General features: G+C 66.8%; 49 protein-coding genes (2 of these 49 only partly in view). 29 read left to right on the top strand and 20 right to left on the bottom strand.

The window, feature by feature from the left end; all coding sequences use genetic code 11:
* The 5 genes from CFB46_RS36200 to CFB46_RS34460 all read right to left on the bottom strand — a co-directional run.
* Positions 1–438, bottom strand: partial view of an aspartate/glutamate racemase family protein gene (locus CFB46_RS36200; RefSeq protein WP_027785843.1) — the 5' portion only. 393 nt of this gene lie to the left of the window's left edge; the window shows 438 of its 831 coding nt (coding positions 1–438); it begins with the start codon at positions 436–438; its stop codon lies off the left edge, out of view.
* Between the two features lie 45 nt (positions 439–483).
* Positions 484–1,728, bottom strand: coding sequence for an aromatic ring-hydroxylating oxygenase subunit alpha (locus tag CFB46_RS34475; protein ID WP_027785842.1), 1,245 nt, complete (start codon positions 1,726–1,728; stop codon positions 484–486).
* Positions 1,729–1,784: 56 nt separating this feature from the next.
* Entirely contained in the window at positions 1,785–2,147 is a 363-nt protein-coding gene (locus CFB46_RS34470) for a hypothetical protein (protein WP_027785841.1), read from the bottom strand.
* Between the two features lie 112 nt (positions 2,148–2,259).
* Entirely contained in the window at positions 2,260–2,715 is a 456-nt protein-coding gene (locus CFB46_RS34465; RefSeq protein WP_027785840.1) for a nuclear transport factor 2 family protein, read from the bottom strand.
* A gap of 92 nt (positions 2,716–2,807) precedes the next feature.
* Positions 2,808–3,800 carry an AraC family transcriptional regulator gene (locus tag CFB46_RS34460; RefSeq protein WP_080681397.1) on the bottom strand — a complete coding sequence of 331 codons (993 nt, stop codon included), beginning with the start codon at positions 3,798–3,800 and terminating at the stop codon, positions 2,808–2,810.
* A gap of 447 nt (positions 3,801–4,247) precedes the next feature.
* Between CFB46_RS34460 and CFB46_RS34455 the strand changes: the two genes are divergently transcribed.
* From CFB46_RS34455 to CFB46_RS34415, 9 genes are all read left to right on the top strand, one after another.
* Positions 4,248–5,162: an alpha/beta hydrolase gene (locus CFB46_RS34455; protein WP_027785839.1), complete on the top strand. Its 915-nt coding sequence runs from the start codon at positions 4,248–4,250 to the stop codon at positions 5,160–5,162.
* 167 nt (positions 5,163–5,329) lie between these two features.
* The gene (locus CFB46_RS34450; RefSeq protein WP_027785838.1) at positions 5,330–5,950 is read left to right on the top strand and encodes a TetR/AcrR family transcriptional regulator; all 621 of its coding nucleotides are present in this window, start codon (positions 5,330–5,332) and stop codon (positions 5,948–5,950) included.
* 191 nt (positions 5,951–6,141) lie between these two features.
* Complete coding sequence (locus tag CFB46_RS34445) at positions 6,142–7,029, top strand: HpcH/HpaI aldolase/citrate lyase family protein (protein WP_027785837.1); 888 nt, start codon at positions 6,142–6,144, stop codon at positions 7,027–7,029.
* 31 nt (positions 7,030–7,060) lie between these two features.
* A complete protein-coding gene (locus CFB46_RS34440) occupies positions 7,061–7,525 on the top strand; it encodes a MaoC family dehydratase (protein WP_027785836.1) in 465 nt (154 codons plus the stop codon).
* Positions 7,526–7,550: 25 nt separating this feature from the next.
* A complete protein-coding gene (locus CFB46_RS34435) occupies positions 7,551–8,717 on the top strand; it encodes an acyl-CoA dehydrogenase family protein (protein WP_027785835.1) in 1,167 nt (388 codons plus the stop codon).
* 111 nt (positions 8,718–8,828) lie between these two features.
* Positions 8,829–10,067, top strand: coding sequence for a CaiB/BaiF CoA transferase family protein (locus CFB46_RS34430; RefSeq protein WP_027785834.1), 1,239 nt, complete (start codon positions 8,829–8,831; stop codon positions 10,065–10,067).
* A 2-nt stretch (positions 10,068–10,069) separates the two neighbouring features.
* The gene (locus CFB46_RS34425; protein WP_027785833.1) at positions 10,070–11,236 is read left to right on the top strand and encodes a CaiB/BaiF CoA transferase family protein; all 1,167 of its coding nucleotides are present in this window, start codon (positions 10,070–10,072) and stop codon (positions 11,234–11,236) included.
* A gap of 112 nt (positions 11,237–11,348) precedes the next feature.
* Entirely contained in the window at positions 11,349–12,035 is a 687-nt protein-coding gene (locus CFB46_RS34420) for a nitroreductase family protein (RefSeq protein ID WP_027785832.1), read from the top strand.
* 69 nt (positions 12,036–12,104) lie between these two features.
* Complete coding sequence (locus CFB46_RS34415) at positions 12,105–13,601, top strand: class I adenylate-forming enzyme family protein (RefSeq protein WP_027785831.1); 1,497 nt, start codon at positions 12,105–12,107, stop codon at positions 13,599–13,601.
* A 12-nt stretch (positions 13,602–13,613) separates the two neighbouring features.
* On the opposite strand, the gene CFB46_RS34410 is transcribed toward CFB46_RS34415, so the two are convergent.
* Complete coding sequence (locus CFB46_RS34410; protein WP_027785830.1) at positions 13,614–14,543, bottom strand: LysR family transcriptional regulator; 930 nt, start codon at positions 14,541–14,543, stop codon at positions 13,614–13,616.
* 113 nt (positions 14,544–14,656) lie between these two features.
* Between CFB46_RS34410 and CFB46_RS34405 the strand changes: the two genes are divergently transcribed.
* From CFB46_RS34405 to CFB46_RS34380, 6 genes are all read left to right on the top strand, one after another.
* Positions 14,657–15,829 carry an acyl-CoA dehydrogenase family protein gene (locus CFB46_RS34405; RefSeq protein WP_027785829.1) on the top strand — a complete coding sequence of 391 codons (1,173 nt, stop codon included), beginning with the start codon at positions 14,657–14,659 and terminating at the stop codon, positions 15,827–15,829.
* Between the two features lie 20 nt (positions 15,830–15,849).
* Positions 15,850–16,599 carry an electron transfer flavoprotein subunit beta/FixA family protein gene (locus tag CFB46_RS34400; protein WP_027785828.1) on the top strand — a complete coding sequence of 250 codons (750 nt, stop codon included), beginning with the start codon at positions 15,850–15,852 and terminating at the stop codon, positions 16,597–16,599.
* Between the two features lie 16 nt (positions 16,600–16,615).
* Positions 16,616–17,548 carry an electron transfer flavoprotein subunit alpha/FixB family protein gene (locus CFB46_RS34395; protein WP_089502474.1) on the top strand — a complete coding sequence of 311 codons (933 nt, stop codon included), beginning with the start codon at positions 16,616–16,618 and terminating at the stop codon, positions 17,546–17,548.
* A 71-nt stretch (positions 17,549–17,619) separates the two neighbouring features.
* A complete protein-coding gene (locus CFB46_RS34390; RefSeq protein WP_027785826.1) occupies positions 17,620–18,477 on the top strand; it encodes an FAS1-like dehydratase domain-containing protein in 858 nt (285 codons plus the stop codon).
* A gap of 10 nt (positions 18,478–18,487) precedes the next feature.
* Complete coding sequence (locus CFB46_RS34385; RefSeq protein WP_027785825.1) at positions 18,488–19,687, top strand: CaiB/BaiF CoA transferase family protein; 1,200 nt, start codon at positions 18,488–18,490, stop codon at positions 19,685–19,687.
* 3 nt (positions 19,688–19,690) lie between these two features.
* The gene (locus CFB46_RS34380) at positions 19,691–20,557 is read left to right on the top strand and encodes an HpcH/HpaI aldolase/citrate lyase family protein (RefSeq protein ID WP_027785824.1); all 867 of its coding nucleotides are present in this window, start codon (positions 19,691–19,693) and stop codon (positions 20,555–20,557) included.
* Positions 20,558–20,716: 159 nt separating this feature from the next.
* Here the strand turns inward: CFB46_RS34380 and CFB46_RS34375 are convergent, their stop codons facing one another.
* The 5 genes from CFB46_RS34375 to CFB46_RS34355 all read right to left on the bottom strand — a co-directional run bounded on the left by CFB46_RS34375 (position 20,717) and on the right by CFB46_RS34355 (position 27,456).
* Positions 20,717–22,141 (bottom strand): MmgE/PrpD family protein, encoded by a 1,425-nt coding sequence (locus tag CFB46_RS34375; RefSeq protein WP_027785823.1) that lies wholly within the window; start codon positions 22,139–22,141, stop codon positions 20,717–20,719.
* A gap of 171 nt (positions 22,142–22,312) precedes the next feature.
* Entirely contained in the window at positions 22,313–23,383 is a 1,071-nt protein-coding gene (locus CFB46_RS34370) for a zinc-dependent alcohol dehydrogenase family protein (RefSeq protein ID WP_027785822.1), read from the bottom strand.
* A gap of 54 nt (positions 23,384–23,437) precedes the next feature.
* Entirely contained in the window at positions 23,438–24,901 is a 1,464-nt protein-coding gene (locus CFB46_RS34365) for an aldehyde dehydrogenase family protein (protein WP_027785821.1), read from the bottom strand.
* Positions 24,902–24,942: 41 nt separating this feature from the next.
* Positions 24,943–26,433: an aldehyde dehydrogenase family protein gene (locus CFB46_RS34360; protein WP_027785820.1), complete on the bottom strand. Its 1,491-nt coding sequence runs from the start codon at positions 26,431–26,433 to the stop codon at positions 24,943–24,945.
* A gap of 210 nt (positions 26,434–26,643) precedes the next feature.
* Positions 26,644–27,456 carry an enoyl-CoA hydratase/isomerase family protein gene (locus CFB46_RS34355; RefSeq protein ID WP_027785819.1) on the bottom strand — a complete coding sequence of 271 codons (813 nt, stop codon included), beginning with the start codon at positions 27,454–27,456 and terminating at the stop codon, positions 26,644–26,646.
* A gap of 325 nt (positions 27,457–27,781) precedes the next feature.
* On the opposite strand from CFB46_RS34355, the gene CFB46_RS34350 reads away from it, so the two are divergent.
* From CFB46_RS34350 to CFB46_RS34330, 5 genes are all read left to right on the top strand, one after another.
* Positions 27,782–29,221 carry an MmgE/PrpD family protein gene (locus CFB46_RS34350; RefSeq protein WP_027785818.1) on the top strand — a complete coding sequence of 480 codons (1,440 nt, stop codon included), beginning with the start codon at positions 27,782–27,784 and terminating at the stop codon, positions 29,219–29,221.
* Positions 29,222–29,250: 29 nt separating this feature from the next.
* On the top strand, positions 29,251–30,723 hold the full coding sequence (locus tag CFB46_RS34345) for an aldehyde dehydrogenase (protein WP_034185493.1): 1,473 nt from the start codon (positions 29,251–29,253) through the stop codon (positions 30,721–30,723).
* Between the two features lie 48 nt (positions 30,724–30,771).
* Positions 30,772–31,590, top strand: coding sequence for an SDR family NAD(P)-dependent oxidoreductase (locus tag CFB46_RS34340; RefSeq protein WP_080681396.1), 819 nt, complete (start codon positions 30,772–30,774; stop codon positions 31,588–31,590).
* Positions 31,591–32,186: 596 nt separating this feature from the next.
* Complete coding sequence (locus tag CFB46_RS34335; protein ID WP_089502473.1) at positions 32,187–33,296, top strand: porin; 1,110 nt, start codon at positions 32,187–32,189, stop codon at positions 33,294–33,296.
* A 267-nt stretch (positions 33,297–33,563) separates the two neighbouring features.
* Positions 33,564–34,463 carry an alpha/beta fold hydrolase gene (locus CFB46_RS34330; RefSeq protein ID WP_063831217.1) on the top strand — a complete coding sequence of 300 codons (900 nt, stop codon included), beginning with the start codon at positions 33,564–33,566 and terminating at the stop codon, positions 34,461–34,463.
* A 39-nt stretch (positions 34,464–34,502) separates the two neighbouring features.
* Here the strand turns inward: CFB46_RS34330 and CFB46_RS34325 are convergent, their stop codons facing one another.
* Positions 34,503–35,138, bottom strand: coding sequence for a TetR/AcrR family transcriptional regulator (locus CFB46_RS34325; protein WP_051421418.1), 636 nt, complete (start codon positions 35,136–35,138; stop codon positions 34,503–34,505).
* 630 nt (positions 35,139–35,768) lie between these two features.
* On the opposite strand from CFB46_RS34325, the gene CFB46_RS34320 reads away from it, so the two are divergent.
* Entirely contained in the window at positions 35,769–36,608 is an 840-nt protein-coding gene (locus CFB46_RS34320; protein ID WP_051421417.1) for an alpha/beta fold hydrolase, read from the top strand.
* 78 nt (positions 36,609–36,686) lie between these two features.
* On the opposite strand, the gene CFB46_RS34315 is transcribed toward CFB46_RS34320, so the two are convergent.
* From CFB46_RS34315 to CFB46_RS34290, 6 genes are all read right to left on the bottom strand, one after another.
* Positions 36,687–37,100: a YybH family protein gene (locus CFB46_RS34315; protein WP_027785812.1), complete on the bottom strand. Its 414-nt coding sequence runs from the start codon at positions 37,098–37,100 to the stop codon at positions 36,687–36,689.
* Between the two features lie 117 nt (positions 37,101–37,217).
* A complete protein-coding gene (locus CFB46_RS34310; protein WP_051421416.1) occupies positions 37,218–37,931 on the bottom strand; it encodes a nitroreductase in 714 nt (237 codons plus the stop codon).
* A gap of 90 nt (positions 37,932–38,021) precedes the next feature.
* Positions 38,022–38,810, bottom strand: coding sequence for an IclR family transcriptional regulator (locus CFB46_RS34305; RefSeq protein ID WP_027785810.1), 789 nt, complete (start codon positions 38,808–38,810; stop codon positions 38,022–38,024).
* A gap of 7 nt (positions 38,811–38,817) precedes the next feature.
* On the bottom strand, positions 38,818–39,570 hold the full coding sequence (locus tag CFB46_RS34300) for an IclR family transcriptional regulator (RefSeq protein WP_063831215.1): 753 nt from the start codon (positions 39,568–39,570) through the stop codon (positions 38,818–38,820).
* A gap of 483 nt (positions 39,571–40,053) precedes the next feature.
* A complete protein-coding gene (locus tag CFB46_RS34295; RefSeq protein ID WP_027785808.1) occupies positions 40,054–43,572 on the bottom strand; it encodes a pyruvate carboxylase in 3,519 nt (1,172 codons plus the stop codon).
* A 712-nt stretch (positions 43,573–44,284) separates the two neighbouring features.
* On the bottom strand, positions 44,285–45,436 hold the full coding sequence (locus tag CFB46_RS34290) for an acyl-CoA dehydrogenase family protein (RefSeq protein WP_027785807.1): 1,152 nt from the start codon (positions 45,434–45,436) through the stop codon (positions 44,285–44,287).
* A gap of 242 nt (positions 45,437–45,678) precedes the next feature.
* Between CFB46_RS34290 and CFB46_RS34285 the strand changes: the two genes are divergently transcribed.
* From CFB46_RS34285 to CFB46_RS34260, 6 genes are all read left to right on the top strand, one after another.
* Entirely contained in the window at positions 45,679–46,554 is an 876-nt protein-coding gene (locus CFB46_RS34285; protein ID WP_027785806.1) for a MaoC/PaaZ C-terminal domain-containing protein, read from the top strand.
* Between the two features lie 24 nt (positions 46,555–46,578).
* Positions 46,579–47,328, top strand: coding sequence for an SDR family NAD(P)-dependent oxidoreductase (locus tag CFB46_RS34280; protein ID WP_027785805.1), 750 nt, complete (start codon positions 46,579–46,581; stop codon positions 47,326–47,328).
* A 91-nt stretch (positions 47,329–47,419) separates the two neighbouring features.
* The gene (locus tag CFB46_RS34275; RefSeq protein WP_027786654.1) at positions 47,420–48,625 is read left to right on the top strand and encodes an acetyl-CoA C-acetyltransferase; all 1,206 of its coding nucleotides are present in this window, start codon (positions 47,420–47,422) and stop codon (positions 48,623–48,625) included.
* A gap of 15 nt (positions 48,626–48,640) precedes the next feature.
* Positions 48,641–50,593 (top strand): AMP-binding protein, encoded by a 1,953-nt coding sequence (locus CFB46_RS34270; RefSeq protein ID WP_034185533.1) that lies wholly within the window; start codon positions 48,641–48,643, stop codon positions 50,591–50,593.
* Positions 50,594–50,611: 18 nt separating this feature from the next.
* Positions 50,612–51,793, top strand: a complete 1,182-nt coding sequence (locus CFB46_RS34265; RefSeq protein ID WP_027786652.1) for a CaiB/BaiF CoA transferase family protein — start codon at positions 50,612–50,614, stop codon at positions 51,791–51,793.
* 234 nt (positions 51,794–52,027) lie between these two features.
* On the top strand, positions 52,028–53,023 hold the full coding sequence (locus tag CFB46_RS34260; protein ID WP_034185532.1) for a LysR family transcriptional regulator: 996 nt from the start codon (positions 52,028–52,030) through the stop codon (positions 53,021–53,023).
* A 30-nt stretch (positions 53,024–53,053) separates the two neighbouring features.
* Here the strand turns inward: CFB46_RS34260 and CFB46_RS34255 are convergent, their stop codons facing one another.
* On the bottom strand, positions 53,054–53,833 hold the full coding sequence (locus tag CFB46_RS34255) for an enoyl-CoA hydratase/isomerase family protein (RefSeq protein ID WP_027786651.1): 780 nt from the start codon (positions 53,831–53,833) through the stop codon (positions 53,054–53,056).
* Positions 53,834–53,917: 84 nt separating this feature from the next.
* On the bottom strand, positions 53,918–55,573 hold the full coding sequence (locus CFB46_RS34250) for a methyl-accepting chemotaxis protein (RefSeq protein WP_080681427.1): 1,656 nt from the start codon (positions 55,571–55,573) through the stop codon (positions 53,918–53,920).
* A 333-nt stretch (positions 55,574–55,906) separates the two neighbouring features.
* Between CFB46_RS34250 and CFB46_RS34245 the strand changes: the two genes are divergently transcribed.
* Positions 55,907–56,800 (top strand): MBL fold metallo-hydrolase, encoded by an 894-nt coding sequence (locus CFB46_RS34245; RefSeq protein ID WP_027786650.1) that lies wholly within the window; start codon positions 55,907–55,909, stop codon positions 56,798–56,800.
* A 21-nt stretch (positions 56,801–56,821) separates the two neighbouring features.
* A protein-coding gene (locus tag CFB46_RS34240) for an aldehyde dehydrogenase family protein (RefSeq protein WP_027786649.1) crosses the window boundary here: on the top strand, positions 56,822–57,334 show its 5' portion. Its footprint extends 984 nt past the window's final position; the window shows 513 of its 1,497 coding nt (coding positions 1–513); its start codon is at positions 56,822–56,824; its stop codon lies beyond the right edge, outside the window.

Genomic DNA, 57,334 nt, shown 5'->3' with positions numbered 1-57,334 from the left:
CCAGCCGTGCTGACGGATATGGGCTTCGAACGGCTCGATGAACGACGGCGCGATCGTGACCCATGCGAAGCGCTTGCCGACCAGTTGCGCCATCAGCATCGTCGATTCCGCGCCGCCGAGTACCGGCATCCGGACCGTCTGCCGACATTCCTGCGAATACGCGTCGATGATACAGACGCCGGCCAGCGCCGCATCGAATCCTTCCCGCTCGGCCTCGACGACGCGGTTGACGACCTGCACCTTCGTGACCGCGCGCGGGTAGATCAGGTTGTTCGCAAACGAACGCGGCGCTTCCTCCATGTAGCGCAGCGTGATCTCGGTATCGGGCCTCGCCACCTGATGCGCGAACTTCAGCATCGCTGCATAGGTTTCGGTGACGCCCTCGAAGTCCGCATCGTTCGAGCGGTTTTCGGCCTGCCACAGTATTCTCGTTCCCATCGTCCCCTCCTTTTCACCGCACTGGATAGCTGAAATCCGGCCGACCTACGCGAGCGCATCCTTCACCGTCGCGGCATTCGACCATTTGACGACCTGCTCGAGCGAATGCCGGCACAGGACTTCGCTCTCGTTGAAATGAACGAAGGGCTTCGCGCCCGACGCCATCCCGACCTGCATGCTCTCGATGTTGCCGAGATCCTCGAGCATCGAATCGGTGATCTGCGACGTGAAGTGCTCGAGTTGAAGCCGATCGCGCACGGTCGCGGCCTTCTTGTAATAGAAGCGTGCTTCCCAGACGGTCGTCGATGCCGACGTCGGCCAGAACTCGTGCGTCCAGAACTGGTTCGCGGAAATCTGCAGATGCCAGTTCGGAAAGAACCAGTTGACGTCGCTTGCCCAGTTCGCGTCCTTCGTCGGATTCACGTGCTTGTGCTCCACGACCGCGTTGGTCTGCCCGGCCTTGCGCGTGCCCGTCACCGAGTGGTCCGCGGAGAACAGCCATTTCGCGACCTTCGAATCGGCGAACGGCTGCGCGAGCGGGTTCAGCCACCACGACATCGAGCGGTGCGGGCCATGGAGCCGCACGCTGATCGGACACCCGAACGGATTGGCTGGCCCGGTGTAGAAAGGCGCCAGTGTCCTCGGGTGAATCGACGCGACGTGATAGGCCTCGCTGAAGTTCTCGGCGACGGTCTTCCAGTTCGCGTTGAACTCCCCGCGCAGCACGATCGGATGATCGGGATGCTGGTATGCAATGCCGGTCAGCGCGTCGGCGACCGGCCCGAGGAATTCCCGCAGCGTGACCTCCGGCTCCGGCGCCACGTTGATGAAGATCCAGCCCTCCCAGCTCTCCAGTGCCACCGGCGTCAGCCCGCATTTTTTCCTGTCGAGGCCGAAGAAGCCGGCTTCGTCGGGAACGTTCGCGAGCGCGCCGGCATTGTCGTAGCTCCAGCTGTGATAGCGGCACACGAAGCGCTTCGCGTTGCCGGACGCGCGATGTTCGACGATGTTCGCGCGATGCGCGCAGACATTGTGGAACGCACGGACTTTGCCGTCCGACGCGCGCGCGACGATGATCGACGCATCGACGACCGCGAGGTCCTTCACGAAGAAATCGCCGGGATTCGGAATGCGTTCGACGCGGCCGACCATGAGCCATGCGCGTCGGAAAATCTGCTTGCGTTCGAGCTCGAACTGCGCCGCGTCGGTATAGAGCGAGGTAGGCATCGCGTCGGTGCCGAGGCCGACGGCACGCGTCAGGCCCGGATTGAAACCGGTCGGATGATTCATGCTGACTCCTGCTGATGAATGAAGGCCGTCCACTGCGACGGACGATCGGCTGTTTCTCAACCGTGCGGCTGAAAGCCCGTTACGATCCGCAGCGCATGCTCGGCCGGCGCGTGGCGAATACTCGGCGCCTCATGCATTTCGACGGCGACGGACGCGTGGCACAGCGACAGCAGCAAGCGAAACAGGTTGTTCGCCGGTGCCGGCATGTCGTCGAGCGGGAACTGCTCGAGATAGCGTGTCGCCTCTTCCGCACGCGCGAACATCGCATCGTAGAAGCGGACAATCTCGGCGTAAGGCATCGCCGCGCGCCGGATCCATCGCTGGTGCGAGGTGGGCGCGTTCCAGTCGGCGAGAAACGGGGCGAGTTCCTCGAAGCCTTCCGGCAAGCATTGCGATTCATCGGTTGCGCAATCAGTCATTCGATGACTCCTTCTTCATTTTGATGATTAAATCGTTATCCGAATCATTTGGCATGTTGCTTGTCGCGAGACGGTCCGTCACGGCCGTCCGCTTCGCCAGCGGATTACACCCTCACCCGCCGATGTTTTCCTTGAAGACCGGGCTGACCGTGCCGAAGCTGGAGAATTTCAGATACGTCGTCTTCCATACTCCGGCGATCCTCGCGAACCGGAATGCATAGGTTCCCGAAAGCAGCTGCAGCACGCCGTCGTCGGTCTGCCGGTAATAGATCACGTCGGTGGCCGCCGTGGCGCGATCGCCATCGATCTCGATCAGCGGATTGGTGATGTGATGGTGGCACTTCGGCACCTCGCGCCAGACTTTGTGGACCAACTGCCGGATCCCCCCGATGCCGGCCGTCTGTCCGCGCGGCAGCTCGTAGATGCCGTCGTCCGCCCAGATACTCATGAAGAGAGTCTCGTCGTGCTTGTCGATACCGTGACAGTACTTCGACATCAAGGTACGGATCACGTCGGTATCGACGAGTCGCCGCAATGCTGCGTCGAGGCTGGAATCGCTGGAGGTCATGCCGGTTGTCTCCCGTTATAGGCTGATGCGTGTCCGGACAGCGGCCGGGCACGGTTTCCGATGCACATGCGTGCGTGGCGAAGCGCGACGATCTAGATCGGACACAGCGTCATGTTATTTTTCCCCCGCCGCTCGGACCTATCGCCGCCGTGCGCTTCTGTTTCGAGATCGTACGGATCTGCCGCGCGCGCCCGGCGGCGATACTGCGTCGGCGAGCAACACATGGTTCGCTTGAAGGCCGTGCAAAACGCGCTTTCGGATTCGTAGCCGAGCGAGAACGCGATCGATGCGATGGTCTCGTGCCCGGCGTGCAGGCGGTCGGCCGCGATCAGCATTCGCCAGCGTGTCAGATAGTGGATCGTGGTCGCGCCGACGAGGCGCTTGAAGCGCTGCGCGAAGACGGTTCGGGACAGCCCGGCGATGCGCGCCAGTTCGTCAAGCGTCCAGTGGCGCGCGGGCTCCGCATGGATCGCACTGATGGCCGCGCCAATCCGCCGGTCGGACAGCGCCATGAACCATCCGGCGGGCGTGGCCGCCAGATGAAGGCGCAGCACCTGCACGAGCATCAGGTGCAGCAGATGGTTCGACACCAGCGCGCCGCCCGGCTGCGGGTCGCGCAGCTCGGCGGTCAACTGGTCGAGCGACCAGCGCAGCACCTCGGCCTGGCTCGACGCGCGCGGCACGCTGACGAGCGGCGGCAGCGCATCGAACGGCAGCGCGGCATGGTCGCCCGAGAACGCGAAGAAGCCGCTGATCAGCAGCACGTCGCCGCCGCCGCCGTGCACGGCGATGCCGTCGCGCGCGACCGCATCCATGATCGCCGTCGAATCCTGCGGCTCGAGCGCGAGGTCGGTCGACAATACGATGCTGCGCCGGCTGTTCAGCAGGAAACAATCGCCCTTCTCGAAGCGGACCGGCTGCGCTACGCCTTCGATCACGGCCCAGCATGCGCCCTGCAGCACGGCGGCAAACTTGATTCCCTCATATTCCGGAAACGCGAACGACCACTCGCCCGCCGCGTCGAGTCCCGCATAGAACTGGCTGTGCGGTTTGAGCCGCGCGAGCACATCCGAGAGCGAGTCCATAGGCCATCCATCCGTGAACGATGCCTGGCGCACCGTCCATCGGACCACGGCGGACCCGCATCGTCTGTCTCCTGGCCGCACTGCCGGTCCCGGCTGTTGCGACGCTGAATGTGTTCTGGTGTCCGCCGGCGACAATCGACGCTCGTCCTGCAGCGGGCGCGGCGTCGAAGCCGGCAAGGGCGTCGCGCACGGCCGGACGCGATGTGAGCCAGCCTGATTCCGCCGCGAACGCAAGTCAATTCACGCGGCGATTCCGTTCCGTACTGTGAATGCCGCATGAGCCGTAGTCGAGTGCGCCACGCACGGTACAGCAGCAAAACGCGCCCGCGCCGAATCTGTAAGCCTCCCCTTAACACTGAGGTCGATTTTGAGCGGTATATCCGCATCAATTTCTTGCCTACCATGGAATCACGCACTTCACTGAACCCACAACAGGAGTTACCCGTCATGCAGAAAGTCAACTTCAGGAACCTGAACGGCCGAGGCATCACGATGGCCGCCGTGATCTACTTTCCGGCCCGTTTCGATTCGAACGCGAAGTATCCGGCCGTCGTCGTCGCGCATCCGGGCGGCGGCGTGAAGGAACAGACGGCCGGGCTCTACGCCCGGAAGCTGGCCGAGCACGGCCTCGTCGCAATCGCGTTCGACGCGTCGTATCAGGGCGAAAGCACCGGCGAGCCGCGTCAGCTCGAGAACCCGTATATCCGTACCGAAGACGTCAGCGCCGTGGTCGACTACCTGACGACGCTGCCGTACGTCGACGCCGATCGGATCGGCGCAATGGGCATCTGCGCGGGCGGCGGCTACGCAGCCAACGCGGCGATCAACGACCGGCGCATCAAGGCGCTTGGCACGGTCAGCGCGGTCAACATCGGCTCGATGTTCCGCAACGGCTGGGAAAACACGGTCAAGGACGCCGATGCGATTCCGTTCCTCGCGCACGGTTCGCAGGCGCGCTCTGCCGACGCGTCGGGCGCACAGCTCGCCACGTTGCCGCTCGCACCGCTGCGCAAGGAAGATGCGCCGGACAAGGAACTGGAAGAAGCATGGGAGTACTACCATACGCCGCGCTGCGAACATCCGAACGCACCGGGTTTCATGACCGCCCGCAGCCTCAACCAGGTCATTACGTACGACGCGTATAACAAGGCCGAAGCGTTCCTGACGCAGCCGCTGCAAATCGTGGCCGGCAGCGTCGCGGGCAGCAAATGGATGAGCGACGACCTGTTCGCGCGCGCGGCCAGCGCCGACAAACGCTTCCATGTGGTCGAAGGTGCGAACCACATGTCGCTGTACGACGTGCCGCAATACGTCGACGAAGCCGTCTCGGTGCTGGCGCCGTTCTTCGCGAGCACGCTGTAACCTGGCGCGCGGCAGGCGCGCGACGGCGCGCTCGCCGCCGAAACCCGAACGGACGGCTCACCGCCTCCGCGCGGCGAGCCGTTCGTCCGATGAATGCCGCCTGCCTGCCGTCAGCCTAACTACTGTTAGTATGTCGACATGACTCACCATCGGCAGGCTGCAGGAGCATGGCAAAACGACCGAAGTCGAACTCCGTCAATCCGTGCGAGACGCGCGAATCGCTGATCCGTTTTGCCGCGCGCACGTTCGGCACGCAGGGCTATTCGGCCACGACGATGCGCAACGTCGCCGATCAGGCCGGCATCGAGGCCGCGAGCATCTACTACCACTTTTCGTCGAAGGAAGAACTGGTCGAGGCGGTGATGGAGCAAGGCGCGGCACACATCCTCCATCACCTGAGCGAGCGCCTGAACGCGCTCGGCCCCGACGCGACGGCCGAACAACGGTTCCGTGCCGCCGTGCTCGGGCAGATGCGCGGCCTCGTCATGCATGGCGATTTCGCCGTCGCGCACGGCCGGTTGCTCGGTCAGCTGCCCGACGCGATCCGCGAGCGGCAGGTCATCAGGCGCGAGCATCATCAGACCCTCTGGAACGGGCTGCTCGAAGACCTGCGTGCCGAAGGCCACCTGCGCGAAGACGTGGACATCGCGCTCGCGCGAATCCACATCCTCGGCAGCATCAATTCGATCCAGTCGTGGTTCAACCCACAAAAGGGCTCGCTGGAACGCATCGCCGACCAGCTCTGCACGATGTTCTTCTACGGCGTGGGGCCGTCGTCGCGGCCCTGATCGCGCCGCGCCGGACAACGCCGCACACCACCCTCGCGCCGCCGCCGGTGTGTTCCCGCGATGCGTCACGGCAATCGTGCTCGGTATAAACCCCAATGACGGTCCCGGCATTTGCACATCAAACTAACTACCAGTTGTTAGATTAAACCTAACGGTAAAGCAGCCGATCCCATCAACAGGCCGAGACAGTCATGACGATGCAGATGAAACCGATCCGTTCCTTCCTTTTCGTTCCGGGCAACAAGCCGACCTGGATCGAGAAGTCCATCCAGTCCGGGGCCGACGCGCTGATCCTCGATCTCGAGGACAGCGTGCCGCCGGCTCAGAAAGTCGAGGCGCGCGAGATCGTCCGCTCCAAGCTGGCCTGGCTGGCCGAGCAGCAGCAGCGCATCTGGGTGCGCATCAACCGCAGCGCGCACCTGTACGACTTCGACGACATCCTGGCGATCGTGAACCCGGTGGTCGAGGGCATCGTGATTTCGAAGCCGTGCGGGCCGGAGGACATCCATACCGTCGCATCGATGCTGGCCGAAGCGGAGTACCGCGCGGGCATCGACGTCGGTCACACGAAGGTGATCCCGCTGCTGGAAACCGCCCGCTCGTTGCAGCTCGCCTACGAAATCGCGCAGCACGAACGCGTGCCGGCGATCGTCGGCGCGACGGCCAAGAACGCCGACGTGGCGCGCGCGCTCAAGACCGTCTGGTCGCTCGAGGGCCGCGAAACCCAGTTCCTGAAGTCGCGCATCGTGATGGCCGCGCGTGCGGCCGGCAAGCTGCCGATCGGCGGCGTCTGGCAGCAGGTGCACGACCTCGAAAGGCTCAAGGTCTCGTCGGCGAACGACCGCCAGCTCGGCATGAGCGGCGAACTGGTGCTGCATCCGTCGAACGTCGAGATCGTCAATCGCACCTACAGCCCCACCGAAGAGGAAGTCGCGTTCTACCAGGGCATGATCGACGCGCTCGACAAGGCCCAGGCCGAAGGCCGCGCATCGTGCATCTACGACGGCGAACACATCGACATCGCGCATGCGAAGACGGCGCGCGAAATCATCGCGCTCGCGCAGTCGTTCAACCGCTGATCGCTCACCCCAATACCTCAGGAGACAAGAAATGGCAGGCCTTTACTTCGAAGAATTCAAGCCCGGGATGGTGATCGAGCATGCGATCCGCCGCACGGTGACCGAAACCGACAACGTGCTGTTTTCGGCGATGACTTACAACTGCGCGCCGCTGCACATCGACGCCGAATACAGCAAGAACACGATGTACGGCCAGCGTCTCGTGAACAGCATGTTCCTGCTCGCGCTGGTGGCCGGCATCACGGTGTACGAGACCACGCTCGGCACGACGCTCGGCAATCTCGGCTTCGGCGAGATCGCGTTCCCGAAGCCGACCTTCCACGGCGACACGATCCGCGTCGAGACGGAGATCGTCGACACGCGCCTGTCGAAGAGCCGCAAGGATTCGGGCATCGTCACGTTCAAGCACGTCGCGCGCAACCAGCGCGACGAAATCGTCTGCACCGCCGTGCGCACGGGCCTGATGATGCTGCGCCCCGCCGCCGCCCAGGCTTGACCTCGTTCCCGCAGGAGATCCGGAAATGGACTACCAACTGAGCGCCGACCAGGTCGCGATCGTCGATGCGGCGCAGAAGATCTGCGCGGACTTCCCGCTCGAATACTGGCGCAACAAGGACAAGAACCACGAATTCCCGCACGAATTCTTCGCGGCCGTCGCGAGCGGCGGCTGGCTCGGCATCTGCATGCCGGACGATGTCGGGGGCGCGAACCTCGGCGTGACGGAGGCGGCGCTGTTCATGCGCGCGGTCGCCGAATGCGGCGGGCAGGCGGCCGCATCGACCATTCATATGAACATCTTCGGGCTGCAGCCGGTCGTGCACTTCGGCACGGACGCGCAGAAGAAGGCGTGGCTGCCGCCGTTCGCGCGCGGCGAGCACAAGGCCTGCTTCGCGGTCACCGAGCCGGACACCGGCCTCGACACGACCAAGCTCAAGGTGGTCGCGAAGAAGCAGCCCGACGGCAACTACCTGCTGTCGGGCAAGAAGGTCTTCATCTCGACCGCGCAGGTGGCCGATCACATGCTGATCCTCGCGCGCACGACGCCGATCGAGGAAGTGAAGAAGCACAGCGAGGGCCTGAGCCTGTTCTACACGAAGCTCGACCGCAAATACGTCGAAATCCGCGAGATCGACAAGCTCGGCCGCGCGGCGGTCGATACCAACGAGCTGTTCATCGACGACATGCCGGTGTCGAAGGACGCGCTGATCGGCGAGGAAGGCAAGGGCCTCAGCTACATCTTCCACGGGATGAACGCGGAGCGCGTGCTGGTGGCGGCCGAGCAGATCGGCATCGGCCGCGCGGTGCTCAAGCTCGCGACGCAGTATGCGAAGGAGCGCGTCGTGTTCGGCCGGCCGATCGGCCAGAACCAGGGGGTGCAGCATCCCCTCGCGCGCAACTGGGCGGAGCTCGAAGCGGCGAACCACATGATCTTCGCGGCCGCGGACCTCTACGACAAGGGGCTGCCGTGCGGCTCGGAAGCAAACGCGGCAAAGCTGCTGGCATCCGAGGCCTGCATGAACGCGTGCCAGACGTCGATCCTCACGCACGGCGGCTTCGGCTACGCGAAGGAGTATCACGTCGAGCGCTTCATGCGCGAGGCGTGGATCGGCTACATTGCCCCTGTCACCCCGCAACTCATTCTGTCAAACATTGCCGAGCGCAAGCTCGGGTTGCCGAAATCGTACTGAACCCGGCAAATCGCCGGCGTTGCCCGAACCGGGCGGCGCCGGCTGTCGAACCGGCATAAAGAAATGTCTGCGGGCTGCGCCCCGGTCGCGCGCCCGTTTCAGGAGACAAGCATGTCAGCTGCAAGACCGTTGGAAGGGATCCGAGTGCTCGATCTGACCGTGGCCCTGGCCGGTCCCTATGGATCGCTGCTGCTGGGCGGCATGGGCGCGGAAGTCATCCGGATCGAATCACCCGGCGGGGGCGACATCGCGCGCAACAACCCGCCATACGTCGGCCGAAACGGCGTCCACTTCGGCGTGAAGGGCGACGACGAGGTGTCGCTGACCGTCCTCAATCGCGCGCGCAACAAGAAAAGCATCACGCTCGACCTGAAATCGGCGCAGGGCAAGGCGCTGTTCATGGAACTGGTCAAGGAATCGGACGTCGTCATCGAGAACGCGAGCGAAGGCGTCACCGCGCGGCTGGGCGTCGACTACGAGAGCGTGCGCGAGGTCAATCCGAAGATCATTTATGCGTCGATCAAGGCGTTCGGCGAACCGAGCCCGTACAAGAACCTGAAGGGCATGGACATCATCGTCCAGGCGCTGTCGGGGATCATGGACGTGACGGGCTTCGCCGACGGCCCGCCGACGCGCTCGGGCCTGCCGATCGCCGACCTGATCGCGCCGCTGTACGCCGTCAACGGCATCCTCGCCGCGCTGATCCACCGCGGCCGCACCGGCGTGGGCCAGTGCGTGCAGGTGTCGATGCTCGACTGCCTGTCGTCGCTGGTGGCCGAAGAGCACTTCGACGTGTTCCTCAAGCACGGCTACTCGAAGCGCTCGGGCAATTTCCAGGACCGGCTGGTGCCGTTCGGCGTCTATGGCACGCGCGACGGCCACGTCGCGATGGTGGCGTTCCAGCCGGACTGGTTCCGCAACCTGATGGAAGCCGTGGGCCGGCCCGAGATGGTCACGGATCCGCGCTACGCGACGCGCGGCCCACGCATGAAGCATGCGGCCGAGATCAACGCGATCATCGAGGCATGGACGAGCCGGCGCAGCACCGCGGAGGTGGTCGAAGAACTGCAGATCCGGCGCGGCGTGCCGGCCGCGCCCGTGCGCTCGCCGCTCGACGTGCTGAAGGACCCGGTGCTGCAGGAACGCGGCGCCGTGGTGCGGCTCGAGCACCCGGGGCTCGCCGACGTCGACGCGATGGGCATGGGCCTGCCGATCAAGCTGTCGCAGACGCCCGTGCAGTTCGATCAGCCAGCGCAGGAACTCGGCGCCGCCAACGACGAGATCTATCGCGGGCTGCTGAAGCTGCCCGAGGATCGCCTGCAACAACTGCGCGACGAGGGAGTGATCTGATCATGTCCGCTGCGTCATCCCGTCATGGCCCGCTCGCCGGTGTCCGGATCGTCGAGATCGCGGGCATCGGTCCCGGCCCGCTGGCCGCGATGTTCCTCGCCGATCTCGGCGCGACCGTGATCCGCGTGGACCGCAAGGAACCGTCAGGGCTCGGCGCGCCGCGCCCCGTCGAATTCGACCTCGGCCTGCGCAACCGCAAGTCGGTGCGCGTCGACTTGAAGGATCCCGCCGCCGTCGAGATGGTGCTGGAACTGATCGAGCAAGCCGACGGCCTGATCGAGGGCTTTCGCCCCGGCGTGATGGAGCGTCTTGGCCTCGGGCCCGAGCCCTGCCTCGCACGCAATCCGCGACTGGTGTACGGGCGCGTGACCGGATGGGGGCAGGACGGCCCGCTGTCGCAGGTGGCCGGGCACGACCTGAACTACATTTCGATCACCGGCGCGCTGCATGCGATGGGCCGCGCCGGGCAGGCGCCGACGCCGCCGCTCAACGTGCTCGGCGACTATGCGGGCGGCTCGCTCTACCTCGCCTTCGGGCTGCTCGCGGGCATTCTCGAAGCGCGCGGCTCCGGGCGGGGCCAGGTCGTGGATGCGGCGATGGTCGATGGAGTCGCGTCGATCATGACGGTGACGATGGGCCTGCATGCGGCCGGCATGCTCGACAAGGCGCGCGGCACGAACCTGCTCGACACGGGCGCGCCGTTCTACGAGGTGTATGCGTGCGCCGACGGCAAGTACGTCAGCGTCGGGCCCATCGAGGGGAAGTTCTACCGGCTGCTGCTCGAACAGCTCGGGCTGCAGGACCATCCGGCGCTGCAGGCGCAGATGGGCCGCGCGCAATGGCCCGAAGCAAAGCAGGTACTCGCCGCGAAATTCCGCGAGCGCACGCGCGACGAGTGGGCGCGGTTGCTCGGCCATCTCGACGTGTGCGTGGCGCCCGTGCTCGACTTCGACGAAGCGCCGCACCATCCGCACGTGAAGGCGCGCGGCACCTTCGTCGAGCTCGACGGCGTCACGCATCCGGCGCCCGGCCCGCGTTTTTCGCGCACGCCGGCCGCGCGGCCGGAACCGCCCGCAGCGCCGACGACCGACAACGCGATCGCCGCGCTGCGCGACTGGCTGCCCGACGCGCGCATCGAGGCGTTGCGCGCGCAGCAGACTTTCATCTGACGCAGGCGACCAGCGTCGCGCGCCGCGGCCGGCGCGCTGCTCGCCGCCGTTTTCCGCCCGCGCCCGTCGCGCCTCGCAGCGCGCGGGCCGGGCACTGGCAAGGACTGTAGACATGACATCGCCCTCTCCCGAACTCGTCGCGCTCGATCGCCTGACGAGCGGCCGTTCCACCTGCCGCGCGTATCGGCACACGGCGCTGGACCGCGAACTGATCCGCAGCATCGTCGGCATGGCCGGCCGCTCGGCGTCGTGGTGCAACGTGCAGCCGTGGCAATTGGTCGTCACCGAAACGCCGGAAAGCACCGAGCGCTTTCGGCAGGCGCTGATGCAGCGCGTCGCCGCGCATCCGGACAACGAATCGGACCTGCCGTTCCCGCCGAGCTACGAAGGCATCTATCGCGAACGCCGGCGCGGCGCAGGCCTCGCGCTCTACTCCGCGCTCGGCATCGGTCCGAAGGACAGCGAGCGCAGCGCCGAGCAGGCCTTGCGCAACTTCCGCCTGTTCGACGCGCCGCACGTCGCGATCGTCACGGTGCCGGCCGAGCTCGGCCCATATGCGCTCGTCGACGCGGGCGGCTTCGTGTCGTCGTTCCTGATCGCGGCCTATGCGCATGGCGTCGCGACCACGCCGCAGGGCGCGCTGGCGCGCCATGCGCGTTTCGTGCGCGAGTATTTCGGCATTCCCGACACGCAGCACATGATCTGCGGCATCTCGTTCGGCTATGCGGAAGACGCGCATCCGGTTAACCAGTTCCGCACCACGCGTGCCGCCGTCGATGATCTGCTGCACTTCGCGTGAGGCCGCCGCTCGCGTATTGCGCGAGCGCCGCGGTGCGCGCATCGTTTGCGAGGACAAGGAGAATCGAACATGGCCGCACGCATTCATGAACTGCTGGATCGCTGGCTGTCCGAGGCGCCCGCGCGAGCGTTCATCCATCTGCCCGACCGCAGCGTCAGCTACGCGGATCTCGGCGCGCTCGCCGACCGGCTCGAACGCGAGCTGCACGCCGACGGCGTACGTCGCGGCGATCGCGTACTGGTCGTCGCCGAAAACTGCCCCGAACATGCGGCGCTGCTGATCGCGTGCAGCCGGATCGGCGCATGGTCGTGCGGCGTCAATGCGCGCATGGCGCCGGGCGAAGTCGACGCGTTCGCCGCCAGGGCCGACGCGCGCGTGCTGTATTTCACGTCGGGCGTCTCATCGGCGGCCGGCGCACATGCGGCGCGGCACGACGCGCACCCGTCGTGCGTGAGCGCCCTCGCGCGCAGCGCCGTGCGCGCGGCGGCGCGGCCGGAGCCGGAGCCGCTCGCGAGCGACGTGGCGGCCATCATCTTCACGTCGGGGACCACCGGCGCGCCCAAGGGCGTGATGATGACGCACCGCGGCGTGCTGCATTTCGCGCGCGTATCGGCCGAATCGCGCGCGCTCCGCCCCGACGATCGCGTCTACGCGTATGCGCCGATGACGCATATCTTCGGCCTCGGCACCGTGCTGCTCGCGTCGCTGCATGCGGGCGCGGCGCTGGAAATGCGCGCGCAGTTCGAGCCGGTGCAATTGTTCGACGCGCTGGCGCGGCGGCGCGTGAGCCAGGTGCAAGGGCCGCCGATGCTGTTCTCGCGGCTGCTTCGGCATTGCGCGGAACATCGCATCGCGCGTCCCGACTCGCCCTGCCTGCGCTATCTGTATGCCGGCGCCGGGCCGCTCGACCTCGCGCTCAAGCAGCAGGTCGAGGCGTTGTTCGGGCAGACGCTGCATCACGGCTACGGGCTGTCGGAGTACGCGGGCTCGCTGCACGCGACGCGCCTTGGCGAAGCGCGCGCCGATACGAGCGCGGGCTACGCGTTCCCTGGCGCCGAGCTGCGCATCGTCGATCCGGCCGACGGCCGCCCGCTGCCGGCAGGCGAGCGCGGCGAAATCTGGGTGCGCGGCGTCGGTCTGATGCCCGGCTATTTCCGCGATCCGCAGGCCACGGCCGACGTGATGCGCGACGGCGGCTGGTATGCGTCGGGCGATCTGGGCGAGCTGCACGACGACGGCGCGCTGTTCATCGTCGGCCGGCTCAAGGAGATGATCATCCGCTCCGGGTTCAACGTGTATCCGGGTGAAGTGGAGCAGGCGCTGAACCGCTTTCCGGGCATCCTGAATTCAGCCGTCGTCGGGCAGCGGGAGGCGGACGGCAACGAGGCCGTCGTCGCGTTCGTCGAACTGGATGGCGGCCGGCCGCTGGACGAAACCGCGCTGCGCCGGTATCTGCGCGAACAGCTTGCGCCGTACAAGCACCCGGGCCGCATCATTGCCGTCGACGCACTGCCGTTCAACAGCAACGGCAAGCTGATGCGGCGGAAGTTGCTGGAACGACTGTAAGCCGCGACCGCACTACCCGAGCCAGCGCGCATCGGGCCACTGGCCCTCGTCGAACGTGGCCTTCACGCAGTCGAGCAGCACGCCGACCACGCAGCGCACCGGCGCGGTCGCCTGCCGGCTGCTGGGCGCCGCCAGCACGATCGTGCGCTTGATGCCCGGTGGCGCGAGCGGCGCCGCGCTCAGCGTGCCCTGCTCGACTTCCCGCGTGACGCCGACGGCCGGCAGGATCGTCCAGCCGTGGCCTTGCGCGACCAGATCCTTCTGCACGCTGAGGGCATTGGTTTCGGTGACGACGCGCAGCGTCACGTCCGCCTCGGCCGCCGCGTGCTCGATCGCCGCACGCAGGCCCTGCGGCGCGGACGGCAGGATGAACGGCTCGCTCGCGACGCGCGACAGCGCCAGCGGCCGCTTGCGCGACAGCCCGACCGACGGCGCGGCCACGGCCCACAGGCTTTCCTCGATCAGCGCCTTCACGTGCAGCGCGGGCGTTTCCTTCTGCCCGTACAGCAGCGCGGCATCCACGTCGCCGGCTTCGAGCCAGTCCTGCAGGTGGCCCGCATAGCCGATCGTGAGCCGCAGCCGGATATGCGGGTAACGGCTGGCGACCTCGCTCGCCAGTCGCGTGGCGAGCAGGTCCGACGTGCTGGCCAGCAGGCCGATACTGACGATGCCGGCGACCGGCCCGTCGGTCGGCTGAATCTCGGCCTTCGCGCGCGCGACCTCGTTGAGGATGCGCCGCGCGTATTCGAGCATCGTCTTGCCCGACGGCGTCAGCTGCATCCCGTGACGGCCGCGCTCGAACAACTCGGTGCCCATGTCTTCTTCCAGCAGCCGCAGCTGGCGCGACACCGCCGGCTGCACGAGATTGAGCAGGCTCGACGCACGCGTGACGTTGCCGGTTTCGGCCACGGTGACGAAGGCGCGCAGTTGCTTCAGATCCATCGCAAGGGTCCTCGATACCGAAAACTGATCCATCGATCAGAAAATTCTATTTTTTGGTTGATCCATCAAAACTTATTATGGACCTAACCGATGCCAATGACGAGACAGGATTCATGAGCGCCTCCATCTTTTCCGCCCCCGACCAGTACCAGGAAATCCGCGACGCCGTGCGCGGCCTGTGCAGTCAGTTTCCGGCTGAATACCACCGCAAGATCGACGAAGCGCGCGGCTATCCCGAGGCCTTCGTGACCGCGCTCACGCAGGCCGGCTGGCTGGCCGCGCTGATCCCGCAGGAGTACGGCGGCCCGGGCCTGTCGATGGCCGAGGCGTCGGTCATCATGGAGGAAATCAACCGCTCCGGCGGCAATTCGGGCGCCTGCCACGGCCAGATGTACGTGATGAACACGATCGTGTTCAGCGGCACCGAAGCGCAGAAGCAGCGCTACCTGCCGCGGATCGCGGCGGGCGAGCTGCGCGTGCAGTCGATGGGCGTGACCGAGCCGAGCACCGGCAGCGACACGACTAAGCTGAAGACCACCGCCGTGAAGAAGGACGGCCGCTGGGTCATCAACGGGCAGAAGGTGTGGATCTCGCGCGTCCAGCACAGCGACCTGCTGATCCTGCTCGCACGCACCACGCCGCTGGAGCAGGTGCAGAAGAAGAGCGACGGTCTCTCGTGCTTCATCGTCGAACTCGACAAGGCGATCGGCAACGGCCTGACCGTGCGCCCGATCCTCAACATGGTCAATCACGAGACCAACGAACTGTTCTTCGACAATCTCGAACTGCCGGAAGACGCACTGCTCGGCACCGAGGGCAAGGGGCTGAAGGTGATCTTCGACGGCCTGAACGCGGAGCGCACGCTGATCGCGGCCGAGTGCATCGGCGACGGCTACTGGTTCCTCGAGAAGGCTCGCGATTACGCGAGCGAGCGCAAGGTGTTCGGCCGCCCGATCGGGCAGAACCAGGGGATCCAGTTTCCGCTGGCCGAGTCGTTCATCGAACTGGAAGCGGCGAACCTGATGCGCTGGCGCGCGTGCGAGAAGATCGATGCGCGCCAGAACGCGGGCGTCGAGGCCAACATGGCCAAGTACCTGGCCGCGAAGGCGAGCTGGGAAGCCGCGAACGCATGCCTGCAGACGCACGGCGGCTTCGGCTTCGCCTGCGAATACGACATCGAGCGCAAATTCCGCGAAACGCGCCTGTACCAGGTCGCGCCGATCTCCACCAACATGATCCTGGGGCACGTGGCCGAGCACGTGCTGCAACTGCCCCGTTCCTATTGATTCCCGAAGGAAGCCTTTTCATGAAGATTCTCGTACCCGTCAAGCGCGTGGTCGACGCGAACGTGAAGGTCGGCGTGAAGTCCGACCAATCCGGCGTCGACATCGCGAACGTGAAGATGTCGATGAACCCGTTCGACGAAATCGCCGTTGAAGAAGCCGTGCGCCTGAAGGAAGCGGGTGTGGCGACCGAAGTGATCGCGGTATCGGTGGGTGTCGCGCAAGCGCAGGAAACGCTGCGCACGGCGCTGGCGATCGGCGCGGATCGCGCGATCCTCGTCGAGTCGAACAACAGCGTCGAGCCGCTGGCCGTCGCGAAGATCCTGAAGGCGCTGGTCGACAAGGAACAGCCGCAACTGATGATCCTCGGCAAGCAGGCGATCGACGACGATTCGAATCAGACGGGCCAGATGCTGGCCGCGCTGGCAGGTCTCCCGCAAGCGACGTTCGCATCGAAGGTGACGATCGCCGACGGCAAGGCAACGGTGGCGCGCGAAGTCGACGGCGGTGCGGAAACGCTGTCGCTGACGCTGCCGGCAGTCGTGACGACCGACCTGCGCCTGAACGAGCCGCGCTATGTGACGCTGCCGAACATCATGAAGGCGAAGAAGAAGCCGCTGGAAACCGTGAAGCCGGAAGACCTCGGGGTGGACGTCGCGCCGCGCCTGAAGACGCTGAAGGTGGTCGAGCCGCAGAAGCGCGCGGCCGGCGTGAAGGTGCCGGACGTGAAGACGCTGGTCGAGAAGCTGAAGACCGAAGCCAAGGTGCTGTAAGAAGGAGCGCAAAGAAATGACGATTCTGGTGATTGCAGAACACGACAACGCGTCGGTCAAGGCCGCGACGCTGAACACGGTGGCGGCGGCTGCGAAGATTGGCGGCGACATCCACGTGCTGGTCGCGGGCCACAACGCGCAAGCGGCGGCCGACGCGGCAGCGAAGATCGCGGGTGTGTCGAAGGTGCTGCTGGCCGACGCGCCGCAACTGGCCGAGGGCCTCGCGGAAAACGTCGAGGCGACCGCGCTGAACATCGCGAAGGACTACTCGCACATCCTCGCGCCGGCGACGGCCTACGGCAAGAACATTGCGCCGCGTATCGCCACGAAGCTCGACGTCGCGCAGATCTCGGACATCACGGCGGTCGATTCGGCCGACACGTTCGAGCGTCCGATCTATGCGGGCAACGCAATCGCGACGGTACAGTCGAGCGACCCGATCAAGGTCATCACGGTGCGTGCGACGGGCTTCGATCCGGTCGCGGCCGAAGGCGGCGGCGCAGCGGTCGAGAAGATCGAAGCGGCGGCCGACGCCGGCAAGTCGCAATTCGTAAGCCGTGAAGTGACGAAGCTGGACCGTCCGGAACTGACGTCGGCGAGCATCATCGTGTCGGGCGGCCGCGGTCTGGGTAGCGGCGAGAACTACACGAAGGTGCTGGAGCCGCTGGCGGACAAGCTGTCGGCCGCGCTCGGCGCATCGCGCGCGGCAGTCGACGCCGGCTACGTGCCGAACGACTACCAGGTCGGCCAGACCGGCAAGATCGTCGCGCCGCAGCTGTACATCGCGGTCGGCATCTCGGGTGCGATCCAGCATCTGGCCGGTATGAAGGATTCGAAGGTGATCGTCGCGATCAACAAGGATCCGGAAGCGCCGATCTTCAGCGTGGCCGATTACGGCCTCGTCGGCGATCTGTTCACGCTCGTGCCAGAACTGGTCAACGAACTCTGACGGGAACGGCTGCCGCAACTCAACTGCCGGCAGCCTTCACGACACTTCAATCATCGAGAACGCGAAACGACATGACTGGCGAACAACCCGAATCATTCGACGCGTGGATTGGCCGCCGCGAAGAGAGTGTGGACCGCATCACCCCCGCGCCGATCCGGCTCCTGCGGGCCACGCTGGACGACGCCGAGCCGTCCGCGCTGCCGGCCGCCCTGCCGCCGCTGTGGCACTGGCTGTACTTCCTGCCCGGCGAGCGGCAGTCGAACATCGGCATCGACGGTCACGCGCGGCGCGGCGGCTTCCTGCCGCCGGTCGCGTTGCCGCGCCGCATGTGGGCCGGCGGACGGCTGCAGTTTCTGCGTCCGCTCGCCGTCGATACGCCGATACAGCGCCGCTCCACGATCGCGAACGTGCAGAGCAAGTCCGGCCGCAGCGGCCGGCTCGTGTTCGTGACCGTGCTGCACGAGATCGGCGACGCGCAAGGCTTGGCGATCCGCGAAGAACAGGACATCGTCTATCGCGACGCGCCGCCGCCCGCCGCTGCAGGCACGCCAGCGCCCGCCCCGCAGCCGGCCCCGACCGACGAGCAGTATTCGCGCATCGTCATCCCCGATCCGGTGCTGCTGATGCGCTTTTCCGCCCTCACCTTCAACGGCCACCGGATCCACTACGACCGCCCCTACGCGATGCAGGAAGAAGGCTATCCGGGCCTCGTGGTGCACGGCCCGCTGATCGCGATGCTGCTGATGGAAGAACTGCGCCGCACGCACCCCGGCAAGACGATCCGCGCCTTCGACTTCAAGGCGGTCAGCCCGCTGTTCGACACCGCACCGTTCACCGTGAACGGCAAGCTCGACGGCAAGACCGCCCGCGTGTGGGCGCGCGGCCCGCAAGGACAGCTGGCCATGCAGGCCAGCATCGAACTGGAATAGCGATCCGATCATGCAAGCTCGCCAAGCTCAACCCGGCCCGCTGAGCGGGATGACCGTCGTCACGCTCGAACACGCGATCGCCGCGCCGTTCTGCACGCGTCAGCTCGCCGATCTCGGCGCGCGCGTGATCAAGGTGGAACGGCCCGGCGTCGGCGATTTCGCGCGCGCCTACGATCACCGCACGCGCGGTCTCGCGTCGCACTTCGTCTGGACCAACCGCTCGAAGGAAAGCCTCACGCTGGACCTGAAGCAACCCGCTGCACAGGACGTGCTTGGCGAGCTCGTCGCCCAGGCCGACGTGCTGGTGCAGAACCTCGCACCCGGTGCCGCCGCGCGCATGGGGCTGTCGTTCGACGCGCTGCACGCCAAGTATCCGCGCCTGATCGTCTGCGACATCTCCGGCTACGGTGGCGACGGCCCGTATCGCGACAAGAAAGCCTACGACCTGCTGATCCAGAGCGAGGCCGCGTTCCTGTCGATCACCGGCACGCCCGACGAGCCGTGCAAGGCCGGCAATTCGATCGCGGATATCGCGGCCGGCATGTACGCGTACACGGGCATCCTCAGCGCGCTGCTGCAGCGCGGCGTCACGGGCACAGGCTCGCACGTGGAAATCTCGATGCTCGAGGCGCTCGCCGAGTGGATGGGATTTCCGATGTACTACGCGTACGACGGCCAGCAACCGCCCACACGCAACGGTGCGGCGCACGCGACCATCTATCCGTACGGGCCGTTTACGGCCGGCGACGGCCGCGTCGTGATGCTGGGCCTGCAGAACGAGCGCGAGTGGAAGGTGTTCTGCGACGTCGTGCTGCGCCGCCCGGACCTCGCGACCGACCCGCGCTTCGACGCCAACGTGCGCCGCTCGGAAAACCGCGCGAGCCTGAAAGCCGTGATCGAGCAGGTGTTTGCCGACCTGACCGCGCAGGACGTGAGCGCGCGGCTCGACGAAGCGCAGATCGCGAATGCCGCGGTCAACCAGGTCCGCGATCTGTGGACGCACCCGCAGCTGCATGCGCGCGGTCGCTTCCGCACCGTCGGTTCGCCGGCCGGCGAGCTGCAGGCGCTGCTGCCGCCCGCCACGATCGACAGCTTCGACGTGCGCATGGATCCGGTGCCCGCGCTCGGCGAACACAGCACGGCGATCCTGCGCGAACTGGGGCGCAGCGACGCCGATATCGAACAACTGCGCGCCGACGGCGTGATCTGAGCCATGACGACCTCTCCTTCCCCCGTGCTGCATGCGCGCAGCCTGCTGTTCGTGCCCGCCACGCGTCCCGAGCGCTTTGCGAAGGCATTCGATACGGACGCCGACTGCATCGTCATCGACCTCGAGGACGCGGTGCCCGAAGGCAGCAAGGACGACGCACGCGCGCAGCTCGCGCGGCATCTCCCGCACTTCACGCCCGAGCATCGCGCGCGCACCGTGGTGCGCGTGAACGCCGTCGGCACGCCGTGGCACGACGCGGATCTCGCGTTGCTGCGCGACTGGACCGGGCAAGGCGTCGCCGTGATGCTGCCGAAGTCCGAAGACGTGCATGCGCTGCGCCGCGTCGCGCAGCAGCTCGGCGAGGCGGCGCGCCTCGTCGCGCTGATCGAATCGCTGGCCGGGCTCGATGCGGCCGATGCGCTTGCGCGCGATCCGCAAGTCGTGCGTCTCGCCTTCGGCCATCTCGACTTCCAGCTCGATCTCGGCATGCGCGCATCGCCCGACGAGCCGGAGCTGGCGTTCGCGCGCAACGCGCTCGTGGCCGCGTCGCGCCGCGCGCAGTTGCCCGCGCCGATCGACGGCGTGACGACCCGCACCGACGATGCGCCACGTCTGGCCGCTGACGCGCAGCGCGCACGCGCGTTTGGCTTCGGCGGCAAGCTGTGCATCCACCCGGCGCAGGTCGCCGGCGTGAACGATGCGATGGGATACTCGGACGAAGAGCATGCGTGGGCGCGCCGCGTGCTCGACGAAGCCGCGAAGCACGGCGGCGCGGCGTTCAGCCTCGACGGCCGCATGGTCGACCTGCCGGTGATTCGCGCCGCCGAGGCGATCGTCGCGAGCGTGCGGAAACCGGCGCGATCGGCTTAGCGTCTGTTCACGCCAACGACGGTATCGGCCTCGAATCCGCGGGCCGATGAAAAAGCGGGCGGCGTCCGGTATTCCGGCGCCGCCCGTTGTTCTTGCATAGTCTCGAATCACCGCAGCGGCCGCCCGGAACGCGCACATCGCTCCGGACGACCGCGCCGCTCAGCCTTCCACCGCCCACATCGCAGTCAGCTCCGCCGCCTTCGTCGCCGGATTCAGCTCACGCAGCGCGGCCAGCAGCGCACGTGCGCGTTCGGTGCCCAGCACGTCGGTGGTCAAGTCCATGAACTTCGCATCCTGCTCGTGCTCCGGCATCGGATTCGTGTCGGTGCCGATCGGATCGCCGACGAACACGTGCTCGGTGCGCCCGTCCTTGAACGTGACGGTCACGTCGGCGACGAACTTGCCCGGATACTGTTTCTCCAGCTCGGGCGCCTCGCTGATGCGGATGCTGCGCGCGATCTCGATCACGGGCGCCATGTCGACCTTGCCGACGAGGTAATCGCGGTGGACCGGATAGCCGTTGCCCTTGCCGAGCAGCGTGAACGCCGCCTGGATCGGCAGGCTGAACTGCACGTGCTCGATGTTCTTCGGCGTATACGCGTTGACGTTGGCCGTGCCGACGACCACGTTGAAGTGCGGCGTAATTTTCAGATGGATGTCGGCGATCTCGTCGCGGCGCGCCGCGAACGGCCGCAGCGCGTCGATGTACGCGTGCGTGCAGTAGCACGCGCAATACGCCTTGAGCCACACGGTACCGATCTCGAACGGCCGGTCGAGGTCGAAGCGTCGCTCGGCGTTGTCGCCGGCCGTGCGCTGCAGGAAGGTGCGGAAGAAGCCCTTGTTGCCGCTCAGGAACGCGCGCGGGCCCGTGATGCCCGCGCGTGCCATGTCGGCCGCCGCCATCCCGTTGCGCGTGCCGATGCCCGCATGGATGCGCTTGATGGAGCCGCCGGTCGACGTGTATTCGGTCGTGCCCGACACGTGGCTCAGCGCGATCGCCAGCGCGTGCAGCGTCGTCTCGGCGTCGAAGCCGCGCAACTTGGCCGCCACGGCCGCCGCGCCGAAGTTGGACAGCGTCGCGTGCGGGTGATAGCCGCGCTGCAGCAGTTCGGGCGCGGCAAGCAGGCCGATGCGCGCATAGACTTCGTAGCCGGCCACCATCGCGACGATCACCTCCTCGAGCGATGCGCCGAGCTCCTCGCCAATCGCGAGCGCGGCCGGAATCACGCAGCTGCCGGGGTGGCTGTAGCTCGGGCCGTGCGCGTCGTCGTACTCGAAGCCGTGCCCATACGAACCGTTCACGAACGCGGCATCGGCCGCGCTCATCGTCAGCGCCGACGCGCTCACGCGGCTTTTGCCGGGACGCTGCCCGGCCTTCGCGTAAGCGAGGAGCCGCTCGGACCACGGCATTTTCGAAATGCCGACCTGCAACGCGATCTGGTCGCGCATCAGGCGGTTGACGCCGGCCAGCGCGCGCGCGTCGAGGTGCTCGTATTTCAGCTCCTGGATGAAACGCACCACCGCTTGCTCGAGCGGTGGGCAGTTGTCCGGCGCGACGGAGCGGGTCTCGCGGGTGACGGTCATGAAAGTCTCCTGGATGATCGAATGGTAAATGGCCCGGCTCTCGCGCGGGCCACGACGGGTCATGCGGGGCGATAGGTGCGGCCCGGCCGTCCTGCCGAAAGCGCGATGCCGGCGGCAAGCAGGGCGACGACGGCCATCAGCAGCATTGCCGCCGTGTAGCCGCCGGTGCGCTCAGAACACGAAAACGCCCTTGCCGCCCGCCTGCGCGTCGAACTGCCGGTAGGCCTCGTCGGCCTGCTCGAGCTGCCAGCGGTCGGTGAACAGCTTGTCGACGTCCACGCCGTGATCGGCGACGAAGTGAATGCAGTCCTTCATCCCGACTTCCGAGAACGTATAGGAGCCGAGGATCGTGCGCTGCTTGCCGATCACGTCCTTCATCCCGTCGACGTTGAGGTTGCCGCCCACGGCCACCAGCGCGATCCGCCCCCACGGGCGCGTGCTGCGCACCGCCTGCTGCTTGGGCACGTCGCCGCCCGCGCAATCCATCGCACAGGTCGCGCCGAGGCCGCCGGTGAGCTTCTGGATTTCCTCGATCGGATCCTGCCGGCTGCCGTCGATCACGTGGGCCGCGCCGAAATCCTTCGCGCGCGCGACGCGGTCGGCCGCGATATCGACGCCGATCACCTCGACGCCCATCGCCGCGGCCAGCTGCACGGCCGACAGGCCGACCGGGCCCAGCCCGAACACCGCGAGCGTGTCGCGCGCGGTGATGCCGAGGCGCAGCAGCGCGCCCCACGCCGTGCCGGTGCCGCAGGAAATCGCGGCGCCGGTGGCGTACGACACGTCGTCGGGCAGATGGACGAGCGAGGTCGCGGGCACCTTCATGTAGTGCGCGTGGCCGCCGTGCTTGATCACGCCGTGGATATCCGCGCCGTGGCTGCACATCTGCGTCCAGCCGGTGCGGCAGTGATCGCAGTGCATGCAGCCTTCGTAGTGGAACACCGCGACGCGATCGCCGACCTTGAACGCGCGCGGGTCGACGGCCGAGCCGACCGCGACGATTCGGCCGCACGGCTCGTGACCGCCGATGATCGGCGTGTCCTCCGACATGCCGCGCGACGCTAGATCCTTGAAACCCAGCGAATGGATCACGTCGGCCGGCTTGTTGCGATAGAAGTGCAGGTCGCTGCCGCACATGCCCGATGCCTTCATTTCGATCACGGCATCGGCGGGGCCGGGCGTCGGATCGTCGAAATCGAGAATCTCCAGCCTGCGTTCGCCTCTGAAAACCACGCCTTTCATGTCTTGTGTCTCCTGTGCCTCGGGACTGCGGTCGTGACGCGGCGCCGTGCCGGCTCACACCAGATTGATATAGGTGGCCTTCGGGTACAGGAAGCTCTCGACGTGCTCCTTGCCGCCTTTCCAGCCGTAGCCGCTCATCTTCGTGCCGCCGAAACCCACCGCCGGATCGATCACGCCGTAGCAGTTGACCCACACGGTGCCCGAGCGAATCCCCTGCGAGACGCGGTGCGCGGTCGACAGGCTGCTGGTCCATACGCCGCCGGCGAGCCCGTACGGCGTATCGTTCGCGAGCCGCAGCGCGTCCTCGATCGTGTCGAACGGAATCACCGACGCGACCGGCCCGAAGATCTCCTCGCGCGCGATCGTCATGTCGTTCCGCACGTCGGCAAACACCGTCGGCTCGATGAAGAACCCGCCGGCGGGCGCGCCGTCCGGACGACCGCCGCCGTGCACGAGCCGGGCCTCCTTGCCGCCGACGTCCACGTAATGCATCACGCGCTCGAGCTGGCGCCGCGAAATCAGCGGGCCGATCTGCGTATCGGGATCGCGGCCGTCGCCGATGCGGATCGTGCCGGCGAACGCGGCCATGCGCTGCACGAATTCGTCGTGGATCGCGCGCTGCACGAAGATCCGCGTGCCGGCCACGCACACCTGGCCGGTATTCGTGAACACGCCCATCGCCGCGCCGGGCACGGCCTTGTCGAGATCGGCATCGGCGAACACGATGTCGGGCGACTTGCCGCCGAGTTCGAGCTGCAGCCGCTTCAGGTTGCCGGCCGACGCGCGCACGATCGCCTGCGCGGTGCCGACCGAGCCCGTGAAGGCGACGCGATCGACGTCCCGGTGCTCGGCCAGCGCCTGGCCGACGTCCTTGCCGTAGCCGGTGACGACGTTGATCACGCCGTCGGGCACGCCCGCTTCCATCATCAGCTCGGACACGCGCAGCGACGACAGCGATGCATCCTCGGCCGGCTTCAGCACGGCCGTGCAGCCGGTGGCCAGCGCGGGGCCGTAGATCCACCACATCCCCATCAGCGGGCCGTTCCACGGGATGATGCCGCCGACCACGCCGACCGGCATCAACTGCTTGAGCGCGGTGAAGTTCGGCGCGATCGACATCGGCGGCGTTTCCACCGCGCCCGCGCCCGTTTGCGATGCGTAGAACTGCAGCAGCTGCGACAGCCATTCCTTGTAGCCGCGCGTGCGCGCGAGCGGCGCGCCCATGTCGAGCGTCTCAATCAGCGCGAGCTCGTCGAAGTAATCGAGAATCGCGTCATGCACGCGCAGCAGCAGCTTGCGCCGCTCGTGCGGCGTGAAGCGGCTCCACGGTCCTTCGAACGCGTGGCGCGCCGCGGCCACGGCGCGGTCCACGTCCTGCGTGCTGCCCTGCGCGATATGGCACAGCACCTCGCCGGTGGCCGGGTTGATGGCCTCGATGCGCTCGCCGCCGGCCGGCTCGACCCACTGCCCGCCGATCAGCAACTGCTTCGTACCCTTCACGAAATGTGGAATGTCCATGCTGATGAATGTCTCCTGGCTATTGTTCCGGACGTCGAAATTTACATGCGGAGCATGATCGACTTGGTCTGCGTATAGGCGTCGATCGACTCCTGGCCAAATTCGCGGCCCCAGCCCGATTGCTTGTATCCGCCGAATGCCATCGCCGGGTCGGATTCGCCGAACGTGTTGATCCACAGCCGCCCGGCCTTGAGTGCGCGCACCACCTTGTGCGCCCGCGCGACATCGCGCGTCCAGACCGCGGCGGACAGCCCGTAGGTCGTGTCATTGGCCTGCAGCACCGCATCGTCCTCGTCGCGGAACGGGATGATCGACAGCACCGGCCCGAAGATCTCCTCCTGCGCGATCCGCATGCCGTTGCGCACGTTGTCGAAGATCGTCGGCTCGACGAAATAGCCGGTGCCGCGCCACGGCTGGCCGCCGAGCCGCAACGTCGCGCCGCCTTCGCGGCCCACGGCGATGTACGACTGGACCCGCTCGCGCTGCGTCGCCGAGATCAGCGGGCCGATCTTCGTGTCGGCCGCGAACGGGTCGCCGGCCTTCCACTCGGCCGCCACCTGCGCGACGCGTTCCGCCACTTGCTCGTGGATGCTTTCCTGCACGAACAGGCGCGTGCCGGCCGAGCACACCTGGCCCGAGTTGCCGCAGAACGTTTTCACAGCGGCCTGCACGGCCTTTTCGATGTCGGCATCGGCGAACACCACGTTGGGCGCCTTCCCGCCGAGTTCGAGCGTCACCTTCTTCAGGTTCAGCGTCGCGTCGCGCGTGATCTGCTTGCCGACCGCCGTCGAGCCCGTGAACGCGATCTTGTCGACGCCCGGGTGCTGCGCGAGCGCGGCGCCCGCCGTCGCGCCGAAGCCCGGCAGCACGTTGACGACACCCGGCGGCAAGTCGGTTTCCTGGATCAGCTCCGCGAGCCGGATCGAGGTCAGGCAAGCCAGCTCGGCCGGCTTCAGGATCACCGTATTGCCGCAGCACAACGCGTTCGCGATCTTGATCGCGGCCATCAGGATCGGTACGTTCCACGGGATGATCTGGCCGCACACGCCGAGCGGCTCGCGCAGCGTGTAGATCAGCGTGCTGCCGTCCGACGGGATCGTGGTGCCCAGCACCTTCGAACACCAGCCCGCGTAGTAGCGGACGATGTCCACGGTGGCGCCCGCCGCGGCGCGCGCAAACCACAGCGGCATGCCGTTGTCGAGCGATTCGATCGCGGCCAGCTCGTCGACATGGGCTTCGATCGCGTCGGCGATCTTCAGCAACGCCCGCGTGCGCGCGTGCGGCGACAACGCCGACCACGACGGCGCGTCGAACGCGTTGCGCGCCGCGATCACGGCAGCGTCGACGTCGGCGCCGTCGGCCTCGGCAATGCGGCAAAGCGGCTGCTCGGTGGCCGGGTTGATCGTCTCGAACGTCTTTCCCGATGCGGCGTCGACCCATCGCCCGCCGATCAGCAGACGCTTCGTGCCTTGTCCGATCCACGCGAGCGCTTTCGCGCGCGCGGCCTGTGCAGCATCAGTTACGGTCGTCATGAAACCTCCAGTTGATAGCGCAGCGTTCGTCAGGCCAGCGGAACGTCGACGCGCGCCCGAATTCAAAATGCCGCGCACCATGGCAGGCACAGCGTGCAGCTTCGGTAGGCGCCATGCCGTCGAGAAGCGGTCGCGGCCTGCGCGATTTTACCTACCGTTAGTTAGATAGAAGGCTGCGGCAGCCGGGCCGAAGCCCGGGCATTCGATCGCTTACGACTGCGGCAGCTGCGCCGACGGGAATTCGGGCTGGCGTTTGCCGCGCAATGCCGCGACGCCTTCCTTCACGTCCGCGCCCAGGAAACACAACATCTCCATCGCGAGCGAGTTGTCGAAGATGGGGCCCGCCAGTCGCATCCAGTTGTTCAGCGATTTCTTGGTCGCGCGGATCGCGGTCTGACTGCCGCGCGCGAGGTTCGCGGCAATCGCGAGCGAGCGCGGCAGCACGTCGGCGCGCGGCGTGCAGAAGCTGACCAGCCCAATCCGCTCGGCTTCCCTGCCGTCGACGAAATCCGCGGTCATCAGGTAGTACTTGGCCTTGGCCATCCCGCACAGCAGCGGCCACACGATCGCCGCGTGATCGCCGGCCGACACGCCGAGGCGCGCATGCCCGTCGGTCAGCTTCGCATCCTCGGCCATCACGCTCACGTCGGCCAGCAGCGCGACGACGAGACCCGCGCCCACGGCCGTGCCGTTGATGGCGGAGACGATCGGCTTGTCGCACGCGAGCATGTTGTAGACGATGTCGGACGCTTCCTTCATCACGCGCAGCGTGGCTTCCTGGCTGCCCGCCATTTCCTCGACGACGGCGAGATCGCCGCCGGCCGAGAACGCGCGATCGCCCGCCCCCGTCACGACGATGACCTTGACGCTCGGGTCTTCGGCAACCACGCCCCAGACCTTGGTCAATTCCCAGTGCATGCGGTTGTTCGTCGCGTTCATGACCTCCGGGCGATTGAGCGTGACGAGCAGGACGCCGTCCGGCTGGCGATCGAACAGGAGAAACTGGAAGTCTTCGTATTTCATGCGTAGTCCGGGAAGTGGGAGAGCGCGGGCGGCGTGTATCGCGCCCGCCGGCGAAGTGCGGCTGTGTCGGTTCGCGGTGCAAAAGGGAAAGCGTATAGGCCATGGCGGCTTCACGCAATCTAACTAACAATCGTTATTCTATTTTGCATGCGGCGATTTCCCATCAGGGTATCCCCGCATGCGGCAGTTCGCGCGCGCGCGACGCGGCGCGCGGCTTTCGAAGAACGGAACGTTTCGATCGCAGGCATTGCGCACGACGGCGCGCGAGCCAACGCTGATCGCATTTGTCCAGACATAAACAGCATTCGAACGAGGAGCGAGACACATGACTTCCCCCACCATCGTCCAGCAACTGGCCGATTTCGCGGCCGGCGTCGACACGGCGCGGCTGCCGGACATCGTCGTGCAGGAATGCAAGCGCGACATCCTCGACTCGCTTGGCGTCGCGCTGGCCGGTATCGATCATCCGCGCGGGCGCATCGGTGTCGAAATGGGCCGTCGCATCGGCGGCAGCGCAGGCGATGCGACGATCATCGGCACCGGCGAGCGCACCACCGTCTACGGCGCCGCGTTCGCCAACAGCGAATTGCTGAACGCGCTCGATGCGGACTCGGTGCTGCTGCCGGGCCACGTGAGCCCGTACGTGCTGCCCGGCGCCTTTGCGACCGCCGAGGTGTACGGCCGCTCCGGCAAGGATCTGATCGCCGCCGTGGCGGTGTCGCACGAGATCTCGTACCGCTTCGGCGCCGCGATGGCCGGCTACCGCGACACCAAGGACGGCAAGTCCGCCAATCCCGCGTCGGTCGTCGGCTATAGCAGCACCGTGTTCGGCGCGACCGCGTCCGCGGGCAAGCTCAAGCGCTTGTCGTCGGCGCAACTGGCCAACGCACTGGGCCTCGCCGCCGCATCGGCGCCCGTGAATGCGCAGCGCGCGTGGTTCACGCACGCGCCCACCGCGACCATCAAGTACCAGTTGGCCGGCGGCCTGACCAATATCGCGCTCACGGCCGCCGACATGGGCGAACTCGGGCACCGCGGCGATCTTCGGATCCTCGATGACGAAGTGAACGGCTACGCGAGCTTCATCGGCACCGATCGCTGGACGCCCGAGCTGATCACGGCCGATCTCGGCGACACGTGGCGCTTCCCCGCCTTCCAGATGTTCAAGCCCTATCCGCACTGCCGCGTGATGCACGCGCCGCTCGACCTGCTGATCGACATCGTCACGCAGCACGACCTGAAGCCCGACGAAATCGACAGCATCACGTCGTACGGCGAAGGCTGGGCCTATGTGCTGCCCTGCTTCACCAACCGTGAAATTCTCGAGGTGCACGACGCGCAGTTCTGTTTCTCGCACGGGCTGGCGGTCGCGGCGCACCGCATTCCGCCGGGCCCTCGCTGGCAGGATCCGGCCGTCGTGTTCGATCCGTCCGTGATGGCGCTGATGAGCCGCGTCTCGCTGAAGACGCACCCCACCTATTTCCAGTCGATCTCGGCCGACATCTCGAGCCGCCCGTCGCGCGTCGAAGTGCGCGCACGCGGCCAGGTCTTCGCCGGCGAGAAGATGTTCCCGAAGGGCACGCCGTCGGCGGATCCGTCGACCTACATGACGACGGACGAACTGGTCGGCAAGTTCCGCACCTTCGTCGATGGCCTGCTGCCGGCCGCGACCGTCGACCGCGTCGTCGACAGCGTGCTGAACCTCGAGCAGGTAGACGACTTCGGCACCGTGATCCGCCAGTTCGTGCGGTCCGCCGGCCGGTAAGCCGACCCGCAACCGGAGAACCGCCAACGATGAACCGCCCTTCCCTGAACATGCCGCACGCGGATCGCCTCTATATCGGCGGACGCTGGGTGGCGCCCGCTTCCACCGACACCCGCGCGGTGCTCGACTGCGCAACCGAGGACGTGGTTGCGCACGCGGCGATGGCCAACGAAGCCGACGTCGACGCTGCCGTGCGCGCCGCACGCGGTGCGTTCGATCGCGGGCCGTGGCCGCACCTGTCGCCGGCCGAACGCGGCGCCTTCCTCGAGAAGATCGCCGCCCGCCTCGAAGCGTTGAACGACGATTTCGCGCGCGGCTGGAGTATCGAATCCGGCGTGCTGTACCGGATTGCCAAACCGCGCATCGGCCTGTTCCTGAGCGGTGCGTTCCGCCAGTACGCGGCGATGGCGCACAGCTATCCGTTCGTCGCGCCCGCGCGCGCCGTGACCGGCCACCAGGCCTACCGCGTGCAGGAGCCGGTCGGCGTGGTGGCGGTGATCGTGCCGTGGAACGGCCCGGCCGGGCTGCTCGCGTACAAGATCGCGCCGGCCCTGCTCGCGGGCTGCACGGTCGTCATCAAGAATTCGCCCGAGACGCCGAGTTCGGGCCATCTGTTCGCGCAGATCTGCGACGAAGTCGGCCTGCCGCCCGGCGTGGTCAACATGCTGACGGCCGACCGGACCGTGTCCGAATCGCTGGTGCGCCATCCCGGCGTGGACAAGATCACCTTCACCGGCTCCACCGGCGCGGGCCGGCGCATCGGCGCGGTGGCGGCCGAACGCGTCGCCCGCGTCACGCTCGAACTCGGCGGCAAATCGCCTGCCGTGGTACTCGACGACTACGACATCGAAACGGCCGCGAAGGTGCTCGGCGCACCGTATTTCAGTTATCTGTCGGGCCAGGTCTGTCACAGCCTAACGCGCATCATCGTGCCGCGCGCGAAGCATGACCAGATGGTCGACGCGCTCGTCGAGGCCGCGCGCGGCATGGTGCTCGGCGACCCGCTCGACGACGCGACGAGCATGGGGCCGCTCGCGACGGCCGCGCAGCGCGACGTAGTCGAGCGACTGGTCGCGCAAGGCGTGTCCGACGGCGCGCGGCTGGCGATCGGCGGCAAGCGGCCCGCCCATCTGGCGCGCGGCTTCTTCTTCGAACCGACGGTGTTCGCGAACGTCGACAACCGCTCCCGCATCGCGCAGAACGAGTTGTTCGGCCCGGTGCTGTCGGTCATCGCGGCCGACAGCGAGCAACACGCGATCGACATGGCCAACGACACGATCTTCGGCCTGAATGCCGCGGTCTTCACGCATGACACCGAGCGGGCGCTGCGCGTCGCGCGACGCTTGCGCGCGGGCTCGGTCGGCCACAACGCGTCGCGCACCGATTTCTCGATCGGCTTCGGCGGCTTCAAGCAATCGGGCGTCGGACGCGAAGGCGGCACGGGCGGCCTCGAAGCGTTCCTCGAATCCAAGACCGTCGTCCTGGACCAGCCGGCCGCCTGAGTGCCGATGTACGAACCATCCATCACCTGACATCAAGAGGAGCAACCGATGAACACCGAATCCAGCCATGACGCGCCGAGCGACTGGATGATCCATTCACGCATCAAGGGGCTGGTCGCGCTCGTAGTCGGCGCGGGCAGCGGCATGGGCGAGGCCAGCGCGAAGACGTTCGCGGCCAACGGCGGCGCCGTCGCCGTGGCCGACCTGAATGCCGGCCACGCCGAACGCGTCGCCGGCGAGATCGTGCGCGACGGCGCCGAGGCGATCGCACTGGGTCTCGACGTGTCGAAACAGCCGGACATCGATGCGGCTATCGCCGCCACGGTCGAGCGCTTCGGACGGCTCGACGTCGTGATCAATACCGCCGCGCTGGTGCGCTCGGGGATGCTCGAGGACGTGCCGATCGACGAATGGCGTGCCGGCTTCCAGGTGAACGTCGACGGCGCATTGATGCTCGCGCGCAGCGCGCTGCCGCACCTGAAGAAGAGCCCGCATGCGGCCATCGTCAATACGGCTTCGCTGGCGGGCGTCCATGGCTATTCGCAGGGCGGCGCATATGGGCCGAGCAAGGCGGCGCTCATCACGCTGAGCCGGCAGATGGCGCACGAATGGGCAGCCTACGGCGTGCGCGTCAACGTCGTGTTGCCGGGCGTGATCGACACGCCGATGGCGCGCGGCTCGGTGCCGCAGGAGATTCTCGATCAACTGGCGACGATGCTGCCGATGAGCCGGGTCGGCAAGCCGGAGGAAGTCGCCGATCTGATCGTGTATCTCGCGTCGCCGGCCGCCGGGTATATCACGGCGCAGTCGATCGCGTGCGACGGCGGCATGTCGCACATGATGTTCGCGAAACCGATGGGCAAGTAGGCGCGCTGCGCCACGCGCCCGTCGCGCAGTTTGTGCGGCTGGCGATGACGGTCCGCCCGAGCCGTCATCGCCAGTGATCGTCCGCGTTGCCCGCCCCCCTTCTTCTCCCTCTCCTTCATTCACACGCTCCCCGGCAGCACAAATCCACCTGTCCGCTCAGGCCGTCGAATTGCCGATTTTCGGCAAACACGCGCAAAAAATGCGTTCCGCCGGATAAAACGTCTTTTGGCACCGGCATCACGCGTCACTCGCGCGAACACGGCTTCCGTTACGCGCCTGGAAACGCTCCCATTCGATTTATTCCGTATAACGGATGATTTTTTTAAAAAGAAACGCGCCTGAATGCGTTGAAGTACGGAACGCCGAAATTCATCCAGTGGATCGTCGCGTGAAAGCAGGAATTCGCCTCGGGTTATACCCAATGGAGATTCGATGTTGCGCACCTCAATCTACCTAACGTTAGATTAACGTCGAGCCGGCACAGCGTGTCTGCTGCCGGACGTCGCGACCCGACCGACGGCCTTGAATATTGCTGCAAGGCATCAGCGGCCCGATATGCACCGTTCCTTCACCTTTCGTTAAATTCGGATTTCGAAATGAATGTAAACCGATCATCAGGGTTGGGCACGAAGAAGACGATATTCGCGCTTGGCATTGCGATGCTGCCCGCATGGTCATGGGCGCAAAGCAGCGTCACGCTGTACGGCACGCTCGACGTGGGGATGCTGTTCACCAGCAAGACACTCAATGCGGCAACCAGCGCCAATCGCGGCAAGCAGTTCAGCCTCATCAACGGCGGACTTGAGCCGTCGAATTTCGGCCTGTTCGGACAGGAAGACCTCGGCGGCGGGTTGAAGGCGACCTTCAGGCTCGAGAGCGGCGTCAGTGTCGTCAACGGCGGCTTCGACAACAGCAACGGCAATCTGTTCGGCCGCCAGGCATGGCTGGCGCTCAACGGCGACTTCGGCGAGCTGAAGGCGGGCGTGCAGTATTCGCCGTTCGTGCTGGCGATCTACGAGGCCGATCCGCGCAACGCGGGCCAGTTCGGCACGGCGTTCTCCGTGTATGCGGACAACACGTTCGTGGGCACCTTCAATCCGAATGCGATCACCTATACGAGCCCGAAGTTCGCCGGGTTTTCCGGCAGTGCGATGTATGCGTTCGGCGGCGTGCCGGGCGACTATCGTGCGGGGCAGCAGTACTCGCTCAGCGCGCGCTACGAGTTTCGCGGGCTCGTCGTGAACGCCGCGATGTACGACTCGAGTTCAGGCCACGGCTCCGCCGGGCTGACGACCTTCCAGCAGCCGTTCTTCGGCCGCATGATCGGCGTGGGCTACCACTTCGACCGGCTCACGGTGAAGGGTTCGTTCACCAGCTACAAGGTGCCGACGACGGTGGCCGGCGGCGTCGTGAACGGCGGCACCAACAACGTCTGGAACGTCGGCTTCGACTACTACGCGCTGCCGCAGCTCGATATCAATGCCGGCCTGTGGTACATCCACGACCCGCACGACTCGGACAATCACACGCTGCTCGGCGCGCTGACGACGCGCTATTTCCTGTCGAAGGCGACCTCGCTCTATATGCAGGTGGGCGCGGTGAACAACCACGGCCGCGAGCGATTCGGGCTGTCGATCGACAATGCGCTGTACGGCGTGTCGGGCACGACGGTCGGCGCGATCGTCGGGATCAACAAGCGGTTCTAGCGCGGCGATCTTCGACGGGAGCGCCAAGCGACGCGTTGCCGCCCTCGTCCGGCCGGAGTACGGAACATTCCGGCCGCCGCGATTGACGCGATTGCAAACCGCGGCGAACGTATGCGAATCCGTGCGCAGACCTGTTCGGCACGGATGGCATGCCGGCATCGCTGCGCCGAACGCCGGTGGATAAGGACCGCGGATCGCGGGCGCCGGGCTGCGGCTCGACGAAGGGCGGCCCCGCCACGCGAATGCAATCGAATCATGAAGAATGCAATGACGACGCAAACGCATGCGGCCGGGCCGACCGGTATCCGGCATACGTGGACGAGCGCCGACGGGCTCCGGCTCGCCGGCCGGTCATGGGGCGCCCCCGACGGCACGCCGGTCATCCTGCTGCACGGCAGCGGGCAGACCCGGCATGCGTCGAGCGGAATGGGCCGCTTGCTCGGCGCGGCGGGTTTTTACGCGGTCGCGTTCGACGCGCGCGGTCATGGCGAGTCCGACTGGTCGCCAACCTGCAACTACAGCCAGGGCGCGATGATCCGCGACCTCGAACGAGTGGTCGCGATGTTCGACGGCCGGCGTCCGATCCTCGTCGGCGCGGGGCTCGGTGGAGGAACGAGCCTGCTCGCGGTGGGCGAAGGCTATGTCGACGCGGCGGCGCTCGTGCTCGTCAACATCGCGCCCTTCGTCGAACCGGCGGGCGCGCTGCGCCTGCAGTCGTTCATGCGACAGCGGCCGGACGGTTTCGGCTCGCTGGACGAGGCGGCCGACGCGATCCGCCACGATCGCGCGCATCCGCCGCAAGCACTCAGCGAGGAAAGCCTCGCGCGCAGCTTGCGCTACGACGACGGGAAATATCACTGGCACTGGGATCCGCATTTTCTCGCGTGGCCGCGCGACCTGACGCGCCGCCATGCGCGCTTTGCGGCCAGCGCGCGTCGCCTGAGGCTGCCGACGTTGCTCGTGCGCGGCGCAGACTCCGACATCGTCAGCGAGACGGGCGCACGCGAGTTCCTGAGCCTGTGCCCCCATGCGGAGCATACAGACGTCCGGGATGCCGGCCATACGAGTGCAGGCGAACACAACGACCTGTTCGGCCAGACCGTGCTCGACTTTCTCGAGCGCCGGATGCCGCGCGACCACGTGCTGCGGAATCGCGCGGCCGCGTGAGCGGGCCGACGAGCACGTCGCCTCGAATCGCCGGCCCGCTCACGCGGCCAGTTCGCCCTTGCGGGTGCTGCGCTTCGCTTTCGCGGCAGGCTTCGCGGCTGCCGCGCGCTTCGCGCCTGCCGCGGGCTTCACGCCTTCGAAGAACATCGTGCTGAGCTGTTCGGCGACCTTGTCCAGCGAACCCTTCTTCGGGTCGAACCAGGTCTGGACGGAATTGATGCAGCCGAGCACGAACACGCGGCAGAGCGCGATGTCGACGTCCTCGCGCAGCAGGCCTTCGGCGCGCAAGCCGTCGAACACTGCGGTCCACAGCTGCTGATGGCGTTCGCGCCGCTTGACCTGGCGCTCCCGCACCTTCTCGGGCAGTTGGGTCAGCAGCCTGCCGTGCGCGAGCGCGTAGTCGCCAAACTTGATCAGCGCGCTCATCTGCCCGAGCAGCGCCGCCTTGAAGCGCGCCTCGGCCGTCGCATCGGGCGGCAGTGCGTCGAAATGCTCGTTGATGTGCTGCACGATGCTGTCCGCGCCGTGCTCCATCACGACGTCGACCAATTCTTCCTTCGACGAGAAGTGATAGTAGATGCTGGCCGCCTCGATCCCGGCCTGGTCCGCGATCGAGCGCATCGTGGTCGCGGCATAGCCCTGCGTCGCAAAAGAGCGCGCGGCAAGCCGCAGCAAGGTTTCCCGGGTATCCGCGCTGGGATTTACATTTCGCTTTCGCACGTTCGTGTATCAGCCGTCCACTGTTATCAAGAATCTGGATGAAGTGAAGCACGCCGGATGCCGCATGCGGGGCCACCGGCCACGCGGCGTCGTGCAGCACGCCGCGCAAGCGATTGTCCGTCCCGTTGCCGTTCCGGCGCGCGACGGCGGCCGGCGGCATGTCTGCGTCTTCCGGGTAATGCCTGATCCTATCGCCTGCCGCCATGTGACACAAAACTAATGTTTGACAGGGTAGCGTATTTTCATGGCGTGAGCCAGCGAACCGCAACCGCGGCGGCCGGCCGGTCGCGCGCGGCGCACCTCCCGCGGCTTTGCCTGAATCTCTCGCTCGCCGCGCGACGTCGCGCAGCCGATCGCGCGGAACCGCCACCGCGCGATCGGCCGGCACGCTCACAGTACGGAACGCCGCGGCCGCCCGCGTTGACACGCGTGCGTGCACCGGCGAAGTTGGAAGGCGCGGTGAACCGCGGACCGCATCCACGCTGCCCCTTCAATCCCTCTCGATCCGTCATGACGCCATCCAGCCAAACCATCGCGCGCACTCCGACGAGGCCGGGACGCCGCCTTCCCGGCACCCCCGAGCCCATGCATCTGTGGCGTACCGCCGACGGCGTGCGGCTCGCCGGAGACACATGGGGGCATCCCGACGCCCCGCTCGTCGTGCTGCTGCATGGCGGCGGCCAGACGCGTCATGCGTGGGGTGGCACCGGCGCGTTGCTCGGCAGCGCCGGCTATTTCGCGGTGGCCTTCGACGCGCGCGGACACGGCGACTCGGACTGGAGCGCCGACGGCGACTACAGCCAGGACGCATTCGTCAGGGATCTGCGCCACGTCGTCGACGCGCTCGGCGCCCGTCGCCCGCCGGTGCTGATCGGCGCATCGCTCGGCGGCGGCACGAGCCTCGTCGCGATCGGCGAACGCAAGCTCGACGCGCGTGCGTTGATCCTGGTCGACATCGTGCCGTATACGGAGCCGGCCGGCGTCGCGCGCATCCGTTCCTTCATGCAGCAGAACCCCGACGGATTCGGCTCGCTCGACGAAGTCGCCGATGCGATCGGGCGCTATCGTTCGCACCGTTCACACTCGGGTAATCATGCCGGCCTGTCGAAGAACGTCCGGCTCGGCGACGACGGCCGCTATCACTGGCATTGGGATCCGCGCTTTCTGTCGGGAACGACCGACCTGCCCGCCCGTCACGCCCGCTTCTCCGCGTGCGCGCGTAACCTCGCGCTCCCCACGCTGCTGGTGCGCGGCGGCAGTTCCGACGTGGTCAGCGAAGCGGGCGTGCGCGAGTTTCTCGAACTGTGCCCGCACGCCGAATACGTGAACGTCGCCGCGGCGGGACACATGGTCGCCGGCGACCGCAACGACGTGTTCGGCCGCGCCGCCGAGCAGTTTCTCGCGCGTCACGTCGGCACGACGTAAGGCGCGCGGTATGCGGGCGTCCGCGGTATGGGCCACGGCGCACGGGCGCCCCGAGGCCCTCGCGTGCGAATCACCCCCTCAGATCGGCGGCGTGTCCGGCGAAGCCGAGAAATGATGCTGGCGTATCCTCCATTCGTGCTGCTGCGCCGCGATCACGAGCGTCGTGCGCAGACGCGAGCGCGACGTCGTGCCGTCGCCGAGCACGAACGCGAATTCGCCGTAGCCCTGCGCGAGAAAGCAGTCGTCGCCGAACCGGATGAACTGCTGCTCGACCAGTTCCAGCGTGGCGGACCTGATCACGCCTTCGTACGACGCGAAGTACGCGCGAATCGCATCGTGCCCGGCCGCGTGACCGGGCCGGCCGCCGAAGAACAGCGCATCGGTCGTGTAGACGCCGGTCAACGCGTCGGCATTCCAGTCGCGCGCAGCCGCGTTCCATGCGGCCTGCACGACGGCCAGCGCCGGGCCGGGCGTATGGTTCGTTCCAGTCATCGTGTTGTTCTCCTGTTTTTGGGCGCCGGCACGCGTGGCTGCCGGCCGGATTCGTCGATCTGGCCGTTCGCTGGCGCCATGCGTTGGCACGCCGCGAATCGATGGGAACGGCATGCGTCAAACCAGCTGCATTACGTCCGCGATGGCGGCGCGCGTCGAGCGGAACGCGTTGGCCGAATGCGTCATGTCCGCATAACCGAACGCGATGCCGCAGACGAACCGGCGCTCGTCGCCGATGCCGAAATAGCGGCGAATGAACCGCGCGTGATGAGCGAGCGCCGCCTGTGCGGTCGTTGCGACGCCGTGCGCGCGCGCCGCCAGCAGAAACGACGCGACGAACGCGCCGCAATCGAGCGCCGCGTACGGCCCCAGCTCGGCCGGGATCGTCAGCAGCGCGACATGCGGCGCGCCGAACAGCCGGAAGTTCTCGGCAACCTGCCGCTCGCGCGCCGGGCGGTCGTCGCGCGCGATGCCGAGCGCCGCATAGAGCGCATAGCCGACTTCCCGCCGACGCTCGCCGTACACGCCGCGATATTCGTCCGGAAACGGCATGTCTGCGTCGATGCCGGGATGCTGCGCCGCATGGGCGACGAGCGCCGCGCGGAAACGCTCGGTCGTGTCGCGCGACGTGACGATCGCATGCCACGGCTGCACGTTGCACCACGACGCCGCGCGTTTCGCGATCTCGACGATGCGCTCGATCACGTCGGTCGGCACCGCGTCCGGCAAATAGGCACGGCACGTGTACCGCTCGGCGGCAATGCGTTCGAGCGTTTCCACATCGGCTGCCGACCGGTCGCCTGCATCCTTGCCGTCTCGTTGCGCCTGCATCCCACGTCTCCGGTTAGCGGTAGCTTGCATTTCGATTGAAACTATCATTAGTTAGATCGACCAGCGACCCGAACACACTGAATCCGATCATCAAGGCTCGCAGTCGACGTCGTTCAGGATGAAGGACAGCGTCTTGGCCGCCGCCTTCAGTTCGGGCGTCACACGCTCGCGGATCGCCGCCATGTCCGGCTCCAGTTCCACGGCCCCGCAATTCAGCGCCATCAGCGTTTGCGTGCGGCCAACCACGATCGGCAACGCAATGCCGTACGCGTTGCGCTGATACTCGCCGACCGACATGCATACGCCCGACTGCCGCAGATCCTCGAATGCCGCATCGAGGTTCTCGCGCACGGTCTCCGCATCGTCGCCCGCCGCATCGAGCAGCTGAGTGATCAGGGGCGCGCGCATCGCCTCCGGCAGCCCATACAGGTAGGCGCGCCCGACCGCGGTCGTCGCCATCGGCAGCAGCGAACCGACGCCGAGCCGCAGCGTCGCGATCCGCGCGCTTGCGCGCCACGCGATATACACCATGTCGAGCCGATGCGGGACCGCGAGCGCGACCGACAGGTTCAGCTTGTCGGCGAGCTTCTGCATCACGGGCGCGACGAGGCGCGTGACGGCATTGGCTTCCAGATACGCGTGGCCGATGCTCAACGCGCCGGCACTGAGTTCGAACTGCCGCCCGCCGCCCACCCGGCGCAGATAGCCGATCGAGATCAGCGTCGTGGTCAGCCGCGATACCGTGGCCTTCGGCAGACCGGTGCGCCGCACGAGTTCCGCGTTGGACAGCGGCGCACGCGCCGCGCGAAACGCATGCAGCACCTCGAGCCCGCGCTCGACGGTCAGCGTGACGCCATGTTGCTTGTCGGTTCTGTTCATCGGCATGTCAGTCGGTCACGACCGCCTGCTCCTGCAGGTGCTGGGCCGCGGCCACCAGCCTCGGCCCGAGTTCCCGTTCAACCCGCGCGCGCCCGAGCCGCGCGCTGCGCCCGATACAGGCCAGCACGAGCGGCGTGTGATCCTGCACCACCAGAGGCACCGCGAGGATCGTCAGGTCCGGTTCCCATTCGCCGAGCGACATGCAGTAGCCGACGTTGTGTACCTGTGAAATGCCTTCGCTGATGCGGCGGCGCAGGCTCGGCCAGTCGCGGCCGGTCTTGCGTTCGATATTGCCGAGCAGGTAGAAGCGCTCGAGTTCCGGCAGCGCGGCCAGCAAGGCCCAGCCCATCGGCGACGAGGCGATGCGCAGCCGCGTGCCCGCATACAGCTTGAGGTCGACCGAGGCCGGCTTGCCCGCACACGTCTCCAGCACGATCACGTCGAGGCGGTCGCGCGTGCCGAGCATCACGTAGGTTTCGTTCGCGTTCGCGAAGGCCTGCATCTCGAGCCGCGCCAGCAATTGCACGTTCGAATGCGCGATCGCGGCATAGCCGAGCGACAGCACGGGCGCCGCCAGCCGATACTTGCGGCGCTGCGGCGAATAGTGAAGATAGCCGAGCGCGACGAGCGAGCGAGCCATCCGCGACACCGTCGGTGCGGGGATGCCCGTCTCGATCACGAGTTCCTGATTGCCGAGCCACGGCTCGTGCGGCGAAAACGCGGCGAGGATTGCCAGGCTGCGCGCGAGCGGAACGACCATCGCGCCGGACGCGGGGCTGCCTTCCGGACGCTCTCTGTCTCCGGTCGGCCCATCGTGCCAACCCGCGTTTTCCTGTCCTGACAGGGGCAGCGCTGCCCGGTTCGACTGCGGCGACATCGATTGCTCCGTTTGTCTCGATCTGGCTCTGGAAGCGGCCGTGAACTTGCGTGTACCGGTCGGTCAACGCGGTCCGCCACGCAGCGTGGCGGCGCGCGCGGCACGCGACCGTCCGATGGCTTCATTAGAGAAGCCAACCGGTAAACGCGTCAATTGTAGTTCCAATATGTTCCGTACTCTGAAAACATAAGTGGCCTCGAAATCGGCCGCCGGCAGTTCCTCTTCGTGGTTTTCCGCCAAATTCGAGACGGAACAAGCGCGGCGCGACGGATCAAAGTACGGAACGTTAGACGAATCCGGGAATGGCACGAAGACGCGGCGCGGCGGCGGTCCGCCGCCCGCCGCGCCGGGCCGCCACCGCCCGCGTTACGCGTCGCCCTTCAGCTCGATCAGGAGATCCTTCGCGGCGACGCGCTCGCCGGGCTTCACATGCACGGCCGCGATCTCGCAGTCGCGCTCGGCCGCGATGTGGGTTTCCATCTTCATCGCCTCGAGCGCGATCAGCGTCGTGCCGGCCATCACGCGCTGGCCCGGCTGTACGGCCACCGTCACCACCGACCCCGGCATCGGCGCGGCCACGTGCAGCGGGTTGCCCGGATCGGCGCGCTGCAGCCCGTGCCGCTCCTTGCCGGCCTGCACGACCGTCTTCTGCTCGACGAGCGCCGAGCGCGGCTGACCGTTCAGTTCGAACTGAACCTTTACGATGCCGTCCTGCGCATCGGCGTGCTGCCCTTGCAGCGACACGAGCAGCGTCTTGCCCGGCGAGATCTCGATCGCCACCTCCTCCTGCGGCTGCAGGCCGTACAGGAACGCCGGCGTCGGCACCACCGACGTGTCGCTGTACGCGCGCACGTGCGCGTAGTAGTCGACCGTCTGCTTCGGATACATCAGGTACGACGCCAATTGCCGGTCGTCGAGCGGCTGCTCGCAGGCTGCCTCGGCCTGCACGCGCACCGCGTCGAGATCGACTGGCGGAAGCTGGTCGCCAGGGCGATACGGCGCCGGCGGTTGGCTCTTCAGCACCTTGCGCGACAGCTCCACCGGGAAGCCGTCCGGCGGAAAACCGAGCTCGCCCTTGAACAGCGACACGACCGACTCCGGGAATGCGATGTCCTTGTTCTGGTTGCGCACGTCGTCCACGCTCAGGTCGTTCGCGACCATCATCAGCGCCATGTCGCCGACCACCTTCGACGTCGGCGTGACTTTCACGATGTCGCCGAACAGCCGGTTCACGTCCGCGTATGCGCGCGACACCTCGGTCCAGCGATGGTCGATGCCGAGCGAGCGTGCCTGCTCGCGCAGGTTCGTGTACTGGCCGCCCGGCATCTCGTGACGATAGACGTCGGCGGTGCCCGCGCGAATCTCCGATTCGAACGGCGCGTAATAGCGGCGCACGCCTTCCCAGTACATCGACGCTTCGTGCAGGCGATCGGCATCGAACCCCGGGTCGCGTTCGCTGCCCGCGAGCGCCGCCGCGATGCTCGACAGGTTCGGCTGCGACGTGAGGCCGCTCATCGCGTCGAGCGCGCCGTCCACCGCATCGCAACCCGCGCCGATCGCCGCGAGCACGGACGCCGCGGCAATCCCGCTCGTGTCGTGCGTATGGAAATGCACCGGCAGCCCGGTTTCTTCCTTGAGCGCCTTCACGAGCGTGGCGGCCGCCTGCGGACGGCAGATGCCGGCCATGTCCTTGATGCCGAGCACGTGCACGCCGGCCTGCTGCAACTCGCGCGCGATGCCGATGTAGTACTTGAGGTCGTATTTCGAGCGCGACGTGTCGAACAGGTCGCCGGTGTAGCAGATCGCGCCTTCGCACAGCATCCCGCTTTCGCCGACCGCATCGATCGCCACGCGCATGTTGCGCACCCAGTTCAGCGAGTCGAATACGCGGAACACGTCGACACCCGCGCTCGCGGCCTGCTGCACGAAGAAGCGCACGACGTTGTCCGCGTAGTTCGTGTAGCCGACCGCGTTCGAGCCGCGCAGCAGCATCTGGAACAGGATGTTCGGCACGCACTCGCGCAGTTGCGCGAGGCGCTCCCACGGGTCTTCCTTCAGGAAGCGCAGCGCGACGTCGAAGGTTGCGCCGCCCCAGCATTCCAGCGAGAACAGTTGCGACAGCTCGCGCGCGTAGAACGGCGCGATCGGCAGCATGTCGGCCGTACGCATGCGCGTCGCGAACAGCGACTGGTGCGCGTCGCGCATCGTCGTGTCGGTCAGCAGCACTTGCCTGCGCTCGAGCATCCATTGCGCAAATTTTTCCGGGCCGAGCTCGCGCAGGCGATCGCGCGTGCCGGCTGGAATCGCCACCGCCGTGTCGACCTTCGGCAGCACCGGTTTCGGCAACGGCAGCGCCGGCAGCGTGCGGCCGTTCATCTCCGCGTTGCCGTTCACGTTCAGCTCGCCGAGATAGCGCAGCAGCTTCGTTGCGCGGTCGCCGCGCTTCGCGAACGCGAGCAGTTCCGGCGTCCTGTCGATGAAGCGCGTCGTCACGTCGCCGGCGACGAACGCCGGATGATTGATCACGTTCTCGAGAAACTGCAGGTTCGACGTGACGCCGCGAATGCGGAATTCGCGCAGCGCGCGATCCATCCGATGAATCGATTCGGCTGCGGTCGGCGCCCACGTCGTGACCTTGACGAGCAGCGAATCGTAGTACGGCGTGATCACCGCGCCGCCGTACGCGGTGCCCGCGTCGAGCCGCACGCCAAAGCCCGCCGCGCTGCGGTAGGCGGTGAGCCGGCCGTAGTCGGGCAGAAAGTCGTTCTCCGGATCCTCGGTCGTGATCCGGCATTGCAGCGCATGGCCGTTCAGCGGGATGTCCTGCTGCGCCGGCACGCCGGCCGCGCGCTCGGCGAGCGTTCCGGCGCCGTTCACGACGTCTTCGGCAAGCCCGATCCGGCCGCCCTCCGTAATGCGGATTTGCGCCTTCACGATGTCGATCCCGGTGATCATTTCGGTCACCGTATGCTCGACCTGGATGCGCGGGTTCACCTCGATGAAATAGAACCGGCTCGTGTCGGCATCCATCAGGAATTCGACGGTGCCCGCATGCGTATAGCCGACCGCGCGCATCAGCCGCAGCGCCGCTTCGCAGAGCGCATGACGACCTTCGCGATCGAGATACGGCGCCGGCGCGCGTTCGACGACCTTCTGGTTGCGGCGCTGCACCGTGCAATCGCGCTCGTGCAGATGAACGACCGTGCCGTGCATATCGCCGAGCACCTGCACTTCGACGTGCCGTGCATTGCGCACGAGCTTCTCGACGTACACCTCGTCGTTGCCGAACGCGGCCAGCGCTTCGCGCCGCGCGACCGGCAGCAGCGTCTCGAGATCCTGTGCGTTTTCCAGCACGCGCATGCCGCGCCCGCCGCCGCCCCAGCTGGCCTTCAGCATCAGCGGATAGCCAACCTCCGCAGCCAGCGCCTTGCATGCGTCGAGATCGTCCGGCAGCGGCGCGGTGGCGGGCATCACCGGCACGCCGGCCGCCATCGCCGCATTGCGCGCGGCGACCTTGTTGCCGAGCGTGCGCATCACGTCGGGGGACGGGCCGATCCAGCGGATGCCCGCGTCGATCACGGCCTGCGCGAAATCGGGGTTCTCCGACAGGAAGCCATAGCCGGGATGGATCGCATCGACCTTGGCCTGGCGCGCGACGCGCAGGATGTCGTCGATATCGAGATACGCGGCGAGCGGCTTCTTGTCTTCGCCGATCAGGTAGCTTTCATCCGCCTTGAAGCGATGCAGCGCGAGGCGGTCTTCCTTCGAATACACCGCCACGGTGCGCATGTTTAGCTCGGCGGCGGCGCGCATCACGCGAATCGAGATCTCCGAGCGGTTCGCGATCAGGATGGACTGGATGGGGGTAGGCGTCACGGCAGCCATGGATTGTGAAGGGTTGAATGAGGTGCGCCGACGCGCCATCCACCGCCTGCCTGATTCACGGGGCGGCGACGGATCGTCGCGTCGGTCACGCGGCGTTGCTTTCGTCCCGGCTTTCGCCAGTCGACATCGTCGTCATATCGCCCGATAGCCGCTATCGACGACGCGACGACGAACAGCATCCAGCCGACCAACCGGGCAGACCAACAGGAGACCGGCCGGTCGGTCGTCGATCGGGACACGGGGGCCCGCGCCACGACGCGGGCCGCCACGATTTCAGTCGCGGTGCTCGAAAAGCGGCGCGTGGTCCATCCAGTCGTAACCCGCACCGGATCTCGCCCACGCCCAGTTCACATCGCGGGGCCGGTCGCCGGGCTGCGCCGTCGTTGTTCGAAGGCGTTCCCCCGCTCCCTCGAGCCCGAGCCTGCGCGCATCGTCTTGCGGTAGCCATTTCGCTTTTGATAGCCAGTCATTGCATCACCTTGCGTGTATAGAAGCTTGTCGCTCTTCGGCCCGGCCCGTCTGGCTCGCGGAGATACCTGCGTGGCCGGCGGGCGCCCCATGCGTCGAGGTTCAATCATGCAAAAAGCAGGCCACATCGGATCTCGACCGCACGGCCCCGACGCGCGTGGAGATCGTTCAAAGGCGGTTTCAAAATTCGTTCAATTCTGAAATCGAGTTCTGATTTTGAAATTGCGACGGCGCACACCGCGCCTTATTGCGCGTCGCGAATCATGTTGCGGGCAATCACGATCTGCTGGATCTGGGTCGTGCCTTCATAGATCCGGAACAGGCGCACGTCGCGATAGAAACGCTCGATTGCATATTCGGCCATGTAGCCGGCACCGCCGAAAATCTGCACCGCGCGATCGGCCACGCGGCCGCACATCTCGGACGCGAACAGCTTCGCGCACGATGCCTCGGTGCTGACTGGCAGCTTGTCGTCGCGCCGGCGCGCGGCGTCCAGCACCATGCAGCGCGCCGCATAGATCTCGGCCTTGCTGTCGGCCAGCATCGCCTGCACGAGCTGGAAATCGGCGATGGGCTTGCCGAACTGCTTGCGCTCCATCGCGTACGACAACGCCATCGACAGCATCCGCTCAGCCACAGCCACGCAGACGGCCGCGATATGGATACGCCCCTTGTCGAGCACCTTCATCGCCGTCTTGAAACCTTGCCCTTCCTTGCCGCCGATCAGGTTCGCGGCCGGCACGCGCACGTTGTCGAAAATCACGTCGCAGGTATGGGCGCCTTTCTGTCCCATCTTCTTGTCGCGCTTGCCGAAGCTGATGCCGGGCGACTTCGCATCGACGATGAACGCCGAAATGCCGCCCGCGCCCTTGTCTTCCGGGTTGGTGCGCGCCATCAACGTGAAGATGCCTGCATGCGGCGCGTTCGTGATGAAGCGCTTGGTGCCGTTCACGACGTAGTCGTCGCCGTCGCGGATCGCGGTGGTGCGCAGCGACGCCGCGTCGGAGCCGGCTTCCGGTTCGGTCAGCGCGAAGGACGCAATCAGCTCGCCGGTCGCGAGGCGCGGCAGGTACTTCTCCTGTTGTTCGGGCGTGCCGTCGAACAGGATCCCTTGCGAGCCAATGCCCACGGTCGTGCCCAACAGCGAGCGGAAGACCGGAGAAGCCTGGCACAGCTCGAACACCGCCAGCACCTCCTCCTCCATCGTCAGTTCCAGACCGCCGAAGCGCTCCGGAATCGTGAGGCCGAACAGGCCCAGCGCCCTCATGTCGGCGACGATGTCGTCGGAAATCTCGTCGGTTTCGGCCACGAGTTCCTCGTTGGGCACGAGCCGCTCGCGCACGAACCGGGCGATGGAGTCGAGCAGGCCGTTGAGCGTTTCTTGATCGCGAATCATGTCGGTGGGCCTGAAAAAAGATGAGAAAGACGACGAGATGCTGCGCCGGCGGCCGGCCCGAAACAATTGCACGGCCAAAAACGTTCCGAAGAATGAAACGGCGCCGGCACGGCCGACATTGGGCCGGCGCGCACCGCGGCCCGGACGCCTGCCAAGGTACGGAACAATCTGCGCCGATCCGTTGACCCGACAACCACGCGGCTCCATCGTGAGCACTCGAATCCACTGCCGTCACGTTTGCCATGCCGCTCCAGCCCGATCATCTGCTGTCCCGTCCGTTCCCGCCCATCGAGCATGCGTACTCGCTGCGCGATACGCAGCTCTACGCACTCGGCGTGGGCCTCGGCGCCGATCCGCTCGACGCGGGGCAACTGCGTTACGTCTACGAAGGCCGCGCCGGCACGTCGCTGCGCGCGCTGCCGACCATGGCGAACGTGCTCGCCTATCCCGGTTTCTGGGCACGCGAGCCGGACACCGGCATCACCTGGCAAAAGATCCTGCATGCGGAACAGGAAATCCGGATTCACGCGCCATTGCCGGCCAGCGGCCGCGTCACGGGCACGACGCGCATCACCGGGCTGTGGGACAAGGGCGAAAACAAGGGCGCGTTCCTGCAGCAGACGCGCGAGATCGCCAATGCCGACACGGGCCACCTGCTGGCGACCGTCGTGCAACTGAGCCTGTTGCGCGGCGACGGCGGCTTCGGCGACGGCGGCAGCACCACGCCGCTGCCGGTGCCGCATGCGATGCCCGACGGCGAGCCCGATCACGTCTGCGAGCTGACCACGCCCGCGCAACTGGCGCTGATCTACCGCCTGAGCGGCGACCTGAATCCGTTGCATGCCGACCCGGCGGTGGCCGCCGCGGCCGGTTTCGCGCGCCCCATCCTGCACGGCATGGCGCTGATGGGCGTGGCCGCGCACGCGGTGCTGCGCACGGTACTGGCCTACGACGACACGCGCTTCGCGGGCATGCGCGTGCGCTTCACCGCGCCAGCCTGGCCCGGCGACACGCTGCGTACCGAGATGTGGGTGCGCGGCGACACGGTTTCACTGCGCGTCACGGCCGTGGAGCGCAACGTGGTGGTTTTGACCAACGCGCGGGTCGACCTGCGCTGATACGCAATTCTTCAGGAGACAGTCATGGATCTGGGTTTGACCGGCAAGGTCGCCATCGTCACCGGCTCGGCGCGCGGCCTCGGCGCCGCCACCGCGCGCCGGCTCGCGCAGGAAGGCGCGAGCGTCGTCGTTACCGACATCAATGCCGAGCTGGCACAAGCCACCACCCGAGCGCTGCAGGACGAAGGGCTCGCCGCGCACTGCATCGTCGGCGACATCACGTGCGCGGCCGACGTGCAGCGCCTCGTCGATGAAACGGTCGCGCATTTCGGCGGTGTGCACATCCTCGTGAACAACGCCGGCGCGCCGCGCGACAAGTACCTCGTGAAGATGAGCGAGGACGACTGGGACTTCGTGATGAACGTCATGCTCAAGGGCGCGTTCCTGGCCGCGAAAGCGGTCATGCCGCACTTCATCGAGCAGGGCTGGGGCCGGCTCATCAACATCAGCTCGCGCGCGTACCTCGGCAACCCGACGCAGGCCAACTACTCCGCCGCCAAGGCCGGCCTGATCGGCATGGCCAAGGCGCTATCGATGGAGGAAGGCCGCTACGGGATCACCGCGAACTGCGTCGCGCCGGGCTTCATGGAAACGGAAATGGTGCAGGCGCTGCCGACCTACGAAACGATCAAGGAGCGTGCGGTGGCCGCGCAGCCGATCAAGCGCGTCGGGCGCCCGGACGACATCGCCGACGCGGTGGCGTTCCTCGCCAGCGAGCGTGCCGGCTTCATCAGCGGCGAAGTGCTGCACGTGACCGGCGGACGCTACGGCTGATCCGGCGGCGGCAGCGCAACAACCCAGGCCGCCGGCGCGTGACACGCGCGCGACGGTGGCCGATTATTGACGACATTCAAAGGCATTCCAAATGAAACGAGCAGCCATCGTCTCTCCGCTGCGCACCCCGGTGGGCGCGTTCGGCGGAACGTTGAAGGGCGTTCCCGTCGAGGAACTCGGCGCCACCGTCGCGCGCGCCATCGTCGAGCGTACCGGGCTCGACCCGGCGCGCCTCGACGACGTCGTGTTCGCGCAAAGCTATGCGAGCGGCGAGACGCCGTGTACGGGGCGCTGGGTCGCGCTGCAAGCGGGCTTCCCGATCGAAGTGGCCGGCATGCAGCTGGACCGGCGCTGCGGCGGCGGTGTGCAGGCGCTAGCCACCGCGGCGATGATGGTGCAGACAGGCGCGGCCGACGTGGTGATGGCCGGCGGCGTCGAAAGCATGAGCAACGTCGAGTTCTATACGACCGACATGCGCTGGGGCAAGCGTGCCGGTTCGGTCACGATGCACGACCGGCTCGACCGCGGCCGCGAGCGCTCGCAGCCGGAAAGCCGCTTCGGCCGCATCAGCGGCATGATCGAGACGGCCGAGACGCTGGCGCGCGAATACGACATCACGCGCGAAGCGTCCGACCGGTTCGCCGCGCGCAGCCACCGGCGCGCCGCGGCCGCGCAGCAGGCCGGCCATTTCGACGCCGAGATCGTTCCCGTGTCGGTGCCGCAGCGCAAGGGCGACGCGCTGATCGTCGCGCAGGACGAAGGCGTGCGCGGCGACACGACGCCCGAGAGCCTCGCCAAACTGCGCACCATCATGAAGGACGGCGTCGTCACGGCCGGCAACGCGTGTCAGCAGAACGACGCGGCCGCCGCCTGCCTGATCGTCGCCGAGGACAAGCTCGACGAACTCGGCCTCACGCCGCTCGGCTGGCTGGTCGGCTGGGCCGCTGCGGGCTGCGATCCGGCGCGCATGGGTATCGGTCCCGTGCCTGCCGTGCAGAAGGTGCTGGCACGCACGGGCCTGCGCTTCGACCAGATGGACCTGATCGAGCTCAACGAAGCGTTCGCGTGCCAGGCGCTCGCCTGCGTCAAGGGCTGGGGCAGCTCGATGGACGCGCTCGAGGACAAGCTCAACGTGAACGGCTCCGGCATCTCGCTCGGTCACCCAGTGGGCGCGACGGGCGTGCGCATCATGAGCACGCTGCTGCACGAGATGCAGCGCCGCAAGGTCCGCTACGGCCTCGAAACGATGTGCATCGGCGGCGGTCAGGGCATCGCGATGATCGTCGAGCGCGCCTGAGCAAGGAGACCGATCATGACTGACCATGAATCCGCCCGCGCGTGGCAACCCGGCCAGCGCGAGTTGCAGAACGCCGGCATCGTGACGCTGATGCGCGCGCTCGGCGTGCCGTCGTATGAAGAACTGATGCGCGTGTCGATCGACGAGCCCGAGCGCTACTGGCAGACCGTGATGCGCGAATGCGCGATCGCGTGGGACGTGCCGCCTACGGGCTACGTCGACCTGTCGCGCGGCCCGCAGTTTCCGAGGTGGTTCCCCGGCGGCAAGCTCAACTGGGTCAACACCATCTACGGCTGGGCGCGCCACCCCGCCACCGCGCAACAGAAGGCCGTGGTGGCCGAGCGCGAGGACGGCAGCGTGAGCGAGCTGACCTATGCGGAACTCGAACGGCGCGTGCGCGATTTTGCGGCGGGGCTCGCGCAGCGCGGCGTCAAACAGGGCGACCGCATCGGCCTGCTGATGGAGAACGGCATCGAGGCGACCGTCTCGCTGCTCGCGATCGTGCATCTCGGTGCGCTCGTCGTGCCGCTGTTCAGCGGCTTCGGCGTCGATGCGATCGTCGCGCGCCTGTCGGCTGCGGAAGCGCGCATCGTGATCGCGTCGACCGGCTTCTCGCGCCGCACCAAGCGCGTGGACGTCCAGGGCGCGTTGCGCGATGCGTGGCGCCAGTTGCCGCTGCTCGAACACGTGATCTGGAAGCGCGGCGAAGGCGACACCGCGCAGGACGCGCGCGACCTCGACTGGCAGGAAACGGCTCGCGCCGCGGCGGACCACGCAATCGAGCCGGTGTCGGTCACGCCCGACACGCCGTTCATGGTGATCTATACGTCGGGCACCACCGGCAAGCCGAAGGGCGTGGTCCATACGCACGGCAGCTTCCCGATCAAGATCGCTCACGATTCGCTCGTACATTTCGACGTGCATCCCGGCGACGTCTACTGCTGGCCCGCCGACATGGGCTGGATCGCCGGCACGCTGGTACTCGGTTGCGCGCTGCTGCGCGGCTCGACGCTGGTGTGCTACGACGGCGCGCCGGACTACCCCGACTGGTCGCGCATGTCGCGCGTGGTGGAACGTCACCGCGTCACGCACTTCGGCTCGGCGCCGACGCTGATCCGCGGCATGGCCAGCCACGAAGGGCTGGCGCTCGCGGGCGACCGCTCGACCGTGCGCTTGCTGATCACGGCCGGCGAAGGCATCGCACCCGAACATTTCAACTGGTTCCTGCAGCGCTTCGGCGACGGCACTGCACCTGTCATCAACTACACCGGCGGCACCGAGGCGTCGGGCGCGCTGCTCGCGAGCGTACCGATCCGGCCGATTCCGCCGAGCGGCTTCAATACCGTATCGCCCGGCGTGGCCGCCGACGTGGTGAATGCCGACGGCGTCAGCGTGACCGGCGAGGTCGGCGAGCTGGCGATCCGCGCGCCGTTCGTCGGCATGACGCAGTCGTTCTGGCGCGACGACGAACGCTATCTGGAAACCTACTGGCACACCATTCCGGGCATCTGGGTGCACGGCGACCTGGCGCTGCGCACGCGCGACGGCAACTACTTCATGATGGGCCGCTCCGACGACACGCTGAAGGTCGCCGGCAAGCGCCTCGGGCCCGCCGAGGTCGAGGAAGTCGTGCTGGAGCTGCCGGACGTGGCGGAGGCGGCTGCGATCGGCGTGGCCGATGCGGACAAGGGGCAGAAGCTCGTCGTGTTCGTCGTGCCGAAGCCCGACGCCGCGATCGCCGGCGCCGATCTGGAGGCGCTCGTGTCGGGCCACGTCGACAAGCGCCTGGGCCGCCCGTTCCGGCCCGGCCGCGTGCACGTGGTCGCGCAACTGCCGAAGACGCGCAGCTCTAAGATCATGCGGCGCGTGATCCGCAGCGTGTACTGCGGGCAGCCGCCGGGCGATCTGTCGTCGCTCGACAATCCCGGTGCGCTCGACGAAGTGCGCACGGCCGCGACCTCCGCCTGACCCTACCGCAAACGAAACATGAAAGTACTCGAAGGCATCAAGGTCCTCGATTTCGGACGCTTCATCGCCGGGCCGTTCTGCTCGGCGCTGCTCGCCGACTACGGCGCGGACGTGATCCGCATCGACCGCGTCGGCGGCGGCGAGGATCGCTTCATCGTGCCCGTGACCGAACACGGCGAGGGCGCGCTGTTTCTGCAGGTCAACCGCAACAAGCGCTCGATGACGCTCGATCTCGACAGCCCGGAAGGGCGCGAGATCGTGCGCCGGCTGGTCGTCGATGCCGACGTGGTGATCGCGAACATGCCGCCTCGCACGCTGCAGCATCTCGGACTCGACTACGAGAGCTTGCGCGCGATCAAGCCCGACGTCATTCTCGTCGCGTCCAATGCGTTCGGCAACAGCGAAGCCGTGCGCGATCGGGTCGGCTTCGACGGCGTCGGCCAGGCGCTCAGCGGCGCCGTGTATATGGCCGGCACGCCCGACCGGCCGCAAAAGGCGATGGTGCCGGTGGTCGACTTCGCGACGGCGTTTTCCTGCGCGCTCGGCGTGGTGCTGGCGCTCTACGAACGCCAGCGCAGCGGCATGGGCCAGGAAGTCAGCGCGTCGCTGCTGTGTACGGGCCTGAACATGGCCAGCGGCGCACTGATCGAGGAAGCGCTGCTCGGCCTCGATCGTCAGGCCACGCTGAACCGCGCGTCCGGCTATGCGCCGTCCGACATCTTCAAGGCCACGGACGGCTGGTTCATCACGCAGGTCATCGGCCGACCGATGTTCAAGCGCTGGACGCAGCTCGTGGGGCGGCCTGAACTGCTCGACGATCCGCGCTTCGCCAACGATACGCTGCGCGGCGAGAACGGCGCGTTCCTCAGCGACATCATGAGCGAATGGTGCGCCGACAAGACGCTCGCCGACGCGCTGGCCGCGCTCGAGGCGGCGCGGATCCCGGCCAGTCCGGTCAATTCGCCGCGCCAGGCGCTCGAGGACGAAACCATCAAGGCCGCCGACGTGATTCGCTGGATGGACTATCCTGGCGCGCCGAAACCGGTGCCGATCTTCGCGACGCCGGTTTCGCTGTCGCGCACGCCGCCTGAAATCCATACGCGGCCTCCGCTGACCGGCGAACACACCGACGAAATCCTCGCCGGCATCGGCTTCGACGCACGGACAGTGGCCGAGCTGCGATCGCGCAAGATCGTCTGACCGGATCGACTGCATCGTCGCGCGCACCGCTGCCCGGTGCGCGCGGATCGGTGCCGACTCGCTGCACGCAAGCCAGTTCGCGGCCTGCGCGGCCGCCCGGCGCGCACGCGCCGGCGCTTCCCCCTCTTCGCGCCCGTTTCCCGGTTCCCGCGCGCCGGCCGATATCGGCATTTCGCCGCTTACCCGCCCATCGAATTTCAACTATATTCGTCAGTCACACTTGACAATCGCATCATGGATCCGTCCCAGCTCCCTTCCCTCGTCTGGTTCGTGCACATCGCGCACCATCTGAGCTTCACCAAGGCCGCCGCGGAAATGGGCGTGTCGCGCGCCGCGCTTTCGCAGAACCTGAAAGCGCTCGAGCGGCAGTTGAACGTGAAGCTGCTGTACCGCACCACGCGCGACATGTCGCTGACTGAAGACGGCCAACGGCTGTACGACACGTTGCGCCCCGCTTTCGACTCGATCGAAGCGGCGATCCGCAACCTGCACGAAGTCCGCCACGCCCCGTCCGGGCTGCTGCGCATCAACACGTCGCGCGTGGCCGCGCGCAAGCTGCTCGAACCGCACCTGGGCGAATTCATGGCGCGCTATCCGTTGCTGCGCGTGGAGCTCGTGATGGACGACGGGCTGTCGAATATCATCGCCCACGGTTACGACGCGGGCATCCGGCTCGGCGAGAGCCTGGCCGAGCACATGGTGGCCGTGCCGATCACGCCGATGCTCGAGATGGTCGTAGCCGGCTCGCCCGACTACTTCGCGCGTCACGGCACGCCGGCGACGCCCGCCGATCTGATCCGGCACAACTGCCTCTGCTATCGCCATACGACGAGCGGCGCGATCTATCGCTGGGAATTCACGTCGCCCGAGATCGAAGGGCATGCGTTCGAGGTCGAGCCGCAAGGCACCACGATCACGAACGACGACGACGGGATGATACGCGCGGCACTGCAAGGCATCGGCCTGATCCAGCACCAGGACATCGCGCTGCGCGAGCATCTCGATGCCGGCACGCTGGTGCGTGTGCTCGCGCCGTGGTGCAAGCCGTTTCCCGGTTACTACCTGTACACGCCGTCGCGCGAGCAGATGCCGGCGAAGGTGCGCGCGCTGATGGATTTCCTCGTCGAGAAACGCGAACAGCTCACAGCGGACGCGGCCACGCGAACGGCCGCGCCTGCCGCTTCCGTCGCGTCAGCGCCGCCGCGCAAGCGGCGCGCGAAACGTCCCTGAGCGCGTGCGTCCCGCGCGGCCGGCCGCCGCTCAACGGCGCTCGCCCTGCGCGAAAGCGTGCACCGACGCCACCAGCGACGGCGATTCGGTCCGGTAACGGTATTGCATCCACCGCTCCATCGACAGCCCGTCGTTGAGCGGCATCTCCAGCGCGCGGCGCGTCATCTGTTTCATCGCCGCGAGCGCATCGGCGTCGGTTCGCGCGATCTCGCGCGCGAGCGCCATCGTCTCGGCGTCGAGGGCGTCACCGCTGACCGCGAGCGCCGCGAGCCCGATCCGCTCAGCCTCGCGGCCCGTCATGCGTCGGCCCGTGATGAGGTAGTACATCGCGCGCGGCAGCCCGATCTTGCGCGGCAGCCGCTGCGAGCCGCCGCCGCTCGGCAGCAGATTGCGCTGCAGATGTGCGTCGCCCAGCTCCGCGTTTTCGTCGACGATCACGATGTCGGACGCCAGCGCCAGCTCGAACCCGCCTGCGACTGCATAACCGTTGACCGACGCGATCACGATCTGCCGCGACGCCTCTATCAACGCGAACGTGTCCTGCATCAGGTCTTGATGCCGCATATGCGCGGCCGGATCGGCGAGCACGCCGCTCGCGAGCCACTTCAGGTCGTTGCCCGCGCAGAACGCGCGGCCGCTACCGCGAATCACGATCACGCGGATATCGCGGCCCGGATCGCCTGCCGTGCGCACGGCGTCGTTCAACGCCGCGAGCGTCGCGCCGTCGAGCGCATTCATCCGCTCGGGGCGATTCAGCGTGACGACGCGGATGCCAGGCGTCGAGTCATCTGTCAGCAACGTGTTCGTCATCTTGTCCCCAGGGTTCGGGCGAGCCGAATTGCGTCGACCGGCGCCGCGCGATCGTTTTGCACGATCGCGACATCGCGTCCACCGTTACATCGCATAGGACTCGCTCGCAGGCACCGGACGTCGCGCGATCGCGGGTGCCCCATCGTATGGTGTATGCAGTACTTCCGGCATCGGCGACGTGTCGGCCTCGCGCACGACGAAATTCGAAATCATCGCGACGAGTTGCTTGCTCTGATCGTCGAGCGACTGCGCCGCGGCGGCGACTTCCTCGACATACGCGGCATTATGCTGCGTCGCCCGGTCCATCTCCGACACGGCCTGGTTGACCTGATCGATGCCGTGCCCCTGCTCCGCCGAGGCCGCTGCGACTTCTTCCATCAAGGCCGTCACACGCGAGATCGCGTGCATGATCTCGGCCATCGACGTGCCCGCGGCGTTCACGAGCTCCACGCCGCCCCTGACGCGTCCGACGGATTCGTGTATCAATTCCCGAATTTCCTTCGATGCCGACGACGAACGCTGAGCGAGCGAACGCACCTCCGACGCGACGACGGCGAAACCGCGCCCCTGCTCGCCTGCACGCGCCGCTTCGACGGCGGCGTTGAGCGCGAGGATGTTGGTCTGGAACGCGATGCTTTCGATGATGCCGACAATTTCGGCGATCCTGCCGGAACTCGCATCGATACTGCCCATCGCCTCGACGACCTGCGAGACCACGCCGTTGCAACGCTCGGCCGACTGCACGGCCTGCACGGCGACTTCCAGCGCCTGCCGAACGTTGTCGGTGTTCTGGCCGACTCGCGACGAGAGTTCCGCCATGCTCGCCGCAGTCTCCTGCAGCGAAGCAGCCTGCATCTCGGTGCGGCGCGACAGATCGAGATCGCCGGCCGAGATCTGCGCGGCCGCCGATGCAATCGAATCCGCGCTCGCCTTGATGCCGTCGATGGCGCCGGACAGATTCGCCTGCATCCGTTTCATCGAATAGAGCAGGCTACCGCAATCGTTCGGCGCGGTCGCGATGACGGCCGTGAAATCGTTGGCCGCGATTCTCCCGGCAATCTCGACCGCATCGGCAGGCTCGCCGCCTATGGTGCGGGCGATGCCGCGATTGAGCACCACGACGATGCCGCTCATCACCAGCGCGATCAGCGCAAAGAGGCCGAAGCTTTGCAGCAGGCTTGCCTGAAACGCGCTGTCGATGTCGTCGACGAACAGACTCGTATTGATGATCCAGTCCCATGGACGGTACGTATCGACATACGCGATTCGCGCAGCGTCGGTCGTCACCCCGGGCGTTTCCTTCGGATAGTCGAAGCGCTGGAACCCGCTGCCGGCTCGCGCGGCCAGTTCGACCTGCTGCTTGACGATGGCAGCAGTCTTCGGATTCAGTTCGCTCAACGGCTTGTTCTGGATCGATGCATCGAACGGGTACATCAACACCACGCCCTTCGAGTTCACAATCGAGAAATAACCGCTACCCGCTTCGCCGTAACGGATGCCGCGAATCACGTCCATCGCCAGCCGTTGCGCTTGTTCGGCGCTCAGCTCGCCCGCATCGACCCGCTTCGCATAGAACTCGGCCGTGGCAAGTGCGATCTGGACGGCATGCACAAGATCGGACTTGCGCTCCTCGAGACGCATCTCGCGATTCCGGTACGCGTCCGTGACCGACAGCAGAATCAGACAGAACAGGCTCAGAACCAACGGCAAGCCGAGCCGCTGCTTGAATGACAATTTCATTGTGGTGGCATCTCCTCGTTGTTATGGCTATGCAGCTCGATCGGGCACGCTTGAACGTCTCGTGCAGCGCATGGGTTTGCGTCGCGGTTGCCCTGCATTAAAGGCCCGTCGCGCGGTGATCCGCAATACGGCGCGCACGTTGTTCCGTGGGTTGGAAGCGCGCGTGTCGCGCGGCATCACGGCTTGCACTTTCGAAGGAAGAAACAACGCGTCGGAAAAACCGCGGAAACGGCGTGTGACATGGTTGAATGGGCGATCGACCGGCGCGCAGCCACGCTGCCGGCGTGCGGTTCAGCGTGCTCCGTCGTGCAACCCACTCCGAGGACAATCACCATGCCGTTGCTGCATACCATTCGCTCGCGGATCGGCCATGCGGAAGTCGTGCAGATCGTCGAGATGGACATCAGCGGGATTCTCGGCGCACTGCTGCCCGAGGCCACGCCCGACGTGATGAAGTCGATTCCGTGGATGAAGCCGCCCTACGTGGACGAAGCACACCGCATGCGTGCCGTCAGCCAGTGCTTCATCGTGCGGATCGGCCAGCGCATCCTGGTGATCGACACCTGCGTCGGCAACGACAAGAACATCGCCGGTTTCGACGCGTTCGCCGATCTGCGGCTCGACTTCCTGGCTACGCTCAAGCAGGCCGGCATCGATCGCCAGGCCGTGACCGACGTGCTGTGCACGCACCTGCATTTCGATCATGTCGGCTGGAACACATACAAGCAGGACGGCCGCTGGCTGCCCACCTTTCCCAACGCGAATTACCACTTCGGCAAGGCGGAATACGCGTTCGCGCAACAGGGCGACGCGAACGACGCGATGTACGACGCGCAGAACATTTCGTTTCACGAATCGGTGCAGCCCGTCGTCGACGCGGGGCTCGCGAACTTCATCGATCGCGATACCGATCTCGGCGACGGCATCTCGGTGTTCGCCACGCCTGGGCACACGATCGGTCATATCGCCGTCGCGATCGATGCGGGTACCGAGCGGTTCATCATCGCCGGCGACGCGATGCATCACCCGGTCCAGATCGCGCGGCCCGAGATGGCGCTGGTGCTGGACTACGACCACGCGCAATCGGCGACCACGCGGCATACGCTGCTGTCGCGCCTCGGTGGAAGCGCCACGCTGTTTACCTGCACGCATTTCTGCTCGCCGTCGTTCGGGCTGGTCAGCCAGGACGCCGACGGCAACTACGTGTTCACCGGCGTACCGAAGTAAACCCCTTACTTGCACGAATCCATGCTCAGTCTCGTTTCCCGGCTCGATGCGCTGAACGTCAACCCCGGCCGCCTGTTCATCGACGGCCAATGGCTCGACTGGCCCGATGCGCGTTTCGACCAGATCAATCCCTGCACGAACGAAGTCATGACGAGCTTCGCCGAGGCCGGCACGCGCGGTGTCGCGCTCGCGGTGGCAGCGGCACGCAAGGCGTTCGACGAAGGCCCGTGGCCGCGCATGCGCGCGCAGGAACGCAAGCGCCTGCTGCAACCCATCGTCGAGCGGCTCTATGCGGCCGAGGACGAAATCGCCCGATTGCAGACGCTCGACAACGGCATTCCGTACACGTTCAGCCGCAACTCGCGCGTGTCGGCAAAAGCCGCCGCCGACATCTTCGACCATTTCCTCGGCTGGATCGACAAGATCAACGGCGACACGCTGCCGATCTTCTCCGCCGCGTCGAACATGCAGTACATGACGTTTCGCGACCCGGTCGGCGTCGTCGCGGCGATCCTGCCGTACAACGGCCCCGTG

Source organism: Burkholderia sp. HI2761 (assembly GCF_002223355.1).
GTDB lineage: Bacteria > Pseudomonadota > Gammaproteobacteria > Burkholderiales > Burkholderiaceae > Burkholderia.
Note: the sequence above shows the minus strand (reverse complement) of the source record. Positions and strands in the feature narration are given on the sequence as shown.

Excerpts from the sequence above, each read along its gene's own strand:
- CFB46_RS34355 (WP_027785819.1), bottom strand. The coding sequence starts at position 27,456 with ATGAAATACGAAGACTTCCAGTTTCTCCTGTTCGATCGCCAGCCGGAC.
- CFB46_RS34365 (WP_027785821.1), bottom strand. The coding sequence starts at position 24,901 with ATGGACATTCCACATTTCGTGAAGGGTACGAAGCAGTTGCTGATCGGC.
- CFB46_RS34255 (WP_027786651.1), bottom strand. The coding sequence starts at position 53,833 with ATGACGAACACGTTGCTGACAGATGACTCGACGCCTGGCATCCGCGTC.
- CFB46_RS34470 (WP_027785841.1), bottom strand. The coding sequence starts at position 2,147 with ATGACTGATTGCGCAACCGATGAATCGCAATGCTTGCCGGAAGGCTTC.
- CFB46_RS34270 (WP_034185533.1), top strand. The coding sequence starts at position 48,641 with ATGACTGACCATGAATCCGCCCGCGCGTGGCAACCCGGCCAGCGCGAG.
- CFB46_RS34390 (WP_027785826.1), top strand. The coding sequence starts at position 17,620 with ATGACTGGCGAACAACCCGAATCATTCGACGCGTGGATTGGCCGCCGC.
- CFB46_RS34320 (WP_051421417.1), top strand. The coding sequence starts at position 35,769 with ATGCATCTGTGGCGTACCGCCGACGGCGTGCGGCTCGCCGGAGACACA.
- CFB46_RS34430 (WP_027785834.1), top strand. The coding sequence starts at position 8,829 with ATGTCAGCTGCAAGACCGTTGGAAGGGATCCGAGTGCTCGATCTGACC.
- CFB46_RS34290 (WP_027785807.1), bottom strand. The coding sequence starts at position 45,436 with ATGATTCGCGATCAAGAAACGCTCAACGGCCTGCTCGACTCCATCGCC.
- CFB46_RS34250 (WP_080681427.1), bottom strand. The coding sequence starts at position 55,573 with ATGAAATTGTCATTCAAGCAGCGGCTCGGCTTGCCGTTGGTTCTGAGC.
- CFB46_RS34275 (WP_027786654.1), top strand. The coding sequence starts at position 47,420 with ATGAAACGAGCAGCCATCGTCTCTCCGCTGCGCACCCCGGTGGGCGCG.
- CFB46_RS34330 (WP_063831217.1), top strand. The coding sequence starts at position 33,564 with ATGACGACGCAAACGCATGCGGCCGGGCCGACCGGTATCCGGCATACG.
- CFB46_RS34475 (WP_027785842.1), bottom strand. The coding sequence starts at position 1,728 with ATGAATCATCCGACCGGTTTCAATCCGGGCCTGACGCGTGCCGTCGGC.
- CFB46_RS34385 (WP_027785825.1), top strand. The coding sequence starts at position 18,488 with ATGCAAGCTCGCCAAGCTCAACCCGGCCCGCTGAGCGGGATGACCGTC.
- CFB46_RS34295 (WP_027785808.1), bottom strand. The coding sequence starts at position 43,572 with ATGGCTGCCGTGACGCCTACCCCCATCCAGTCCATCCTGATCGCGAAC.
- CFB46_RS34375 (WP_027785823.1), bottom strand. The coding sequence starts at position 22,141 with ATGACCGTCACCCGCGAGACCCGCTCCGTCGCGCCGGACAACTGCCCA.
- CFB46_RS34245 (WP_027786650.1), top strand. The coding sequence starts at position 55,907 with ATGCCGTTGCTGCATACCATTCGCTCGCGGATCGGCCATGCGGAAGTC.
- CFB46_RS34405 (WP_027785829.1), top strand. The coding sequence starts at position 14,657 with ATGAGCGCCTCCATCTTTTCCGCCCCCGACCAGTACCAGGAAATCCGC.
- CFB46_RS34345 (WP_034185493.1), top strand. The coding sequence starts at position 29,251 with ATGAACCGCCCTTCCCTGAACATGCCGCACGCGGATCGCCTCTATATC.
- CFB46_RS34265 (WP_027786652.1), top strand. The coding sequence starts at position 50,612 with ATGAAAGTACTCGAAGGCATCAAGGTCCTCGATTTCGGACGCTTCATC.
- CFB46_RS34280 (WP_027785805.1), top strand. The coding sequence starts at position 46,579 with ATGGATCTGGGTTTGACCGGCAAGGTCGCCATCGTCACCGGCTCGGCG.
- CFB46_RS34420 (WP_027785832.1), top strand. The coding sequence starts at position 11,349 with ATGACATCGCCCTCTCCCGAACTCGTCGCGCTCGATCGCCTGACGAGC.
- CFB46_RS34445 (WP_027785837.1), top strand. The coding sequence starts at position 6,142 with ATGACGATGCAGATGAAACCGATCCGTTCCTTCCTTTTCGTTCCGGGC.
- CFB46_RS34440 (WP_027785836.1), top strand. The coding sequence starts at position 7,061 with ATGGCAGGCCTTTACTTCGAAGAATTCAAGCCCGGGATGGTGATCGAG.
- CFB46_RS34460 (WP_080681397.1), bottom strand. The coding sequence starts at position 3,800 with ATGGACTCGCTCTCGGATGTGCTCGCGCGGCTCAAACCGCACAGCCAG.
- CFB46_RS34335 (WP_089502473.1), top strand. The coding sequence starts at position 32,187 with ATGAATGTAAACCGATCATCAGGGTTGGGCACGAAGAAGACGATATTC.
- CFB46_RS34350 (WP_027785818.1), top strand. The coding sequence starts at position 27,782 with ATGACTTCCCCCACCATCGTCCAGCAACTGGCCGATTTCGCGGCCGGC.
- CFB46_RS34415 (WP_027785831.1), top strand. The coding sequence starts at position 12,105 with ATGGCCGCACGCATTCATGAACTGCTGGATCGCTGGCTGTCCGAGGCG.
- CFB46_RS34410 (WP_027785830.1), bottom strand. The coding sequence starts at position 14,543 with ATGGATCTGAAGCAACTGCGCGCCTTCGTCACCGTGGCCGAAACCGGC.
- CFB46_RS34305 (WP_027785810.1), bottom strand. The coding sequence starts at position 38,810 with ATGAACAGAACCGACAAGCAACATGGCGTCACGCTGACCGTCGAGCGC.
- CFB46_RS34315 (WP_027785812.1), bottom strand. The coding sequence starts at position 37,100 with ATGACTGGAACGAACCATACGCCCGGCCCGGCGCTGGCCGTCGTGCAG.
- CFB46_RS34425 (WP_027785833.1), top strand. The coding sequence starts at position 10,070 with ATGTCCGCTGCGTCATCCCGTCATGGCCCGCTCGCCGGTGTCCGGATC.
- CFB46_RS34400 (WP_027785828.1), top strand. The coding sequence starts at position 15,850 with ATGAAGATTCTCGTACCCGTCAAGCGCGTGGTCGACGCGAACGTGAAG.
- CFB46_RS34465 (WP_027785840.1), bottom strand. The coding sequence starts at position 2,715 with ATGACCTCCAGCGATTCCAGCCTCGACGCAGCATTGCGGCGACTCGTC.
- CFB46_RS34340 (WP_080681396.1), top strand. The coding sequence starts at position 30,772 with ATGAACACCGAATCCAGCCATGACGCGCCGAGCGACTGGATGATCCAT.
- CFB46_RS34455 (WP_027785839.1), top strand. The coding sequence starts at position 4,248 with ATGCAGAAAGTCAACTTCAGGAACCTGAACGGCCGAGGCATCACGATG.
- CFB46_RS34310 (WP_051421416.1), bottom strand. The coding sequence starts at position 37,931 with ATGCAGGCGCAACGAGACGGCAAGGATGCAGGCGACCGGTCGGCAGCC.
- CFB46_RS34285 (WP_027785806.1), top strand. The coding sequence starts at position 45,679 with ATGCCGCTCCAGCCCGATCATCTGCTGTCCCGTCCGTTCCCGCCCATC.
- CFB46_RS34360 (WP_027785820.1), bottom strand. The coding sequence starts at position 26,433 with ATGACGACCGTAACTGATGCTGCACAGGCCGCGCGCGCGAAAGCGCTC.
- CFB46_RS34260 (WP_034185532.1), top strand. The coding sequence starts at position 52,028 with ATGGATCCGTCCCAGCTCCCTTCCCTCGTCTGGTTCGTGCACATCGCG.
- CFB46_RS34370 (WP_027785822.1), bottom strand. The coding sequence starts at position 23,383 with ATGAAAGGCGTGGTTTTCAGAGGCGAACGCAGGCTGGAGATTCTCGAT.
- CFB46_RS34300 (WP_063831215.1), bottom strand. The coding sequence starts at position 39,570 with ATGGTCGTTCCGCTCGCGCGCAGCCTGGCAATCCTCGCCGCGTTTTCG.
- CFB46_RS34395 (WP_089502474.1), top strand. The coding sequence starts at position 16,616 with ATGACGATTCTGGTGATTGCAGAACACGACAACGCGTCGGTCAAGGCC.
- CFB46_RS34380 (WP_027785824.1), top strand. The coding sequence starts at position 19,691 with ATGACGACCTCTCCTTCCCCCGTGCTGCATGCGCGCAGCCTGCTGTTC.
- CFB46_RS34450 (WP_027785838.1), top strand. The coding sequence starts at position 5,330 with ATGGCAAAACGACCGAAGTCGAACTCCGTCAATCCGTGCGAGACGCGC.
- CFB46_RS34435 (WP_027785835.1), top strand. The coding sequence starts at position 7,551 with ATGGACTACCAACTGAGCGCCGACCAGGTCGCGATCGTCGATGCGGCG.